The organism is Amycolatopsis sp. NPDC051071, assembly GCF_040682875.1.
In the GTDB taxonomy this organism is placed as follows: Bacteria; Actinomycetota; Actinomycetes; order Mycobacteriales; family Pseudonocardiaceae; genus Amycolatopsis.
This window is the reverse complement of the sequence record NZ_JBFBBY010000049.1, coordinates 1-48,544: the sequence shown is the minus strand read 5'-3', so window position 1 is coordinate 48,544 and position 48,544 is coordinate 1. Positions and strand designations below refer to the sequence as shown.

Here is a 48,544-nt window from a genome sequence, read left to right as displayed (position 1 = left end):
AGGCCCCCTTCCTTGCGCCTAGGTACAGGAAGGGGGCCTTCATGTACTTGGGGAAGGTGTGAAGGTCGAGTTTCCTCGGCTGAGCCGAGGGAAGGAGTCCTTCACGCGCGACCACTGTGCCTGCTGATGCACCTGAGACCACAGCGGCGATCCTGAAGGTAACGAAGGCCCCCTTCCTTGCGCCTAAGTACAGGAAGGGGGCCTTCATGTACTTGGGTCGCGATCAGCCCCGCAACCAAATCCAGTAGGCGCCTAAGACACTCGTGGCCCTAACGACCCAAAACACTCACGAGACCCGCGCACGCCGTCCTGCCGCTGGTGGTCCGGCACGAACGGCGTCAGCTGGCCGCCCGGCCCTCCACCAGCCGCCGGACGGCGAGGTAGTCGATCCCGCGCTGGGCGAGGACGTCCGCCGCCACGCCGGGGAGCGAAGTCAGCGCGAGCAGGACGTGCTCGGCGTCGATGCGCTTGTCCCCGACCTCGACGGTTTCGCGAAGGCTCTTCTCCAGCACCTTCTTCGACTCCTGAGTGAAGGGCCGGTAGCCGCGCTTGCTCCGCACTACGCCGGACAGCGCGCCTTCCCCATGGGACTGTTCCACCCGCTCGACGATGTGTTCGACGTCGATGCCAAACCCGCTCAGTGCTTCGACGTCCGCGTCGCTCATCCCGCCACGGCGGCGGACGCGGCGGAGGTCGTCGGCGAGTTCGTCGGCCGGGCAGCCGAGTGCGGTGAGCACTCCGGTGGTCCGGGCGAGCGCGGTCAGCAGGTGCAGCGGGTCGACCGTCGCCGACGCCTCGCCTTCGGCGACGCGCTGGGCCCCGGCGAAGATCTCGCGGGCTTCGGAACTGAAGCGTTCGAACATCAATGCCTCCCGTACTTCTTGTGGGCCGCCTGCCTGCTGACCCCCAGCTCGGCGGCGATCTCCTGCCACGACCAGCCGTGCACCCGCGCGCTGCGGACCTGCACGGCCTCGAGTTGTTCCACCAGCCGTCGCAAGGCGGCGACGGCGCGCAACCCCACGCGGGGGTCCCGATCACCCGCTCGCGCGGCGAGGTCTGTCGCTTCGGTCATGACGTCAACCTACGTTGACACGGCCGCCCGTGTCAACCCTGGTTGACAGTTAGGGTCGGGGACATGGTCGAAATCGAAGTGGCCGAAAGGGACGGAGTAGGCGCGGACGGATCACCGCGCCCGACCGAAGACCACGTCGCGGTGCTCGGCAACGCGGTGGTGGTGCTCGACGGGGCGACGTCGCCGCATCCCGACCTCCCACCCGGCGGCTGGTACGCGAGTCTGCTCGTGGACAGCCTCTCCCAGGCGCTGAGCGCCGAACCGCGGGCTGATCTCGCGGAACTGCTGGCCGGGTCGATTGCCGACGTCGCGCGACAGGAGGGCCTCGAACCGGGGCATTCGCCGTCGAGCACGGTCGCGATCGCGCGCTGGACGGACGAAACCGTCGACGGGCTGGTGCTCGCCGACAGTCCCATCATCGCCTTCGGGCCGTCGGGGGCGGACCCGCTCACCGACGACAGGCTGGTTTCCCTTCGCGACAGCGGGCAGCTCCGCACCGGCGCCGACGTCCGCGTGAAACGCAACGCGCCAGGCGGGTTCTGGGTCGCCGAAGCGGAACCGAAGGCGGCCGCGGAAGCCGTCCGCCGTAGCTGGCCTCGTCCGGAGGTCGACGCACTGCTGCTGGCCACGGACGGCGTCGCGATCGGTGTCGACGAATACGACCTGTTCGACTGGCCCGAGGTGCTCGCCATCAGCCGGAAGCGTGGTCCGGACGCGGTACTCGACGCGGTACGCACGGCGGAGAAACAGGACCCCGACGGCGAACGCTGGCCCCGCGCGAAAAGGCACGATGACCAGCTACTGGTACTGGTCGAGTTAGGGTTAGCCCCAGGGTAAAACCGGGGGCTTCCCGGATCGGAAACCCGCGGCCGCCGGCGCACTCTTGTCCCATGACGTTCACGGGGGAGAGATCGCGGGCCAAGCCTTGGCTGATCGCGTCGGCGGCGGCCATCGGCTGGGCCCTGCTCACCATGGTCGTGCTGCATCTGATCAGCTCGCGGAATCCGGTGTTCGACACGCTGTCCAGCTATGCCTACGTCGACCGCGGCACGGGCATGCTCGGGGCCAGCGTGCTCTCGCTGTCCATCGGCTCGCTCACCGCGCTCGGCGCGCTCGCGGCGGCCGGGATCCCGCTCAGCCGCACCACGAAACTGCTCTTCGTGCTGTGGTCGCTGGGATTGGCGGCCGCCGCGATCTTTCCGGCCAGCTACCCCGAATACCCGGACCCGGTCAGCGGCGAAATCCACCTGTACGCGTGCCTCATCGCGTTCCTGAGCCTGCCCGCCGCCGGATTCACCCTGCGCGACAGCCTTCGCGGCACCCCCGCGGCCAAGCCGGTCGGACGGCTGGCCTGGGGCAGCGCGGTCGGGCTGGTCGTCTTCGGCCTCAGCTTCATCTTCGTGCGGCTGAGTGACATCCCGTTCTTCATGACGCTGACCGACGTCATGCCGGTCGGTGTCGCGCAACGGCTTTCGCTGGTGGCGCACGTGGTCCTGATCGGCGGGTTGCTCAGGGTCGCGTCACAGGTGCACCGCGTCGGCGAATTCCGGGGCGTAACCGTAGAGGCCGGGCAGCCCACCCGTATGCAGGAAAACGACCTGCTCGCCGGCCGAGAACTGGCCTTCAGCAGCCCAGCGGAGCAACGCGGCACCCACTTTGCCGGTGTACACGGGATCGAGCGCGATCCCTTCCGTACGACCGAAAAGCCGAATCGCCTCCCAGGTTTCGGCGGTCGGGATGCCGTAGCCGGGGCCGATCGTGCCGTCCGAGATGTGCAGACCTTCGAGTGACGGCGGCTCACTCCCCAGCAGTACGGAGGCCGCGATCGTGAGGTCGGCCAGGTTGTCCAGGGCATCGTCCACCGGATGGCTGACGCAGGCGATGTCCAGGGTCAGCCAGTCGAGGGCCGCCGTCCCGACGACGAGCCCGGCCGCCGTCCCGCCGCTGGCGTGCGGGGCCACCAGCCGGGCCTGGGTGATGCCGAGTTCGGTGAGTTGTGTGGCGATTTCCTGTGCGGCGGCGACGTATCCGAGCGCCCCGACGCCATCCGAGCCGCCGACGGGGAAGGTGGCCACCTTCCGGCCTTCGGCGGCGGCCTCGGTGATCAGCCGGTCGTAGGTCCGGCCGGTCTCCTCGCCGTCCCGGCAGATATGCACATTGGCGCCGAAGAGGTGATCGAGCGAGATGTTGCCGGACCGTTCGTACGCGTCGCCGTCGCGAGGGACCTTCGCGGTGAGCACGAGTTCGCAGCGCAGCCCGAGCTTCGCGCAGGCCGCGGCGGTCTGGCGGCCGTGGTTCGTCTGCAGGGCGCCAAAGGTGATCACCGTGTCGGCGCCGTTCTCGATCGCCGCGCCGAGCAGGAACTCGAGTTTGCGCAGTTTGTTGCCGCCGACGCCGAGCGGATGCACGTCGTCCCGTTTGAGCAGCAGTTTCGGGATGCCGATGGCCTCACCGAGACGGGGTGCCGGATGCAGCGGCGTCGGGTAGCCGCCGAGGTCGACGCGAGGGAAGCGATCGAGGTTCATGAAGGTCACGTAACCACACGCGGGAAGCACGATCGAGACACGCGGAAACCTACTCGGTGGTATCGTTCGTTTGAACGAACGAGACACGCAGGGGGAACGATGACCACCTCGAAGCCCAGCCTCGCGTTCAAGGGACTGGCCGAACAGGCCTCGATGCTCGCCAGCGGAGCCACGACGTCCGTCGAGCTCACACGCCTGGCGCTTGAGCGTGCCGAAGCCAGCCAGCCGAGTCTCAACGCCTTCAAGTGCCTTCGCCCGGAGGAAGCCCTTCGCGAGGCCGAGGCGGCCGACCGGCGGCTCGCCGACGGCGAGACCGCTCCCCTGCTCGGCGTCCCCACCGCGATCAAGGACGACCTCGACATCACCGGACTGCCGACGGCGTTCGGCTGCGAAGGCGACTTCTCCCCCGCGACGGCGGACTCCCCGCCCGTGGCCGCGCTTCGCAAGGCGGGTGCGGTGCTCATCGGCAAGACCAACACTCCCGAACTCGGTCAGTGGCCCTTCACCGAAGGCCCGGCATTCGGCGCGACCCGCAACCCGTGGGACACCGAGCGCACCCCGGGTGGTTCCTCGGGCGGCGCGGCGGCGGCCATCGCGTCGGGGGTGATCGCCGCCGCGCTGGGTTCCGACGGGGCGGGGTCGATCCGGATCCCGGCCGCGTGGACCGACCTGGTCGGGATCAAACCACAGCGTGGCCGCGTCCCGACCGGACGCGAACTGTTCCACGGCCTGACCGTGGTCGGCCCGCTCGCGCGCACCGTCGCCGACGCGGCCCTGCTGCTCGACGTCGCCGCCGGGACCGGCACCGCGTTCCAAGCCGCCGCCCGCCGCGAGCCGGGCCGCATGCGGATCGGGCTGTCCACGCGGATCCCTTTCACCGCCACGAAAACCCGGCTCGACCCGGACGCGCACGCGGCGGTGATCCGGCTCGCGGAACGGTTCGCCGAACTCGGCCACGAGATCGTCGAGGTCGAACCGGACTACCGGCTGATCGGCCTCACCTTCCTGCCGCGTTCGCTGGCCGGCGTGCGTGACTGGTCCCGTCGCGTCCCGGATCAGGCCCGGCTGGACCCGCGCACCCGGGCCAACGCACGGCAGGGCTCGGCACTGTCCGGCCCGGCGCTGCGGCTGGCCCGCGCGGCGGAACCGTTGCTGCAGCGGCAGGTCGGCTCGGTGTTCGGCCGCGTCGATGTTCTGCTCACGCCGACGACCGCGACGCCGCCACCGCGGATCGGCACCTTCGACAAGCTCACCGGCTGGCAGACCGACCAGGCCATGATCGCCGCCTGCCCCTACGCTTGGCCATGGAACGTGCTGGGCTGGCCGGGGGTCAACGTGCCCGCGGGGCTGAGCCCGGCCGGGCTGCCGCTCGGCGGACAACTGCTCGGCCCCTCGCACGCCGAGGAGCGGCTGATCTCGTTGGCCGCGCAACTGGAAGAGGTCGAACGGTGGCAGGACCGCGTACCCGAGACCGTTTGGTGAACACTCGCGAGAGCATCCTCCACGCCGCGCTCAAGGTGGTCGGGGAACAGGGTGTCGGCGGGCTGACCAACCGCCGGATCGCGACCGCCGCCGACGTCTCCCTCGGCACGCTGACCTACCACTTCCCCAGCCAGACGGCGTTGCTGCGTGAGGCGATGTTGCTGTTCGCCGAGGAGGAGACCTCGAAGCTGACCGGGTTCGTCGACGCCTACCGGGAGAAGGGCCTGAGCGTCGAGGAAGCGGCGTCCGTGGTCGAGCAGGTCATCGCCCAGCTGCCCTTCGGCACCGACGAACTCGGCGCGCATGAACTGTACCTGCAGGCCGCGCGCGACACCGGACTGCAGGACGCGGCGGCACGCTGTTTCGCCGCCTACGACGAACTCGCGCTGGTCATCCTGCGGACGCTCGGGGTGCCGTCGCCGGAGCGGCTTACCGGTCCGGTCGTGGCACTGATCGCCGGGCTGCAGCTGCGCAGGCTCGCCACCGGCGACGACGGGGTCCCGGTCGCGTTGCCGTTGATGATGCTCATCCGCGGCGCGTCATGACCGGCCCGCCGATCGTCAAAGGAACGGCGGCGTGGCGGTACTTCGGGGACTTCCGTGCCGGGCTGCTGGCCGGTCAGGTGCTGGTGCTGCAGGTCGCGCATCCGGTCGTCGCGGCCGGGGTGCGGGATCATTCCGACTACATCGAAGATCCGTGGACACGGCTGTTGCGCACGGCCGCGTCGCTGTCCATCTACATCTATGGCGGCAAGGACGGCGCCCGGTACGAGGCCGACCGGCTGCGTGCGCTGCACCGTGAGTTCACCGGTGTCGACGACGGTGGCCACCGGTACAGCGCGCTGAACCCGCACGCGTACGCCTGGGTGCACGCCACCCTCGTCATGGTTCCCGTTGACACGCAACGGTTTTACGGTACGCCGCTGACTCCGTCCGAATTGGACGAATACTACGCGCAAATGTACGACGTCGGACGGCTTCTCGGCCTGCGCGAGCGGGATCTGCCGCCGACATGGCCGGATTTCGAGCGGTATTACGCGGAAATGCTCGACGGCTTCGGCCCGAACGAGACGATCTCGACGTTGTTCGAGACGATCCGGACGGTGAAGAAGCCGTGGCGGTGGCTGCCCGAGAAACGCTGGGTGCAACCACAGCGGTGGCAATACCGGCTCCAGATGTTCGTCATCCGGGGCACGCTGCCACCCGCCCTGCGCGATCGCCTCGGTCTACAGTGGACGGAGCGGGACCGGCGCCGGTTCGATCGCTTCCGTGCCGCGGTGCGGTTCTTCGGCGGCCTGGTGCCCACGACACTGCGTTCCTCGCTCGTGCGGCGAATCGGCAAGCTCAACGTCTGGTTCCGCGCCCACCCCCGCGCGTATCGCTTCCTCGGGGGCTGAGCGCCCCGAAACTTAGTGGTTGGTTTCGTTGCCCCGCGGGTGATCGGTCCAGGGGGTCGTGAGTGGCGATTTGGGTTCTGGCCAACAGGGCGTTAGGTGTCTACGGCCTCAGCGGCATCGCCAGCCACCGCGACGGCGCGTGAAGGCCCCCTTCCCTCGGCTGAGCCGAGGAAGGGGGCCTTCACGCGCGGACTGCTTGCGACTTCGTGCGGGCGTAGTGGGCACGGGCTTTGGCGCGGTTGCCGCAGCGCGCCATCGAGCACCACTGGCGTGAGCGGCGTGGTGAGGCGTCGCAGAACCGCAGGCCACAGTCGTCGGCGGCGCAGATCCGGACGGCGATGTCCTCGGTCGCGAGGTCGATCGCGTCGGCCGCGAGGTCGCCGAGGGCGGCGATCACCGACACCGGACGCAGCTCCTTGACCGGCTTGCCGTCCTTGTCGATCCGCAGCCACGGCGACGGCGCGTCGGCGGCCATTTCGTTGAGCAGCAGGACATCGGTCGGCCGCGGCGCGCCCAAAAGCACCTTGTCGACGGCTTCCCGGAGCGCCCGTGCGGCCGAGAGTTCACCGACGGTCGCCTCGGTGACGGCGAAGCCCATGAGCGGCAGCCACTCCGCGAGCGCGGCGGCGTCGGTCAGCAGTTCACGACCGTCCTCGTGCCGCTCGCGGACGGTGTTCACCAGGTCGAGGCACGGCCGCCCGCCGTCGAAGACCCACTCCATCCCCGGATTCTAACCCTTGCCACCGGTGAGATCCGGAAGCTACCGTCTAACCCCATGAACCGGTTAGAAAGTGGAACCGCCGCCGTCGACGACCTCCGGATGCACTACCTGCGTGCCGGCGAGGGTCCAGCGCTTTTCCTCCTGCACGGCTGGCCGCAGACGTCGTACTGCTGGCACCAGGTCATCGACGAGCTCGCCGAGACCTATACCGTGATCGCCCCCGACCTGCGCGGCTACGGCAAAACGGACAAACCCCGGGACGGCTACGACAAACGCACGATGGCGGCCGACGTTTCCGCGCTCGCCACGAGTCTGGGCTTCGAGCGGGTGTCGGTCGTCGGGCACGACCGCGGCGGCCGGGTGGCCCACCGATGGGCGCTGGACCGGGCCGATCAGGTCGAACGCCTCGCCGTTCTCGACATCATCCCGACCAGGGAACTCTGGAAGCGGCTCGACACCGAAATCGGCCGCGCCTACTGGCATTGGCTGTTCCATCTGCAGCCGGATCTGCCGGAACTCCTGGCGGGGCGGGATATCGGCGCCTACCTTGGCTATTTCTACGAACGCTGGACGCACCAAAGGCAGGGCCTGAGTTCCGAAGCGGTCGAGGAATACGTCCGCGCGTTCTCCGCGCCGGGCGCCCTGCGCGCCGGATTCGACGACTACCGCGCCTCCTTCCCTCACGACGCGGAGGCGGACGACGCCGATTTCGACGCCGGTCGCCGCCTCGAACTCCCCGTCCTCGCGCTCTGGGGAGCGAGTGGCCTGCTGGGAAAGCTGCCGACACTGGAGATCTGGAAGGATTACGCCAACGACGTCTCCGGTACGGCGATCGCGGAATGCGGCCATTTTCTCGCCGAAGAACGTCCTCGGGTCCTGCTCGATCACCTGAAACCGTTCCTGGCCGGATGAACCCTGAGGCGGCCCCCCAGCCGGGGTAAGGGCCATGGTCCCCTTTACGGGGGACCTCGGTTCACCCCGCGCCGTGACGCTTTCTTTCGACGCCGTCGTTACCTTCAGGCGGGATGGGGAATTCACCGAGGGGGCGGCGCGCGGCGCCGTTGGTCATCGCCCGCGTGCTGATGTTGTGCGCGCTGGCGACCTTGCTGTTGGGTGGCACGGCGCGAGCCGACGGAGTGTCGAGCGGAGCGGACGTCCAGGTCGCGCAGACGCTCGGCACCCGCGATCTCACGGTCGTGCTGCGGCGGATGGACATCGCACCCGGTCCACTGCACGTCGACGTCGTCACGCATGCGGGAAGCGCGCCCGGAACGCTGAAACTACGCGCGTCCACCGCGGGGACGACGTTTTCCGAGACCACGATCCAGCTGGGCGGGAAACCCGGCTCGTGCTCCGGCCTGCTGCGGGTGGATCAGCCGGGGCCGTGGGAACTCGGTCTCGACGACGGGACGGACACCGCGTCGATCCCGTTCCTCGTCCCGGCGAGAGTCATTCCTCCCTGGGAGAGGGCTACTTTCGGTGGTTTCGTCGCCGCGGGCGTGTTCCTGGTGATCGGCCTGGTCGTCGCGATGCGTGTCCGGCGGCCGCAACTGGCGCTGATCCCGGCGGGTGGCATGGTCGCCTCGCTCGCGGTCGCGATCACCGGCGCGATGCTTTCGGCGTCGACACCGGCGCCACCCGCACCGGGTGCCGCGCTGGATCCCACGATCAACAACATCCAGGACCCGTACGCGAACGCGCAGATGTCCACAATGGACTTCTCCCGGCCGCCGGTGAATCTGGCCGTACACTCGCCGAACGCCCGCGCCGGCGGCCTCACCGAGGTCCGGCTCGCACTGGCCGACGGCGCGACAGGGCGCCCTGTCGACGATCTTTTGGTGCACGACAACGCTTTGATCCACCTCGTCGTCATCTCGCCGACCGGCAGGCTCTGGCATCTCCATCCGGTGCGTGTCGGCCCCGGCGACTACCGGGTGAAGCTCACACCGCCCGAGGCCGGGACCTACGCCGTCGCCGCCGAACTGGCGCGGCGAGGCGGTGGCGTGCAACTGGCACGCACCACGATGCCGGTCGCCGACGGCACGAACTCCCCCGCCGAACCCGTACCTGCCGGAGCCGGTGCACGCGTGGTCAACGGGAATCCGGTCGACGTCGCCATCAAACCGGGCACCCCGACCACGATCACCGCGCGGTTCGGCAAGGCGGACCTCCAACCGTGGCTTGGCATGCTCGGCCACCTGATCGTCGTCGGCCCGATAACCGACGACAGCCGGGTCGGCGCGGTCGCCGCTACCGCGCCGACCTGGGCACACGTACACTCGATGATCCCGCAATCGCCTGGTATGCCGGGGAAACCGGACGAAACCGTCGCCGCGTACGGCCCGGACGTCCCGTTCACCTACACCTTCGCCGCACCCGGCAGATACCGGATCTGGTTGCAGGCCGAACGCGGCTACACCGTGCTGACCGTGCCCCTGCAGATAGAGGTCCGACCGGAAGGGGTGCCGCAGTGAGATCCACAGTGGACACTCAAAGACGTAAGCCTGTCCTGCTGATCTCGGTGGTCGCCGTGCTCGTGGCGGCGATCGTGGCCTGGCTCGTCTGGCCGAGTGGTGGCGGGGAACAGGTGCAACGCTCGACACAGGGCGCGTACACGGTGCAGTTGTCGGTCGACGATCCGCATCAGGGCGGCAACGTCTTCGCCTTGACGGTCACCGGTGCCGCGCCGGACGTCGTCACGATCGAACCCGTGATGCCGCAAATGGGGCACGCGCTCGCCCCGTCACCCGCGATCGCCGAGGGACCTGGCCGCTATCGCACCGGCGACGTCCTGCTGCCGATGGCGGGTCAATGGGAGATCACCGTTTCACTGCGTGGGCCGTCCGGCGCCACGCAGCACGTTTTTCCTTTGCTGGTCAAGTAAAGAGAGGTAGGTCGGGGGTATGGATCTCACCGCGGGAGGGGCGAGGGTCGCCTCGGTGGCGCGAAGTGAACGCGCCGGTCTCGTGCCGGCGGGCACGGTGCTGGCCGGATCGGTGATCTCGCTGATCGGGCTGACCTGGGACATCCAGTGGCACGGCGACGTCGGCCCGGACACGTTCTTCACGATGCCGCACCTGTTCCTGTATTCAGGCAGCGCGATCTCCGGGCTGGCGAGCCTCGTGGTCGTACTGATGACGACGGCCGCGCGCCGGGCGGGCCGGGCGGTCGACGCCCGCGTCGGCGGCCGCGCGATCAACGTGTTCGGCAAGGTCTTCGCCGCACCGGCCGGCTACCTGGTCGCCGGGGCGGGCGCGGCGATGTTCCTGCTGTACGGCCTGTGGGACCAGTGGTGGCACGGCCTGTACGGCTTCGACGCGGTGATCGACTCGCCACCGCATATCGGGCTGCTGCTGTCGATCACGCTGAGCATCATCGGCACGGTCATGGTGTTCGCGGCCGCGCGGGAACACCGTTGGGGCACGGTCGGTGTCGTCGGCAGCCTCGGCGTGCTGATCGCGTTCAGCACGGTCACCGTGCTGGGGCTGAAGCAGATCGACGTCGACCTGGTCGACGTCATCGCCGTGGGTATCGCGCTGCTTTCGATACTGCTGGTCTCGGCGGGTGCCGGCTTCTGGCGCAAGCCGGGCGGAGCACTCTGGGTCGCCGGCTCGCTGGCCGTCATCCAGGCGATCACCTGGTGGTTCTCGCCGTGGGCCGCGGAGGCGTACGCGAGCGCCGTCGGCCTGCCGATGCGCGACTACATCGACGGCGTGCCCGCGATGCCCGCGCTGATGCCGATGGCGTTGCTGCCCATCGCCGCCGTCCTCGAAGCGATCTACCTGCTTTCGCGGCGTGGCTGGTCCACCGGCCGGGTTTCGGTGCCGGCGGGCGTGATCGGCGGATTCCTGGTCGGCGCGAGCATGCCGATCCAGAACGTCATCGTCTACGGGGGCCACTCGGTGGACTGGGCAGGCGTATTCGCGACGGGTGCGGCCGGCGCGGTGTTCGGGCTGCTCGGCGGGTTCGCCGGGTGGCGTTTCGGTGGGATGCTGCGGCTGTTGGCCCCGGCGAAGGAGGACAACGCGCATGCGTAAGACAGTGCTGGCGCTCGCGGCGGCGATCGGCTTGCTGTTCGCGACCACTCCGGCCGCGAACGCCTACGAACCGGTGAACATCGTCCATACCGAACGGGTGCAGGCCGGTCCCTACGGGATGACGGTCGGATTCAGCACATGGCCGTTGCGTGCCATGCAATCGCTGGACTTCACGTTCATCCCGGACGACGGGATCGCGGGGAAAACGGGGACGCTCGCGTTCGTCAACCCGGAGACCGGGCGGCTCGGCCGGGCCCAGCCGCTGGCGAAACACCCGCGGAAACTGGAGGTCTGGGGACTGGACATCCGCGCACTGCAGACGCAGGGCTCGTGGACGTTCCGGTTCGAGCTCGACGGACCGGCAGGCAAGGGTGCCGGGGAACTCCGCGATCTGGCGGTACTCGAACAGCCGGGGCCGCCGATGGGGGTGAGCTGGTCGATCAGCCTGATTCCGCTGATCGTCCTCGGCGTCCTGATCACCGTCGCCTGGCGGCGCACCAAATCGAGGCTGCGAGGGGACGGGATCCCGGCCGCGGTGTAACTCGAAGTGACAGAAGGTCGGATGGCTGCATGGGCTCGCGTGTCCCTCGAAGGGCACGCGAGCCCTCGTCATGGGCTCAGATCGAACTGCCCTGCCTTGACCGCCTTCAGGAAGGCGTTCCACTCACCGGAATCGAAGACAAAGACGGGACTCCCCGCCAGCTTGGTGTCACGGACCCCGACCAGGCCTTCCCTGCCCAGGTTGACCTCGACACAGTTCCCTCCGTTGGGCTCGCTCGCGAAGGATTTCTCCCAAGCGGCGTCGTCGAACAGCGACACGGCCGTGGTCGGATCGTAATCCGCCGCCGATGGATAATCGGCCATTGGTCGTACCTCCGAACGTCGGTCGGGGATGCGGGTCGCGACCTGCGCGAACCGTCACGGCCCCAGCTTCTCCCTGCCTCAACGGGACTATCCCGCACGGCCAAGTGGGTGATCAACTCCGCCCACCCTCGACATGAAGATTATTCCAGGAGTAGGATTAATCGCAGCGGCCGGGGCTCGGTTGTTGGTGAATCGCCCGCAGCATGCGCAAACCTTGACGATAAGTTTCGCCGGGTGGCGTTCAACCGGGAGTTTCGCCGTTCCAGCAGGGCGCCGACGGCAGGTGCCCGGCCGGAGCACCGCCCCGTGGCGCATGCCCAGCCATCGCCGACCTCGTGGGGGAGGATCAGCGTGATCATTCAGGACACCATGCCTGCGACGGTACTCGCCGTCGGGAGGCTCATGGCCGGAACAGCAGGCGAAAGCCGCCGCTCCGCGCACTTGTTCGACCTGCACTCCAGGGGCTCGCACCCCGAATTCCTGCATGCCCGCTGCGGCGCGGCGATGCCGTACGACCATCTGGAATGGATCGCCGTCGGTTCGGGAATGCCGTGTGAACGTTGTCTCGGCCTGGCCGGTTCGGCCGACCAGACGCGGTTGCCGCGTCCGAGCCGGGGGGTGTGATCGGTATGGCCGTCCGCCTCACCACGCTGTTGTTCCGCCGTGAGGACGAACGACCGACGTCGGCGAAACACCGCACCATCGGGCTCGAACTACGTCAGCGCTTCGGGTTCAGCCTCATCCAGGCCCCGCTGCGCAAACAGCCGCCGTGGAACTCCGAAATCGATTTCCCCGGGCGACGCGGCGGGCACCGGGACCTGATCAGGACCGGACGGCCACTCGAAGGTCAGTTCGACCTGACACCCCTGACCGGCCGGGCCTGATTCCGCAAGGTCTCAGGGCTTGCGGCCGAGGCCGCCGAGCCCACCGGTGAAGGTCGGGTCGTCGGCGAACTTGTTGCTCGCCCGCGAAGCCGCTTCGTCCAGATGCCAGGCGGCCATCCAGTCGATCCCCGGCTCCACCATTTCCAGTCCGTCGAAGAACGCGGCGAACTCCGCGCGGCTGCGCAGGTGGAACGGCGCACTCGTCTTCTTGTACAGCTCCTGGACGTTCTCCCGGTTGTCGCCCTCCTTGCGGGTGACGCCGTCCTCCGTCAGATGCGAGGACAGGAAGTACGAACCCGACGGGAGCAGGTCGAGATAGCGCTGGACCATTTCGTGCACCGGTTCGTCCGGGCCGAGGAAGTACAGCAGGCCGACCAGTACCAGTCCGATCGGCTGACGCGGGTCGAGCACCCCGGTTTCGAGGGCGCGATTCCAGATGTCGGCCGGGTCCCGTACGTCGCCCTGCAGGACCGCGTGCCGCCCGAGCAGGCCTTCGCGTTCCAGCAGCAGCTGGGAATGCGCGACGGCGACCGGTTCGATGTCGATGTAGACGACCCGCGTATCCGGGTTGACCGCACTCGCGATCTGGTGGACGTTGCCGACGGTCGGCACCCCGGAACCGATGTCCAGGAACTGGGTGATTCCCTGGCGAGCCAGGTAGCCGACGCCGCGGCCGAGGAAGTCGCGTCCGACCCTGGCGAACGTCTTGACCTCCGGGAACTGCTTGAGCACCTGCGTGCCGAACTCCCGGTCGATGGCCCAGTTGGCCGTGCCACCGAGGAACCAGTCGTACACCCTCGCCACGTTGGGTCGTTCGAGATCGACGCCTTCGGGGGCCGGTGGGTCGCTGGGGTCGTACTGCGTCGTCATGCCGTCACACCTCGTCACAAAGCGGGTTTGCGGGCGACCCCGCCAATGGCGCAGTTAAGCGCAGGAGAGCGGGGGTCGTCCAGCCGCCACGTCCCGACCGGGACCAGACCCGGTTCCACGAGGCCGAAGTCGCCGAAGAAGCCGCGGATCTCTTTCTCGGCGCGGAAGGACGCCGGTGTGCTCGACTGCCCGTACTGCTTCACGACGCGCTGGACGTGCTCCAGCTCGTCACCTTCCACACCGGACATCGTGACGTGGGAAAGGACGTAGAACGAACCGGCGGGAAGCAGTTCGCGGTAGCGCGCGATGACGGTGGCGATTTCGGGTTCCGGCACGAAATGCAGGACCGCGACGGTGAGCAGGGCCACCGGTTTCGCCGGGTCGAGCACGCCGGTTTCGAAAGCACGTTCCCAGACGTCGTCGGCGTGGCGCAGGTCGCCGCCGATCACCGCGTGCCGGGCGGAGTCGCCGCTTTTCTCCAGCAGGATCCTGGAATGCGCGACGGCGACCGGTTCGTTGTCGACGTACACGCACCGGCTGTCGTCGTCGACCTCGCCGGCGATTTCGTGGACGTTGCCGACGGTGGGCACACCGGAACCGAGGTCGAGGAATTGGTTCACGCCGTTCTCGGCGCAGTAGCGCACCGCGCGGCCGAGGAAGGCCCGGTTCGCCCTGGCCAGTGAGCGGATGAGCGGGAAGGCCTTGACCAGCTGCTCGCCGAATTCCCTGTCCACCGCCCAGTTCGCGGTTCCCCCGAGTGCCCAGTCGTAGATCCGGGCGGCGTTGGGCCGCTCGAGATCGACGCCCTCGGGTAGGAACTCCGGATCCACGTCCAGCCCCTGTCCTTCTCGAACGGCGGTGATGTGCGTAACCCTACCCAAGGGCCGCACTCGCTTCTCAGGACTGCATCTGATTGCGGTACAGCTCGGCGAGTTCTTTCAGGAACTGCCTGGTCTCGTGGCGTTCCAATGCCGCGCCACGCAAGCGGTCCCAGGAATCGACGAAAATGTTGAAGTCCTTGACGTCGTCGAGGTACAACCCGCCCGCGGAATGTTCGATGTAGACGAAATCCCTGGTGCGATCAGGAAAACGCATGATGGTGAAGTCGTTGGGCACCGCGGCGAGGCGGGCGGCGAAGGGCAGCACGTGCACGTAGACCCGCGGATGTTTGTCCAAGGCCAGCAGATGTTCGACCTGGTCCAGCATCACCGCGGGGGCGGATCCGCCGGGGGCGCGGCGCAGGGCGCCTTCGCTGATGATGAACCGGTAGTACGGCGGCTGCTGCTGTTCGAAAACGGCCTTGCGGTCCAGCCGGTTGCGGACCAGCGAAGTGACGTCGGTGGCGCCCGCCTCGGTGAACTGCTTGAGCATGTAGTGCTCGGACTGCAGTGGGCCGGGGATGCGCTCACCGTGCCAGGTGAGGATCTCCGCGGCCGCGGGTTCGAGGTCGGTGAAGGTGCGGAACCAGTGCGGCACCACGGATCGGTAACCGGACCAGTGGCCGCGCTGCCCGGCCGCGGCGCGGGCAAGGTTCATCAACGTGTCGGCCTCGTCGCCGTTGATCCCGAACGCGTTCAGCATGGAGCGCACATCCCCGAGTTTGACCCCGACGGCACCGGACTCGATCTTGTTGACCTTGCCCTGGGTGCAGCCGAGAACCTCGGCGACCTGCTGCTGTGTCATCCGCGCGGCGTTGCGGGCATGCCGGAGCTCGTTTCCGAGCTGCTTCCGGCGCGAGGTGACGGTGCTGGCCATCAGCCTTGCTCTCCCGGACCACATAGCCAGGACCGCGGTTCCCCGCCGTCCTGCGCGCGAACAATCGAACCCACCCAGAGTACTTCACCTTGCGGGGATCGATGATGACATTGCGCAGCGTTCCAGGAAACGGCCGAAAACACCAGTCACCTGGTGCGTCACCCTGGTGGCGGAGCGATCTCGTCACATTTCGGGCACCTTCGTGCGGGATAGTGACCGAGTGGACCAATCCCCCTTCGCCCAGCAGGTCACGGAAGGCGTCTTCGGGTATGTGCAACCCGACGGCTCGTGGTGGATCAACAACTGCGGTTTCGTCGCCGCGGGCGAGCACACCGTGGTCATCGACACCTGCTCCACCGAACGGCGTACGCGGGCACTGCTGGAGACGGCGACGTCGACCGGCGGGGCACCGGTGACGACCGTCATCAACACGCACCACCACGGCGACCACACCAACGGCAACTACCTCGCGACCGGCGCGACGATCGTCGGGCACCGGAAGACCCGCGAGGCGATGGTCGCGACCGGGATCAACACCTACGACAACTCCTTCACCGGGAGCGACTGGGGCAAGCTCGAGCTGCGGCCGCCCGAAGTGCTGTTCGACGACCGGCTGACCGTCCACGCCGGCGACGTCCGGCTGGAGCTGATCCACCCAGGACATGCCGCGCACACCACCAACGACGTGCTGGTGTGGCTGCCGGAGCGGCGGGTGCTTTTCGTCGGCGACCTGATCTTCAACGGGGGCAGCCCGTTCGCACTGATGGGCTCACCGACCGGCTGGCGGAAGGCCCTGGACGTGGTCCGCGAGCTGGAACCGGAGACGATCGTGCCGGGCCACGGTCCGATATGCGGTCCCGAGGCGATCGACGTCGTCGACGGATACCTGGAGTTCCTGCAGAAGCTCGCTTCGCACGGAAAGGCCGCCGGGCTGACGCCACTTCAGGCCGCTCGCGAGGCCGATCTCGGCCCCTACGACACGCTGTCCGAACAGGAGCGTCTGCCCGCGAACCTGCACCGCGCCTACGCCGAACTCGACGGCCTCGACTGGGGCGCGCCGATCGACCTACGGGCCGCCATGGCGGACATGGTCGCCTACAACGGTGCCCGGATCCGCTGCTTCTCCTGACGGGATGGGTCGATGGTCGATTCGGGTTCTGTTGAGGGGTGCGCTTGGGTGGCGTGACCGAGTCTCTGCCTTGAGGTCGGCTTCGCGAGCTTCAAAGCCGAGGCTTCGCGGCGCGGGTCCGGGTCGGCCGACGGAGCCAGGCCGAGCCTTGACTATCCATAATGGACACCTTTTGACTGGAAAATGCCCGGTTTATGCCCCATGAGCGGTTCTTCATGGGGGTCGTGAGTGATTAAGAGCGTTAGAACCCTCTTAATCACTCACGACCCTCTCCCAAACTGCGCAAATCGCTCAAAACGGACACTCTAATCCCGAAAAGCGTCCTTTGTGGATAGCCCAGAAGCGCCGCCGGGACCCTGGCGAGTCCGCTGCGGCCGCCAGATCCGCCACGCCACCTTTGACTTACCCCTCAATAGAACCCGAATCGCCACTCACGACCACCCAGCTCCCCGCCTTGGCGCCGGTACGGAAGCCCGCCTGCAGATCCCCAAGGACAAGCATGTCGCGAAGGGCACTTTCGCAACCTTCAATAAGTGCACTTCGCAACACCCGCGCGCCCCTCAAAATCCGCGCGCACGCCCCAACCCCAGCCCCCACCCGTCCCGGGGGGCGACCCCAAGCCCAGCGTACCGGTGCTCTCTGTCGGTTCGGGGCGGTCGAGGGTAGTTGTCCACAGGTCGGCCCGGTTGTGGACAACTCGCGGTTGATCCCTTCTCGCCCCGGCGCCATATCCCTCAACGGGGATAGGCTCGGCACGGGAATCGAAGCGGAAGGGTGCGGATGAGCAAGAAGGCGAGCATCGGGGTCACCGGTCTGGCGGTCATGGGCCGCAACCTGGCCAGGAACCTGGCGAGGCACGGGCATACGGTGGCCCTGCACAACCGCTCCGAGCAGCGGACGAAGGAACTGGTCGAGCAGTTCGGTGACGAAGGCGACTTCATCCCGGCGTATTCGGCGCAGGACTTCGTCAACGCGCTGGAGCGGCCGCGCCAGGTCGTGATCATGGTCAAGGCCGGGGGGCCGACGGACGCCGTCATCGACGAGTTCGTCCCGCTCCTCGAAAAAGGCGATGTGATCGTCGACGCGGGTAACGCGCACTTCGCGGACACCCGGCGTCGCGAGGCCGCGCTGCGTGAGAAGGGCATCCACTTCGTCGGCACCGGCGTGTCCGGCGGTGAAGAGGGCGCACTGCACGGGCCGAGCATCATGCCCGGCGGGTCCAAGGAGTCGTACGAGTCGCTCGGGCCGCTGTTCGAGGACATCTCGGCGAAGGTCGACGGCGAACCGTGCTGCACGCATGTGGGCGCCGACGGCGCCGGGCATTTCGTGAAAATGGTGCACAACGGCATCGAGTACGCCGACATGCAGCTGATCGCCGAATCGTTCGACCTGCTGCGCGGCGCGGGTGGTTACTCCCCCGGCGAGATCGCCGACGTCTTCCGGACCTGGAACTCCGGCAGGCTCGACTCGTATCTGATCGAGATCACCTCGCAGGTGCTGGCGCATACCGACGCCGCCTCCGGCAAGCCGTTCGTCGACATCGTGGCGGATCAGGCGGAGCAGAAGGGCACCGGCCGCTGGACCGTCCAAATCGGACTGGACCTGGGCGTGCCGATCAGCGGGATCGCCGAAGCGGTCTTCGCGCGGTCGCTGTCCGGTTCGTCGAACCTGCGTGAGGCCTCCCGCGGCCTGGGCGGTCCTTCACGGGCCCCGCTCACCGGTTCCGCGTTGGAGACCTTCGCGGACGACGTCGAGCAGGCGCTGTACGCGTCGAAGGTGGTGGCGTACGCCCAGGGCTTCAACCAGATCCAGGCGGGCGGCGCCGAGTACGGCTGGGACATCGACCTCGGCAAGGTCGCGTCCATCTGGCGCGGCGGCTGCATCATCCGCGCGAAGTTCCTGAACGACATCACCGGCGCGTACGCCGAAGAGCCCGGCCTGCCGACGCTCCTGACGTCCGGCGGCTTCCGCAAGGCCGTCGAGGACGCCCAGGACTCCTGGCGTTCGGTGATCTCCACGGCGGTCCGGCTCGGCATCCCGACCCCGGGCTTCTCGACCGCGCTGGCCTACTACGACGGCCTGCGCGCCGATCGGCTCCCCGCCGCGCTGGTGCAGGGGCAGCGGGACTACTTCGGTGCCCACACGTACCGCCGCGTCGACCGCGAGGGGTCGTTCCACACCGCTTGGGCGGCCGACGGCCGTCCCGAAGCCTCCGCCTGACGAGGAACAAGTACATGAAGGCCCCCTTCCTTGCGATAGGCGCAAGAAGGAGGCCTTCATGTACTAACAACCAGCAACACCAGCATGGTGAGCGCGAGTCGCGTCATGGCTGTCGCGCGGCGACGATCTCCGCCAGTGCCTGCAGAATTGTCGCTTCGGCCTTCTCCTTCGAGAGGCCGAGCCCGGTGAGCAGATCGTCGCCGAGTTCGAACAGGGCCAGCAGGATGTGCTCGGTCCCGATGTAGTTGTGCCCGAGCCGCAACGACTCCCGCATGGTCAGCTCCAGCGCCTTCTTGGCCTGCGCGCCGAACACCATCTTCGCCGCCTCCGCCGGTTCCTCGGCGGGTTCCGGCAGCCGCGCCACCGCGGCCTCGCGGACGGCTTCGAGGGTGACGTTCTGCGCCACGATCGCCCCGGCTGCCAGTGCGGCGGGTTCGACCAGCAGGCCCAGCACCAGGTGCACGGGCTCGATCTGCGGGCTCTTCGCCGTGACGGCCTCGTCCCGTGAGGCGATGACGACGTGGCGCGCGCGGTCGGTGTAGCGGCTGAACACCTTCACCAGGTCTTCGAGTGAGGCGCCTTCGCCGGATTCCTTGGGGACGAAGCGTTTCTGGGCGGCCTGTTTGGACACACCCATGTTCTTGCCGATTTCGGTCCAGGACGCACCGGAGCGGCGCGCCTGGTCGACGAAGTGGCCGATCAGATGGTCGGCCACTTCGCCGAGGTGCTCGCCGAGGAAGACCGCGTCGGACAGCTGGCCGAGCACGTCTCCTTCCGGATGCTGCTGCTTGATGTGGGAGATGAGGTCGTCGAGCCGGACTGGATTCGTCATACCGTCAACTTTAGGTTGACGATCTCAAATCGTCAACCGCGAGTTGACGCAAAGGTCGCCTTCAGATCGAAGCCGTGTGCCTCCAGCGCCTCGAACCGCGGTGCCGGATCCGCCGCGAACAGGCGGCGCGCGGCGATGTGGTCCGGCGGCCGGTTCACCGACTCGACCCCGGCGAGCACCCCGTCCCGGAACGACAGCACCGAGAACTTCCCGGCTTCGCGATCGCCGGTCACCACGGTGTCCTCCGCCCCGGTCAGGATCCCGGCGATCTGCAGTTTCGCGCCGAGCTGATCGGTCCAGAACCACGGGAGGCTGTCATACGGCACCGGCTCGCCGACGATCGCCGCGGCCGCCGCCCGCGCCTGGTCGACGGCGTTCTGCACCGACTCCAGCCGCGTCGCGGTACCCGCCTGGACGCACGGGAAGTTCGCGCAATCCCCGACCGCCGAGATCTTCGGGTCACCGGTCAGCAGGTGCTCGTCGACGACGACGCCGTTGGCCACGGCCAGCCCGGCGTCGGAAGCGAGGCCGGTTCGCGGCTCCACCCCGACCCCGACCAGTACGAGGTCCGCGGGCAGCCGCCTGCCGTCGCTCAGTTCCACCTCGGAAACCCGGCCGTCGCCATGCAGTGCGGCGACACCTTGGCCGAGCAGGACCGTATGCCCGGATCCTTCGTGCAACGCGGCGAAATACGCCGAGACCTCCGGGGTCGCGACGCGCGCCATCAGCCTGTCCTGCGCCTCCACGATCGTCACCGGACGTCCGGCGTGCGCGGCGAATTCGAGCCCGATGAACCCGCCCCCGACCACGACGACGTGCTCCGCGTTTTCCAAGGCCGAACGCAGCACATCGGCGTCGTCCTTGGTGCGCAAGGTGAACACACCATCCAAAGTGGACCCCGGCACCGGCAGCGTCCGGTTGCTCGATCCCGTCGCCAGTACGAGATGGTCGTACTCGTGGACGCTCCCGTCTTCGAGCACCACCTTCGCACCTTCGCGATCCACTGACGCGACGCGGCCCGCGATCAGCTCGATCCCCTTTTCCGCGAAGAAGTCTTCGGCCCGCAGGCGCAGCTGGGCGTCGCCCGCCGTCCCGGCCAAGTAGCCCTTCGACAGCGGAGGCCGCTGGTACGGCAGGCCGGGTTCATCGCCGATCAGCACCACCCGCCCGCCGAACCCCTTGTCCCGCAGCGAGGTCGCCACTCCGAACCCGCTCTGCCCGGCCCCTACGACGAGGACGGTCTCCATCGGCACTCCTTCCGTTGTGCTCCCCACCATTCAACACAGACTCGGCCCCTTCGACCGCCCTTTCGAAACGTGATCCTCAGGCGGCCGACGCGCTACGGTCATGCCTGGCGACTTGGCTTGATCGCATGTCACAGGGGGTTGTATGAGCACGAGCCCACCCGAGGTCCATCCGGTCGACGCCCGCCCGCCGTTCCCGAAGCTGACGCTTCTCGGCCTGCAGCACATGTCGATCATGTATGCGGGCTCGGTGGCCGTCCCGCTCGTCGTCGGCAGCGCGCTGAAACTGGACACGGCGACAATCGCGCTGCTGGTCAACGCGGATCTGCTGGTGGCGGGCATCGCGACGCTGATACAGGCGATCGGGATCGGACGGCTTTTCGGCATCCGGCTGCCGGTGGTGGCGGGCGCGACGTTCACCGTGGTGAACCCGATGATCATGATCGCGGCCCAGTACGGCATGCAGGCCGTCTACGGCGCCATGCTCGCTTCGGGCGTGTTCGGCCTGCTCATCGCGAAACCCTTCGCGCGGATGATCCGGTTCTTCCCGCCACTGGTCTCGGGCACGCTGCTCGTCGTCATCGGCGTCTCGCTCATCGCCCCCGGCGTCGGCCTGATCGCCGGCCACGACACCACCGCGCCGGATTACGCGGAGCCCGTAAACATCGCACTCGCGTTCGGCGTTATCACGGTGCTCATCCTGTTCACCAGGGTCCTGCGTGGGTTCGCCAACCAAATCGGCCCGCTGCTGGCGTTGCTGATCGGGCTGGTCGTGGCGATCCCGATGGGCTTGGTGAGCTTCAAGGGCATCGCCGACGCCGACTGGTTCGGCCTCGCCTCGCCGTTTCACTTCGGCCCGCCGACCTTCCCGATCGCGGCGGTGCTCTCGATGTGCGTCGTGATGCTGGTGACCTACACCGAATCCACCGCGGATCTGGTCGCCGTCGGCGAGATCACCGGCAGGCCCCCGACCGGCTCGGACCTCGCCCGCGGCCTCGCCACCGACGGTCTCTCGGCCATCCTCGGCGGGGCGATGAACTCGTTCCCGGACACCGCTTTCGCGCAGAACGTCGGCCTCGTGCAGCTGACCGGCGTCCGCAGCCGCTGGGTGGTCGCGATGACGGGCGGCCTGCTCGTGCTGATGGGCCTGGTGCCGAAGTTCGGCGCGTTCATCGCGGCCGTGCCGGAACCGGTGATCGGCGCGGTCGCGGTGGTCATGTTCGCGATGGTCGCCGTGGTCGGCGTGCAGAACCTGAAGAAGGTCGAGTTCTCCGGGAACCACAACACCTTCATCATCGCGGTGTCACTCGGCGTCGGCCTGCTGCCCGCGTTCTCCACGAACCAGTTCGGGAACTCGATCTTCTTCCAGCACTTCCCGGTGTGGTCGCAGACCATCTGCGGCAGCCCGATCACGGTTGCGGCGATCCTGGCGTTCACCCTCAACCTGCTGTTCAACCATCTCGGCAAGCACCGGGAACCGGACCTGCTGAAAGCGCCTTGAAACCGGAGAACTAACACCACAGCCACTTCGGCCACAGGTTGCACTCTTCGGTCGGCGTCGTGGTGGACGGCGGCGCCGGGGTCGGGTGGTGGGGCGGCTGCGGCGCACCCGTGGAACCCGTCGGCTTCGGCGGATCGGCCGGCTCGCTCGCCGAGGTCGGCGTCGTGGGGTCCGGGGTGTCGGACTTCGAGGAGGCCGCACTCGAGGTGCGCCTGCTGGAAGTCGGCTTGCTGGGCTGTGACGAGGTTTCGTCGGTGCCCTCACCGGTCCCGCCCGGCACCGTGGACGGTTGCGCCGACGTGGCGCCGGCTCCCCCGTTGTCCGAAGGCCGTTTCGGCATCTCGATGACGCTGATCTGGTTGGGCTGCGCGTTCTGCTCGGGATCGGAATCGAAACCGACGAGGACACCGGCCGCGCCACACGCGACGACCACGGCGATCACTACTGCGATAACTCTCCAGCGTGACTTTGACCGTGACTCCTCGTGGTCGTCCCAGCCCTCGCGAATGAGCAGGTCGGCGACCGAAACGTCGTCGTCATCCACCAGTCGGAACCTTTCGCACCGGGAGCGAGCGATCAGTTTTACCGCAACTCGCCGCCGAATGGGTGAAGTTAACCAAAAATTATTCACCCGATGGAAGACGATAGCGGATGCCAGTCACACAGCGTGTATCCATGTGCTTTCACGCATATCAGCGGTGGTCACCCTCCGGTTCGCGTATACAGCGCCCCTCGCGGGTGGTGTAATCGACGGTGCCAGCACCGGAAGAGGGGGTTCGGACGGATCATGGAGGCTGATGCCCTCGCCGTGCCCGGAGCCGGAAATTCCGGCACACCGGCAAGCGCACCGCTCGGGAACGAGCCGGTCGGCGATCTCGGCCTCGCGGGCGACCATGCCGCCATCTGGTCGTACGACTTCGGGACCGAGACGTTGTCCTGGCTGCCGGGACTGGAGAACTTGCTGGGTGGAGCCGGCGCCACCGAGTCGGAGCTGGAAGCGAAGCTCGCCGATCTGGTCGCCCCGCTGACCTCCGGCACCCGCACTTCCCCGCCATGGCGCGAGTTCGAACTCGAGCAGTCGTTCCGGAACCCGGCAGGCGAGATCCGCTGGATCCGGTTGCGCGCCCGCACCATCGGTGACGAGAACGGTTCGTCGGGGCTGCTCGGGATGGCGACGGACGTGACCGACGTCCGCGAGAATCGGCAAGCCCTCGAAGACCTCACCGACCGTTACCGGCTTTTGGTGGAACTCAGCCCCGACGCGGTCTGTGTGCACGAAGCCGGCGTCGTCACGTACGTGAACCGGGCCGCACTGACGGCTCTCGGCGCGTCCTCGACCGCCGAGCTGATCGGGCGCCCGATCATGGACTTCGTGGCCGCCGAATCGCTCCCGGCGCTGCTGGACAGGATCGCGTCACTGCACCGGCAAGGCGCGTCGACCGAACCCGCCGACACCGTCATGCGCCGCCTCGACGGCGCGAGATACCTGGTCCAGAGCATCTCGGTGCGGACGACCTGGGAAGGCAGGCCCGCGTTCCAGGTCATCATGCGTGACATCAGCGCGCAGAAGGCCGCGGAAGCGACGTTGCGTTACCAGGCCGCGCTGATCAGCCATGTCAGTGACGCGATCATCGCGACCAGCGGCACCGGCATGGTGACCAGCTGGAACCCGGCCGCGGAGAACGTCTACGGCTGGACGGCCGCCGAGGCGATCGGCGGCACGGTGAGTGAGCTTGTCGGTGCCGCGCTCGACCCGGAAACGGTGCTGCGCAAGGGCGGAGTCCTGCGGACGACCCATCGCCACCGCAACGGCTCGACCTTGGCCATCCGCATCTCGGCCGCCGAGATGAACGACGGTTTCGTCCTGGTCTGCGCCGACGAAACAGCCCGGCGGCGCGCCGAGCAGCACTACAGCACGGTGGTGGCGTCACTCGACGAAGGCGTGGTCGTGATCGGCCCCGGCGGGCTCATCGAATCGGCCAACCCGGCCGCGTGCCGGATCATCGGCGTCGAGCACGACGACCTCATCGGCGTCCCGTGTGTGACGCTGGAGCTGTACGACGACCAGGGCCGTCTCCCGCCGGGACGCATGCCGTCGGTGGTGACCAGGCGCACCCGGATCACGCAGAACGGCGTCGTGCTGCGGTTGCGGCGAGGCGATGGCGACGACGTCTGGATCTCGCTGACGTCGCGGCTGCTGACGCCGGAAGATCCGTCGGCGCTGTCGGTGGTCGCCTCGTTCACCGACATCACCGAACGCCTCGCGATCGGCAGGCGCCTCGCCCACGAGGCGACACACGACCCGCTCACCGAACTCGCGAACCGGACACTGGTGCTGGACAGGCTCGCCGAGGCGTTGTCCGGCACGGGCCGCGCCGAGCTGACCACGGTGCTGTTCATCGACCTCGACAAGTTCAAGGTGATCAACGATTCCCTCGGGCATTCCGTCGGGGACAAGGTGCTCCGCATCGCCGGCGACCGGCTGCGCCGGGGAATCGGCGAGAACGACCTCGTCGGCAGGCTCGGCGGCGACGAATTCGTCGTCGTCACCGCGGAGATCACCGAACCGGCCGAGATCAAGGCGCTGGCCGAGCATCTGCGCGAGTCACTGACCGAGCCGATCACGGTCAACGGCAGGCAGCTGCACATCGACGCCAGCATCGGCATCGTCACCGCGGCCAACGACGACACCCGCACCGCCGAAGACCTGCTGCGGGACGCGGATGTCGCGATGTACCAAGCGAAAACGCTCGGCCGCGCACGCTACGAGTTCTTCGACGTCGAGCTGCGTGAGCGGATGCAGCGGCGGCTGCGCATGGAGCAGGACCTGCGCGACGCACTGCAGAACGGCGAACTCTGGGCGGCGTACCAGCCTGTCGTGGACATCGAGTCCGGTGAGATGGTCGCGGTGGAAGCCTTGCTGCGCTGGAAACATCCGGCGCACGGCACGATCTCGCCCGCCGAGTTCATCCCGCTCGCCGAGGAAAGCGACCTGATCAACCTGATCGGCAAGTACGTCCTGTGCACGACCACTCGCGAGATCGCCAAACGGCGCGAGCAACTCGGCATCGATCTGAACCTCAAGGTCAACCTTTCGGCGAGGCAGCTGGACGACCCGCATCTGGTGCCCATGGTGCAGGACGCGATGAAGACCACCGGGCTGCCACCGCACGCGCTGACCCTGGAGGTCACCGAGAGCGCGCTGATGCGGGACCAGGCCGCGGCCGCCGAAGTGCTGACTTCGTTGCGTGATCTCGGTGTCTCGCTGGCGATCGACGATTTCGGCACCGGCTATTCGTCGCTCGCGCAGTTGCAGCGGCTCCCGCTGGACACGCTCAAGATCGACCGTACGTTCGTCACCGGGATCGCGGAATCGCGTGACGCCGCCGCGATCGTCAAGAGCATCATCGCGATGGCGCACGCCGTCGATCTGGTCGTCGTCGCCGAGGGTGTCGAAGACGAAGAGCAACTTCGTGTATTGCGAGAGTTGCACTGTGACCAGGCGCAAGGCTTCCACCTTGGCCGCCCCGCGCCCCCGGACCAACTTTTCGGAGCCGCTGAATGAGTGTCGAGATCAAATCCGGCGAAGACCGCTACGACATCGTCGTGGACGGGAAACCCGCCGGATTCCTGGAAACCCGGACACGGCCGGACGCGATCCTGTTCCAGCACACCGAGATCTCGGACGACTTCTCCGGGCAGGGCTTGGCGGGCAAGCTGGTGACCGCCGCGCTCGACGACGTCCGGGCGCAAGGCAAGTCCGTCCTGCCTTACTGCCCGTACGTGCGCTCGTACATCGCGAAGCACCGCGAGTACGAAGACCTCGTCCCCGAGGACAAGCGCGCCGAGTTCGAACTCTGAGTCCTCAGCCGGGGTAGATCGTCAGCAGCTTCGCGAGCTCCTCCTCGGTCAGCACGACGTCCAGCTCACGCAGCGTCGCGTCCAGCCGCTCGGGCGCGATCGTGGTGGTCTCCTTGGTCCCGTCCGGGCGTTCGACGATGAACTCGTCGCCGATCAGCTTGCGGCTGAGCCCTTCCTCCAGTCGCATGATCACCAGCCGTCCGGTGAACGGCGAACGCGGATGCGTCGACGTGTAGTGGTGGTAGACCTCGTAATCGATCCGGTGCATCGGCGTGAGCGTGAAGGCGTGCAGGTCGGTCCAGCCGGCACCCTCCAGCTTCTGCAGACGCCACCAGCCGCCGTCGGCGACCAGCCGGTGCGGCCAGCCCGCCTGGTCGACCACGGCGCCGTCGACCAACGGCATCGGCACCAGCATCCCGGCGCCGAAACCGATGTCGACCAGGTGCTGGACGCCGTCGGCTTCCACCACGAGCGTCATATGCGTGTACGGCCCGTTCCTCTGCGGCTGCACACGCGCGACGAGCCTGCGCACGGGGTAGCCGAGCCGCTCGGCGGCCGCGGAGAACAGGCTGCCGTGCTCGTAGCAGTAGCCGCCGCGGTGCCGCCGGACGAGCTTGCCGATCACGTCGTCGAGCGCGATTCCCTTGTGCTGCTCCAAAACGACGTCAACGTTCTCGAACGGGATGGCCAGGATGTGCGCCTTCGCCAGCTCACGCAGCGCGGCGGCGGACGGCTTCGCACGCTCCTGGCTGATCCGGCCGATCCGGCCGAGGTAGGCATCGAGATCGAGGGTGTCGACGGTCCATTCGTCGACCTGCTCAGGTGCGAGTGTCATGAGCCGAGCCTGACACCTCCACCTGACTCGAGGTCAAGATTAGCCCGCCGCCTGAGTGATCGACTGCGCGGTCACCGTCCCGTCGCCTTCTATTGAGAGGTAAGGCGAATGTGGCGTGTCCTGAAGGCCCCCGTTGAGACGTTGAAGGTCTCAACGGGGGCCTTCAGGACAGCACGCTTCGACGCCGGGGAGCGGTGTTCCCGCCTGTCGCGAAAGCCCCTTTTGGTCACGACACTTTTGCCTTACGGATCGATAACCCGCCTTGACCTTGCCGACGTCGATCTCGGCGACCGAGGTGTCGACGACGAGTCGGTCATGTTCGTGATGGTGATGAACCCGCTGCTGCCGGCCGAGGGCGGCCGAAGACGTGGACTGCTGCGTGCTCCCGGAAGAGCCGCTGGACGACCGCTGCCCGACGGTGCCGCTGATCGCGGTGACCGTCCCGCGCCGGGGGCGACGAGGGTGGTGCCGTCGAGCGCCGTCTGCGCGTCCTGCACGTCGAGCTCGGCCTGGTCCAGTTTGGCCTGCCCCGAGGCGACACTGTTCCGCGTGCCCTGGGTGTTCTGCGTACTGCTCTGGCCGCTCTGGGCGGTGCTGGGGGCGGATTCCGCGGTGTCCAGGCTGTCCTGCGCGACCGAGAGGTTCGCCTTCGCGACCCGAAGCTGCTTCGCGGCCTATGCGCTCACGACGTCGCCGACCCCGCGCCGGCCGGCAGAACGATCAGCGCACCGTTGATCACCCAGGCTTTGAAGGGGCGAAATCGCTTCATGCGGCGGTAGTGCTGCCGCTGCTTAGCAATGGACTGTTGGTTTGCTGTGTACCGGCTGCGTATCGGCGCGGGCCTCGGCGCACAAAAAAGCCCCACCGGATTCGGTGGGGCTGTTTCGCGAAAGAGCGGTGGCCAGGGCCGGGGTCGAACCGGCGACCTTCCGCTTTTCAGGCGGACGCTCGTACCAACTGAGCTACCTGGCCGGGAACGCCGGCCTGGAGCCGAACGATCTTGCGACCCTGACGGGACTCGAACCCGCGACCTTCGCCGTGACAGGGCGACGCGCTAACCAACTGCGCCACAGGGCCTTGCATACTGCGTTTACTACTGTACTGCGTACTCCCAACGGGATTCGAACCCGCGTTGCCGCCTTGAAAGGGCGGAGTCCTAGGCCGCTGAACGATGGGAGCCCGTTCGGTTTCGGCGAACCGACCGACCGCGCTCTCAGGTTCCCCTGGGAGCGAAGATAACTATAGGACACGCCTGTTTTGGCGCCCGCACGGGGGCTCCTCTAGCCGATCACAGGGCTGGGACCTGCGAGAACGCGACCAAGTCAGGATACCAGGGCCGAAGCGGCATCGAGGGCGCCGAGACGCCGCCGAAGCTCGTCCCGCTCGTCCTCCGTCAGGCTGACGGCGAGCAGCTCGGCCACCCGTCGATCGGTGAGGTCTTCCGCCTGCCGCCACCGCTGCCGCAGCTCGCCCTTGGCCTCCGCCCTGGCGACCAGTTCGGCCGCGGCCTCCTCGGACCACGCGGTCCGCAGCAGCCGCCCACGCCCGCCCTCCGGATCCGCCACGACGGCCTCGGGCACCGTCAGTCCCACCGCGCGCAGGGCCGCGAAGTGGACGCCGCCGCGGAACTCGCGGAAGACCATGAGCGCGAACGCCAGTCGCTCGACATCGTTTTCCGGGCGTGCGGCGCGTTGCCATCCGGCGAACAACGCGAGACCACTCGCGTCCGCGGCGTCCACCAGACGGAAGAGCAGTTCCGCCAAGCGGCCGGGCTCTTCGGCGTCCGAAAGGTTGACGCGGGCCCACTTCGCCGATGACCGCGAGTAGGCACGGACCGCGGAGGCCGCGTCGAGGGCCGCCGTCGCGGGCGGGAGGACGAACTCGAAGAGCCAGTGCGGGAAGATCCCGAACAGCTCCGCGACGACCTTCGGCGGCGGGTCGCCCAGCACCGCCGAACGCCCTCGCAGGTACAGCGTCTTCGGCGCGAGTCCCACCTCCGCCTCGACCTCGGCGAGCTCCGGCGAGGTCATGAACCGCCCGCCCAGCACCTGCACCGTGCCCCGGATCTCCCGCGCCGGCCCGATCGTCGACTCGTCGGTCATCTCGTTCGCCACCTTCTCGCCAGTTGAATAATAACAGTGTTACACAACTGGTGGCCCCCACGTCAAGCGCAAAGAAAAGCCCGGTCGCGCGGTCAACACACCGCACAACCGGACTTCGCGAACAATGATCAGCGCTGAACGGGCGCCTGCCCGTCTTCATCCAGCGCCAGCCCCAGCATGTCGAGCAACTGGACACAGTCATCGACACCCAGCGCCCCATTGGCCACCGCGAGCCGGGCACGCCGCACTTGATCATCGGACACCCGCTGGCTGTCCCCTTGACCCGTGCGCTGTGCCGGCAGACCACCGGCCAACGTCGAACTTCCCCCATCGGCACCTTCGTACCGAAGGAGGAACTGTCGCACTTCCACAGACCCACCCATGGTTCCTCCAAACGGCCAACGAACAGCTTGGCCGCGAGGCTAACCAGAGCCGGCCGCGACACACAGCCCCCCGGAGAGTGAACCTGCCACCACGCTCCGCACAACGCAGAGCGATCACGCGAGCCTGGCACCACATGAACCACAGGCGAACCACGGCTGACCGGGCGACCGGAATTCTGCCCGCGCCCACTCGCCCTTCTCGCCGAACCGTGCAACAATCGATTTGCTGACACACCCCCGGTCAGCGCCTGTGGAGATCCCCTCCGACCCCCGCGTTCCTCCCCCTGGCGCGGGGGTCGCTCCGTGATTTGGGGGGCCACCCCCCAAACCCCCGGGATGCGGTCGGTGGCGGTTGGCGGCCTTGTAGCGGTCCATCAAGTGGCCATGGCTGTGGATAGTTCTCCATTACTCGCGTGGTTGCGTTTTGTGATCACGGAAGTGGGCGTTCTTCAGTGGATTGGGCCGTTCGGGGAAAAAGAATGGTGTGTCGTGGCTCACGGTGGTTGGTTTGCCGAGACCGAACCGTTACCGTGGTCCGGTGCCCCTTCCTTCCCTGAGTCGCCGCAACTCCACCCGCACGAACCTCAAGCCGGTCAACCCGGGTCGTCACCGCAACTCCTCCGCCAAGGAGGCCGAAGCGGTGGTCGAAGACACGGAGCTCACCAGCTACCTTCGTGCCCTCGCCCCGGACAACGACCCGGAAAGCACCGGCACCGGTAAGCGATTCGGTGAGGCGCAGGTGTTCCAGCTGCGCATGAACCTCATCGCGTGCGAACAACTCAAAGACGCCGCCCAGGAACGCAACCTGTCGCCGCAAGCCCTGGCGCAGGAATGGATCCTCGAGCGCCTCTCGTGGGAATCACAGGCCAACTCGGCCCAGCAGCGCCGCCACGAGGAAGCCCACACCGACGAGTTCCACTTCGACGCCGACGCGTTCGAACAGCCCGTCCCCCGCTGACCCCGTCACATCGGGAACGGAACAGCACAACCGAAGAAGTTTTCAGCACCATAGAAAAGCCCCCGGCGGGATTCGCCGGGGGCTTTTCTGATCAGTCTGAGCAACGCCGAAAGGGCGGACTCAGATCGCGCGGACCTTTTGGGCCTGCGGGCCCTTCTGGCCCTGACCGACCTCGAACTCCACTCGCTGATTCTCTTCAAGGGTGCGGAAACCGCGGCCCTCGATCTCCGAGTAGTGAACGAAGACGTCGCCCTCGCCGCCATCCTGCGCGATGAAGCCGAAGCCCTTCTCCGCGTTGAACCACTTCACAGTGCCTTGCGCCACCGCTGTACTCCTCGTTGCACATCCGCTTCGAGTGCCTCCGAAGCGACACCCAGACCGTCCCGGGCGGTTCCAACGAGTCGAGCGAAGAGCGCGTCACCGGCCCATGGCTCGCGTCAGAAGTTCCGCGAGTGTGAAGCCACGAACACGCAAAACGACGGCCTGTTGGCAGAGTACCGGGATCTGGCCATATTTGAAGCCCGTGATCGGACTCTGGGCATTCCCAAGTCCCAAGGTCACCGGAACGTCGTAGACCCGTCCGCTTTCTGTCGGACCCTCTCGCTAGCCTGTCGCCGCGCGCCGACCTCAGGTCAACGCCGGACACGGACCGAAGTCGGTCATGCCCCGATCGTGAACTATGATCCACCCGATTGTGACTCGCATCACTCTCTGTGGGGTCAACTTCAAGGGTGGTCCGGACGTCATGGTCGGTGTACACGGGGAGCAAAGGGGAAGCTTTGAGGTTCACTGAAACCGCCCGCCGCCGCGCGGCGATCGCGGCACTGGGGCTGGTGGCCGTTCTGACGCTGGGGGCGTGCAGCAGCGAGCCGACGGTGTCGGCGAGCGGCCCGGATGGCGGCGGCCCGATCAGCAGCGAGACCGGCGGACAGGCGGCCGCGCCCGCCAAACTGACCTACGAACCGGCGGCGGGCGCGCAGGACGTCGCGCCCGGGCAGCCGATCAAGGTCACCGTCGCCGACGGCACACTCGATCAGGTCGTGCTGACCAACCCGGACGGCAAGCAGGTCGCCGGGCAGCCGTCCGAGGACAAGAAGAGCTGGACGACCACCGAACAGCTCGGCTACGGCAAGAGCTACACGTGGTCCGGCAAGGCCACCGGCACCGACGGCAAACCCGCCGAGATCGGCGGCGCCTTCACCACGGTCAAGCCGCGCAAGCAGGTGGGCGCGAACATCAACGTGTTCGACGGGCAGACCTACGGCGTCGCGATGCCGATCACCTTGACGTTCCAGAACCCGGTCACCGACAAGGCCTCGGTCGAGAAGGCGCTCTCGGTCGAGACCACGCCGAAGACCGAGGGCTCCTGGGCCTGGGTCCACGACGACACTTCGGTGCACTGGCGGCCGAAGGCGTACTGGAAGCCCGGCACGACCGTGAAGTTCAACGCCAAGATCTACGGCGTCAAGATCGGCGAAGGCGTGTACGGCAAGGAAGACCGCTCCGCGAGCTTCACCATCGGCCGCGAGCAGATCGTCAAGGGCAACACCCAGACCCACCGTCTCCTGGTCATGCGTGACGGCCAGCAGATCGCGGACTACCCGGCCAGCTACGGCCTCGACGCCGACCCTGGCCGCGTCACCCCGAGCGGCACGCATGTGGTGATGTCCAAGCACGACACGTACTCGATGACCAACGAGCGCTACAACTACGAGAACATCGTCGTGCCGTCCGCGGTGCGGTTTTCCACGAACGGCGAGTTCATCCACGGGTACGGGCCGTCGATCTGGGCGCAGGGCAAGAAGAACATCTCGCACGGCTGCGTGAACCTGGCACCGGCGAACGCCAAGGCGTACATGGACGGCGCGCTCGTCGGGGACCCCGTCGAGATCGAGGGCAGCACCCAGAAGATCAACCGGGCGCGCGACTACAGCGACTGGACCTACGCCTGGGACGAGTGGATGAGGCTGTCCGCTATCGCGAGCTGAACGACTTCCGTGAATCCGGGCGGCCGGGAGACCTGCGGGTCTCCCGGCCGTTCGTGTCCGGAGGAGGACATGTCTTCCGGGAGCGCGTCAGCGCGCGGAAAAGTCGATGCAACCCCACGGCCGGCCGGGCGCATGTCTAACGGCAGAAGGCGCCGCGGCCCATGAGCGGCGCCCGGATCGAGGAGACTCTCTTGCGTACTCGTATCGTTCTTTCCCTTGGCGCGCTGCTGCTGGCGGGTGGCGCCGCCTTCGCGACCACGTCACTGGCGTCGGCCGACCAGAGCGCCCCCTCGCCGAGCGCGACGCAGGCGCCCGCTCCGGCGCCCACCACCACGAAGCCGGCGCCGGGTCAGCCCGGCAACGCCCCTGCCCCGCGCCCGACGGCCACGCCTGCCCAGAAGACCCCCTCCGCCCAGAAGCCGGGCGAGCACCGCGTGCCCAAGGCCGTCCCGGCCGGGCCGACCGGGGACCTGAACCTCCCGGCCATCGTCGAAGGAGCCGGAAGCTAGGTGTCGCTGAGCCGCTCGTCGAAGACCGGGACGGGCTCGCCGTGGGACGGCGAGTTCGCCCGGTACTTCGGCGAGCGCGCGCACGGCCTGCGGGCCACCGCGTACCTCCTGTGCGGCGACTGGCATCAGGCCGAGGACATCACCCAGGCCGCGCTCCTGAAGCTGTACCTGGTTTGGCCGAGGCTCTCCCGGCATGACGCGCTCGACGGCTACGTGCGCAAGATCGTGCTGCGGACGTTCCTCTCCGAGCACCGGCGTGTCTGGCGGAAACGGGAGAAGCTCACCGACGAGCCACCCGAACTTCCCGCCGAGACCGGCGGGACGGAACAGGAGATGCTGGTCAGGCACGCCCTGTCCGGTATCGCCCCGAGGCAGCGGGCCGTACTGGTCTTACGCTACTTCGAAGATCTCAGCGTCGAGGAGACGGCCTCGGCGCTGGGCTGCAGCACCGGGAACGTGAAGAGTCAGGGTGCGCGAGGTCTGGCGACCCTGCGTAAGCGGCTCGGACCCCATTTCAGTGAATTGGCCTTGAGCGGAGCGCACGGCGATGGGAGGTGAGGAGATGGACGAGGACATCAAGGGCGTGCTTTCGCACGGCGTGAACGGTCCCCCGCTGGGTATCCGGGCGGCGGACATCATCGAGCGTGGTGGCCGGATCCGGCGACGACGCAAGCGGCTCGCGGTGGCGGGTAGTTCGCTGGCGACGGTCGCGGTGATCGTGCTCGGCGCGGTCGCCGTCGGCGGTCGCGGCGGCGAGGGATCCGCGCCGGTGCGACCGGCGGAGCCGGGGCTGTCGACCGTCTCCCCCGCCCCTGTTCCCGGCCCGCCCGCCCCCTCCGAGGTGACTCCACGGCCTGAGGCCACCACCCGGAAGGCAGCACCGCCCGGCCCCGTGTCGACCCCGGAGCCGAGCCAGTCACGTCCGGGAACCAAGGGCAGGGAGCCGGGCCGCACGACCCCGCCGCGCGCACCCACGGCGACCAGCGCGCCGAGCACGCCGCCGGTCGAGGCCACGACCAGCTGAGCTGTCCGGATCATCCGGATTCCGAGGACTCACCCAAAGTAATCGGAAATTTCCCGACTCCGGGTTCACCTGGTGGTCCGTCACCGTTTCGGGGGAACGCCGCTCGCGCGATCGATTCAAAGCGCTGAACTCGGACGTTTGAACCCCTACGGTCGAGGGAACAAACCCTCGACGATGGGTAAGTAAACGGGTGGGTCGGGAGGTCAAACCCATGGCCGAAGAGGCGCTGAGTGCGGCGCGTCAGGAAAAAGGGGAACCAGCGGAAGCCCCGCCTGAGCAGATCAGAAAGGCCGTCGCCGGAGCGGCGATGGGTAACTGCATCGAGTGGTACGACTTCGGCGTTTTCGGCTTCATGCCGGCGATCCTGGGGCAAGTCTTCTTCAACGCTTCAAGCACGTCAGAAGGTGCTCTGGCCACCTTCGCGGTCCTCGCGATCACGTTCATCGTGCGGCCGTTCGGCAGCTTCGTGTTCGGTCCCCTCGGTGACAAGATCGGGCGCCAGAAGGTGCTCGCGCTGACGATCATCCTGATGTCCGGGTCGACGTTCGTGATCGGGCTGCTGCCCTCCTACGCGACGATCGGACCGGCCGCGGCCGTCCTCCTGATCCTGTTGCGGACCATCCAAGGCTTCTCGGCGGGTGGTGAGTACGGCGGCGCGGCGACGTTCATCGCCGAGTACGCGCCTGCCCGGCGCCGGGGTTTCTGGGGCAGCTGGCTGGAGTTCGGCACGCTCGTCGGGTTCGCGATGGGCGCCGGCTTCGTCACGATCTTCACCGTGGTCCTCGGCGACGACGCCATGCGTGACTGGGGCTGGCGGCTGCCGTTCCTGATCGCCGGTCCGCTCGGCATCGTCGGTCTCTACCTGCGGAACAAGCTGGAGGACACCCCGCTGTTCCAGGAGATCGAGAAGAAGAACCAGGTCGAGAAGTCGCCGCTGCGCGCGCTGCTCAAGAAGCACTGGACGTCGATCCTGCACCTGATCGGCATCGTGGTGATGCTGAACGTCGCCGACTACATCGTGATCACGTATCTCGAGACCTATCTCAAGGACGTGGTCGGCTTCAGCGGGCACACACCGTTGCTGATCATCCTGGCGACCATCGGGTTGATGCTGATCTTGATCGTGCCGGTCGGCATGCTGTCCGACCGCATCGGGCGAAAACCCATCCTGATCACTTGTTGTGCGAGCTTCCTGGTGTTGCCGATCCCGGCGTTCTCCTTGATGGGCGCGGCCGCGGACGACCAGAACGCCTGGCAGCTCATGCTCGGCCTGGTGATGATCGCGGTGCCGCTGGTGCTGATCCTCGCCGTGCTCGCGGCCACGCTGCCGGCGATGTTCCCGACGCAGGAGCGCTACAGCGGTTTCTCCATCGGCTACAGCGTTTCCACCGCGGCGTTCGGTGGCACGGCGTCGTACGTCATCGGCAGCCTGGTGACCTCGACCGGCGACAACCTGTGGCCCGCGTACTACCTGATGGGCGCGGCGGCGATCGCGGCCATCCCGATCCTGCTGCTGCCGGAGACGGCCGGGGTGTCGCTGCGCGGCATCGTGAACTCGCGGATCGCGCGGCGTCGCAAGGCGGAACCGATCACTCCCGGCGACGCCTCGGAGCTACCGGCGAGTTAACGTCTGTCCATGAGCCGTATCTCGCAGCCGTGGCCGCCGGTCGAAGTCGAACCGGCGACCGTCCACCCGAAAGCCCCGCAGCCGGGCAGCAATCTCGGCATCCACTTCGGTGAGTGTTTCGGATGCGGCGACGAGATCGAGGCCGGGCTCCACCTGCACTCCACGGTGGGCGAAGGGACGACGGTGTACTCGAAGTTCACCGTCACCTCCGCCCACCAGGGTGCGCCCGGCCTCGCCCACGGCGGCCTGCTGGCCTGCGCGTTCGACGAGGCGCTCGGCGCGACCGTCGGCAACCTGCTGCGGCGGCCCGCCGTCACCGGGAAGCTGGAGACGGACTTCCTGCGGCCGGTCCCTGTCGGCTCGACGCTCTACATCGCGACGAAACTGGACGGTGTCGCCGGCCGGAAGATCTACGTGAGCGCCGACGGGCGCCTCGACGCCGAAGACGGCCCTGTCGCGGTGCGTGCGCGGGCGTTGTTCGTGCGGGTCGAGTTCGAGCACTTCAGCACCCACGGGGATCCCGAGGCACTGCAGAAGCTCGCCGCCGCGCACGAAAAGGCCAAGCGCGAACGCGAATGGGACATCAACCCCTGAGCAATTCGTCCTCTGGTTGCGGTAGTTCGTAGGCCGAACTACCGCAACCAGAGGACGAAACGCGGGGTCAGGTGAGGGTGCGGGGTCGGATCGCATTCGCTTTGTCGACGAGTTCGACGCGCTGGTCGACTGTCCCGGCCAAGCGGGCAAGGGTCCGGTAGCAGCGCTCCAGGCCGAACCGCAGGTCCCGCTCCTCCAGTGCACAGCCCAGCACCTTCACGCCCGGCGTCGCCCGGTTTTGCGAGTTGAGCCAGCCGTGCGCCGCTTCGAGGACCTCCGCCGACAGACGCGTCCGGCGTTCGGCGTCGAGCTGCAGGCGCTCGAGCCGCGCCGACGCGTCGACGAGGTCGCGCTCGGAAACCGGAACCGGATCCTTGCCGCCGCCGTTGATCCTGGTCTTGATCTTGATCGCGGCCACCTGCGCGGCGACGTAGTGCGTGGACGACGCCGGGACGGCCTCCAGCACCTCGATCGCGCTGGCGCGGGCGCCTTGGGCGAGGTAGACGCGAGCGAGCCCGAAGGCGGCGCTGACGTAGGACCGGTCCGTTCGCCACACCAGCTCGTAGTAACGCGCGGCCCCGAAGTAGTCCCCGACGCCCTCCGCGCTGACAGCGAGGGCCAGCTTCGGCGCGATCTCGCCGGGAAGGTCGTCGTACACCGCTTCGAACGCGACGTGCGCGACGCGGGACCGGCCACCGGCGAGCTCGATCAGGCCGCGGTACCAGTCGATCCGCCAGTCGTGCGGGAAACCGGCCTTGATGGCGAGGTACTGCGCGGCCTGCAGTTGCCGCTGCGCCTCGACCAGCTCACCGAGTTCGATCCTGGCGCGGACGATGCGCAGCCGGACCTCGATCGACTCGCGGGGTGCGCCCGCCAGCGCCTCGATCGCGCCACCGGGGTCGAGTGCGACGGTCGACGCCAGCATGCCCGCCGCCGGGTCGTCCGTGTCGACCTGCGGGATCGGCAGGCCCGAGACCACCTCGCCCGGATCCGGCAGCGGCACACTCCCGCCGTGCTCCGGGACGACCAGGTCGACGCCGAAGGTGCGGGTCTCCGGGCCGAACACGGTCGAGGCGCCCGGCCGCGGTTTTCCGGTACCCAGCGCCATGATCTCGCGCAGCACGCCGGTCAGCTGGTCGCCCATCTCCTCGGCGGCGATGAACCGGCGGTCCGGGTCGGTATGCGTCGCGCGCCTCAGGAACCGGTAGTACGAACCGAAGAGCGCGAACAGCGGGACGACGTCCGGGCCGGGCAAGGTCGCCTTGTACTTGCTGGTGTAGCCCGAGAACTCGAAGCTGAGGACGGCGAGCGTGCGGCCGACGGTGTACAGGTCGGACGCCACCGAGGCGCCGTGGGTCGCCAGTTCCGGCGCGCTGTACCCGGTGGTGAAGAACAGCGGGCTCTCGTAGTCGTCGATGCGGCGGACCGCGCCGAGATCGATCAGCTTGAGCTGTTCATGCGTCTGGATGACGTTGTCGGGTTTGAGGTCGCAGTAGAGCAGGTTCTGGCTGTGCAGGTAGCCCATGGCGGGCAGGATTTCGAGCCCGTAGGCGATCACCTGGCCGATCGGCAGCGGCTCCGGGCGCTTCGTCTCGCGGTGGTGCGCGAGCGCGAGCTGTCGCAGAGATTGGCCGCCGACGTACTCCATGACGATGTAGCCGACGGAGGTGCCGGACTCGCCGTCCGGATGCTGGACGAAGTTGTGGATCTTGACGATGTTCGGATGCTCGACCTCGGCGAGGAACCGCTGCTCGTTGGCGGCGGCCGCCATCGCGGTGGCGTCACCGGTGTCGATCAAGCCCTTGAGGACGACCCAGCGGTCGCTGACGTTGTGGTCCTGCGCCAGGTAGATCCAGCCGAGCCCGCCGTACGCGAGCGCGCCGAGCACCTCGTACTGGCCGCCGACGATCTCGTTCGGCCGCAGCTTCGGGACGAAGGAGAACGGATTCCCGCACTTCTCGCATTTGCCTTCCGGCGAGCCGGGTTCGCCGTCCTTGCCACGGCCGACCTTGGCACCGCAGTTGCCGCAGAAACGCTTGTCCTCCGACACCATCGGGTTGTCGAGGACCGCGGACGCCGGGTCGCGGTACGGCACCTGGGGGACGTCGACGAGTCCGGCGCCGAGGCGGCCGCGGCGCGAGGTGCGCGACGACGTCCGGCGCGCGGTGCCGGGGAACGATCCCGTTCCGGTGCCGGTACCCCGGCTGCCCGATCCGGTGCCGGTGCCCGTGCCGCTGCCGGTTCCCCGGCTTTCGCCGGCACGCTCGGGGAGGACGCTTTCGGTGCCCGGGTCCGGCAGCGGCCCGTGACCGTGGTCGACGCGGGGCGCGGGCGGCATGATGCTCTGCGTCTCGGGGGTGGGCGAGGAAAGCACGCTGGTCGGCTGCGGCGCGTCGGCCGGGGCCTGCCACTCGGGGCGGACGACCTGGGTCCGCGGGCTCACCGGGGCCATGTCTCCCGGCGGGCGCGTCGGGTCCTCAGCGCCGGGGATCGGCCGCTGCTGACCGCGCGGCGGCGTCGGGGGACGCTGCACGGGCGCGTGATAAACGGTGCGCTCGGCGTTGTCCTCCGGCTTCGCCCGTGGTGGTTCGCCGAGGTCGAGCCTGCCGGAAATGGACGGTTCCGGCGTTTCCCAGCGAACCGGCGCCGGTGGCGTCCACGAGGCGGACTCCGCCTCGTGGTCCGGCGTGGTGTCATCCGGTGCTGCGTGCCGAGGACGGCGCGGCTCCTCCGACACTGGTACCTCCCGAAATCCCCGCGACGACGTCCCCTCCGAGTCTAGGCCTGGGAGTGCGGCTCTTCCGTTGAGGGCGGCGCAGGACACTAGTGATGAGCAGGCACGTCGTGCCCGCGCCGGGCCGGACCCGCTACGGTGCGGAAGAGAACCGATTCAGCAGGTGATGAGGGGGAGGTCTTCGGTGCCTGCGTCATTTTCGATGTCGATGGCCCAGCTCGACGTCGTACTCGAGGAACTCGGGCTCGGCAGATTCGTGCTGCCCTTCGAAATCCCGACCGCCGGAACCACGATCACCGAACGCGAGCGGCACCGCGAGGAGATCTGGACCGGACTCGCCGACCACGGCTTCGCACGCGGACGTGAACTCCTGCGGGACTACGAGGAGACACTCCGGCTCTGGGCCACCGCGGATTTCGTCGTCACCTTGGAAGCACACGAAGTCGAACAGAACGCCGAATACCTGTATCGAGGCGTCTGGGACCGCCGTTCGGGTGTCGTGAGCCAGCAGCGCGGCTTCGACATCCTCTTCGAGGCGGTCTACCCCGAACAGGTGGTCACCGCCCTCCTCGACAACCTTCCGTCACTGCAGCCGTTCCCCGGACGGGTGATGACGTCCAGCACCCTTCCACCCGCCAAACGGCCGGACGACCCGTTCAACGAGGACCCCGGCAACCTGCGCCTCGGCGCGGCAGGCCGGTTCTTCGAACACCCGCTGGCACGGCTCGGCACGATCGGCATCACCCTGCGCGACGACCGAGGCAAACCGCAGCAGAAGAGCATCCAGTGGTTCGACAGCGTCCAAGGCCGCTTCATGCTGGCCACCGACCACTTCCCCGACGGCGAAATCCGCCGCACCTTCACCCCCACGAACGGCTCCCACCTGGCACGATGGATCCACGACCTGGTCGAAGCCGCCCGCGTCGGCAGTGCGTGATCCTCACCGGAACCGGGCCGCCGACGCCCTTTCCGCTGATATCGTGACCTGACGAACGCGACGAGTAACCGGCACTTTGGCACAGGGGTGAGACCATGGGAGACGGCACCGGCGGGCCGCCGGGAAACTTCTCGGAGATCTTGGGCGCTTTCTCTTCGCAAGCCGACGCGATGGTGAAGGCCGCGAAGAATGGCGAATTCAAGGTCAGCGAAGAGGCCGGAGAGGCCCTGAAGCGAGCGATCGACGACTACGTCTTCGACTGGAACAGCAACAAACGCTGGTTCCAACGCCTCGCGGAAAAGCCGAAGCTGGGCACCGGTCCGTACGCCCAGCAGATCGGGGACCACGCGGTCCTTGTCGCGGACGGTGACGACCTGTCCGCGAAGAAACAACTGGACATGTTGAGAGATGTCGTCCTACGAGCCAAAGAAGCCATCGACCTCGCGAAGACCAAGTACATCCAGCAGGACACGGATGGCGCGGACAACTTCAAGAACTTGAAACAGGGCTGACCAACTCCAATGAAATTCAACCTCCGTCACCTGGCCATGCCGGTAGTGGCCGCCACGCTGATCGCCGCAACCGCTTGTTCGTCCGAAAAACCGGGAATAGCCACTCCCGCACCAAAATCGCCCGGCCCATCGACGACGGCTTCGGCCGGTTCTGACCCCGCGAACGTCTTCGGCGATCTGAAAGCCTGCGACTTGCTTGAACCGACGACATCCGCCAAGGGGTTCGACCCTCCCAAGGTGGAGACGTACGAAAGCGACAACGGATGCGGGACGGCGAAACGTGGTTACGCCTCAACGAGCATCTACCTCGTTTCCGGAGCGGGCATCGACAAGCTGTCCGCCGGTCAGGGCACCAAGGTTCCAGCCAAGGTGAACGGGCGGGAAGCGGTCGAAATACCGGGTGACGCGGGAACAGCTGCCTGCACGGTCGCTGTGGCCGTCGGCCCCGGCGCGCGAATGACAGCGTCGACGACCCTGGAACAGACAGGGAGCAACGAAGACGCGTGTGCCCTGTCCAGGGAAATCGCAACTGCCGCTGAGCCGAAACTGCCAAGAGGAAACTGACCTCGGAACGGGGAGGGACCATGGTCAACGTCGGACAAGACGACTTCAACAGCACTTTCTCGGCTTCGGGTAAAGCGAACCGCGACTACGAAGGCAAGCGCTACTCCGACACATACAACGAGACCAACGCCGGCCCCGGCGGGAACTCCCTTACCGCGAAGCTGACGGCAGAGGCGAAGGCGGGCCAGTATTCCGGCGAACAGGCCGCCGCCCTCACCCAGGGTCAGCAGTTCCGCACCGGCCTCAATCCGTCCGATCAGCGCTATGAAGCCGTCCCTCACGGCGATCTGAAGAACATGGTCACGCAGGACCTCGACGCACAGGACATCGACGCCAAGGGTGAGCTCTGGAACAACCAGGGCAACTCCCTGAACACCTTCAGCAACACCGTACGCGCCGCGATAAGCAAAGAGGGCGAGCACTGGCAGGGAGATGGCGCAGGGGCGGTCACCAGTTTCTTCTCCAACATCAGCAAATGGGCCGACACCGCGGGCGACGGCGCGTATCTGGCCTCCAATCGCTTCTCCCAGACGGCGGCCGCGGCGACGACGGCCAAGAACTCCATGCCCGAAGAGGTCCCCTTCGACCGCAACGCCGAGTACCAGAACGCCATGCGGCAGTTCGCCTCGGGGAATTTCGCGGGGGCGGTGGACACGGTCGGCAACATCTCGGCCAAGCAGGAGCAGTCGTTTCAGGCGCATCAGCAGGCCGCGCAGGTGATGCACACTTACGACCAGTCACTCTTCGACGTCAATTCCCAGCAGCCGACCTTCGCCCCGCCGCCGGAAATGGGCGATTCGACGACGGCGTCCGGGTTCACCGGCGGGGAGGTCAAGGGGTTCAGTGGCGGACCGGGGTCCGGGCCGGGTACTGGTCCCGGGTCCGGGCCGGGGATGCCTGGGCCGGGCAATCCTGGCGGGCCCGCGCCAGGGCCGGGGCCGGGGATCACCACCGGCGGCGGGCATACCGGCGCTCCGGGGCCGGGCGGCGGCCAGTTCAACGGGCCGGCGGGGTCGTTCAGGGGCGGACCGAATCCGGGGCTCGCCGCGTTGAACGGGCCTGGGCCCACCGGGCTCGGGCGGCTCGGCAGCGAGCAGTACCGCGGCAAGCCCGGCCGGACGCCGAGCGGGCCGGGTGGCAGTGCGGCGAGCAGGCTCACCGGTGGCGGTGGCGGCGGGTTCGGCCGCAACGGCGGGTCGGGCAACGTCGCCGAGCGGCTCGCGGGCGGCAAGGTTTCGGCCGGTGAGGCCGAGCGGCTCGCGGGCAAGGGTGGCGGGTCCGGATCGGGCAAGCTGCCCGAGGAGCGCATCACCCGGGGTGGCGCGGCCGCCGCGGGCAAGAGCGGCGGCTCCGGCGGGATGGGCGGCGGCGCTCCCGGCGGCAAGGGGCAGAAGGAAGAGGACAAGGAAAAGAAGGCCCCGAACTACCTGCAGGAAGAGGACGCCGACGTCTTGTTCGGCGGTTACGACGGCGACATGAAGCCCGTGCCGCCGGTGATCGGCGAGAAGGGCCCCTGACCGAGAACGGGCCGTTCAGAACTTCCTGAACGGCCCGTTCCCTATTTGTACTGGGGTGACGGCGGTGTCCCGCCGTCCAGCTTGTTCCCGATCCACTTCGCGTAGCTCTCCTGCCACGCGCCGCCGCGCACGTTCTCCAGCACGGCGTTCACGAAACGCACCATGTCGTCCTGGTCCTTCGGGACACCGATGCCGTAATTCTCCTCGGTGAACCGGTCCCCGACGATTTTCAACGTCGGGTCCTGCGCGAGCATCCCGGCGAGGATGACGTCGTCGGTCGAAACGGCCTCGACCTGTTTCTGTTGCAGCATCACCAGGCAGTCGGACCAGTTGTCCACCGAAACCGGCACCGGCTTCGAGGGATCCGACGCGATCTTCGTCAACGACGTCGACGTCTTGGTCGCGCATACGCGTTTGCCGCCGAGGTCCGAAAGCTGGGCGATCTTCGAACCCGCGTCGACCAGGATCCGTTGCCCCGCCTGATAATACGCCGTGGAGAAGGCGACCTTCTTGAGACGGCCGCAGGTGATGCTGTAGGTCCGCACCACGATGTCGACCTGCTTTTGTTCGAGCACGTCTTCCCGCAGCTTCGACGGGATCGCCCGGAACTGCACGCGGCCTTCGGCACTGCCGAACAACGCCTTCGCGATCTGGTTGACCATGTCGATGTCGAAGCCTTCGAGCTGGCCCGACGTCGGATTCCGGAAACCGAACAGGAACGTCGTCTGGTCGACGCCGGCGATCAGTTTGCCCTTTTCCTTGATCTTCGCCATCGTCGAGCCACTGGCGATCGACACGCCGTTGGTCGGCCGCAGGCTGGCCAACGGGTTGCAGCTCGTGTCGGCCGTTCCGCCGCCGGCCGCCGAGTCGGCACCGCCGACGTTCGCGGGCTGCGGTGGGGCCACCTTGCCCACCGGCGCCGGGTCGACCGGCGCCCCCGCCCCACCACAGGCCGTCGCCAGCACCAAGACGGCGCCGAGCACGGCCGCTCGCAGACCGTTCCGCATCACCGGTACTCCCTCAGCCGTTCACGGATTCCCAACGCGGCACCCGCCGCCGCGATCAGCGCCAGCACCGCGATCCCCGGCGCGAGCAGGGTCAGCGCGCGTTCGGCGCCGCGGGTGTCGTCGAGGAATTCCTGCCGTCCCACGTTGATCGCGGCCACCAGGTTCTCGTCGAGCCGCAGGAACGCCCCGGCCGCACCGTTCTTCTTGTCGTCGCGGATCGCGGTGTCGACGGCGTCCTGATAGCTGCCGTCGTCGTCCTGGCGCCGCACTTCACCGTGTGCCTTGAACCATTCCGACGCCGCCTGGATCGCCGCGTCCACCTTGCCCGCGGCCGCGCCACCCGCCGCGAGGCCGCGAGCCTCACCCAGCAGGCCGCCTTGGCCGTCGGTCCCGCCGAGTTGCGCGGCGAGGTCGCCGAAGTCCTTCTCGTAGGCCGCGCCGTCGCCGCGAGCGACGAGCGTCAGTGTTTCGTCGGCCCGTGCCTGCAGTGCCGCGATCCGGGCGCGCACGAGGACGTCCACCTGGTGCGAGCCGTCTTCCTCGCCGCTGCCGACGAGGCTGCCCTGCACGACCAGCGAGACCGCGCCCCACAGCAGGGCCACCACGACCGACACGGACGCGACGACGAGCCCGACGTTGAGCAGCCGGTTGGTCTTCTTCGTCAAATGCACTTGCGTGACGATCAGCGCTGCGAGCAGCGCGAGCAGCAAAGCCGTTGCCAGCCAAGGGAAACCGGTCGCGTCGTCCTGTTCGGCGGCGAGCCGGTCGGTGTCGATGCGGTAGAGATCCTGTGCCGCGGGAAGGATTTTCGCCCGCATCAGCTCCGACGCCTCGCGCAGATACGAGGCACCGACGGGATAACCCTGACGGTTGTAGGTCCGCGCGGTCTCGATCAGTCCCGTGTAGACAGGGATCTCCCGGCCGAGGATGTTGATCTGCTCGGCCGCCTCGTCGACGCCGGAAGAGTCCGACGCCGCCTTCGCCAGCGCCGCACCTGCTTCCGCGACGTCACGCTCGTACCGCTCGCGCATCGGGAGCGGCTCGGCGCCGATCGACAGGAACGAACTGGCCGCGGTCGCGTCGGCGTCCGAAAGCGCTCGGTAGACCTGCTGCGCGGCGGCGGCGAGGGGTTCGCGGTGATCGATCAGGCCGTTGATCGTGTCCTTCTTGTCCTGCGCGGCCAGCGTGCCGAACAGGCCGGCGACCAGCGACAGCAGGACGAGCCCGATCGCGATCACCGACAGTCTGCCCGGGGTGGTCGCCGCGGACCGGACGATCGCGCGGACCCCGTTCCCCGGCAATTCGAGCAGCCCCGCGATCCCGCCGCGGCCCTCGGGCGCGGGGGGCGGCACGGGTGCGGCGGGGCCCCCTGGCGGCCCTTGCCGGGTCACAGTGGTCGTCATCGCCGATCCTCCCCATTGGCTCTACCCGCAAGAAGGTATCCGAGTCGGGATCAGCGCAGCCAGTGACACCGGCGTGTGTCATCGGCACGTGATCTGCCGCGTGGGTCAGAGCCCCTTTTCGAGGGCGTAGCGCACAGCTTCCGCACGATTGCGCACACTGATCTTGGCGAAGGCGTGGTTGATGTGGCTTTTCACGGTGGACTCGCCGATGAACAGTTCGGCGGCGATTTCCGGATTCGACAGCCCCCGCGAAATGAGGCCGAGCACTTCGGCTTCCCGCGTGGTGAGGCCGTCCGGCAACTCCACCTTGGCCCGGCCCGTCGTTCTCGCGTCGAGCGCGGCGACCAGCCTGTCGGACACTTCGGCGGCGAAGAGCGCGTGCCCGTTGGCGGCGGAGCGGACGGCCGCGCCGATCTCCGCGCGGCCGGCGTCCTTGGTCAGGTAGCCCCGTGCCCCCGCACGCAGGGCGTCGGCGATCGAAGTGTCGTCGGCATAGGTCGTCAGGATCACGACGGCCACGTCCGGGTGATCCCGTTTCAGCAGCCTGGTGGTGACCACCCCGTCCAGCACCGGCATGCGCAGATCCATCAGCACGACGTCGGCCGCCTGACCGGCGAGGAGATCCAGCGCCTGCCGCCCGTCTCCCGCGGATCCGACGACCTCGACGCCGTCGACCAGTCCGAGCAGGGCGACCAGCCCTTCGCGCATGACCTGCTGGTCATCGACGACGACCACCCGGATCACGCCCGCACCACCGCTTCCACCGTCCACTGCCCCTCTCCCGGCCCCGCGGTCAGCGTCCCACCGGTGAGGGCGAGCCGCTCCCTCATCCCGGTGAGACCGAAACCACCGGCGTCCTCCGACCGGACGGTATCGCCGAGGTCGTTGCGCACCAGCAAGCAGACCTCCGTTCGGGTGAAGGCCAGCAGGAGCGACACCGGCAGGCCGGACGCGTGCTTGCCGGCGTTGGTCAACGCCTCCCGCGCGACGCCCACCAGCGAGACCACCGCGGCGGACGGCAGCGGCCGCTGCTCTCCCGACACCTCGAAGGCCACCCCGCAGTGATGCGATTCCGTCAGCCGCCGCAACGCTTCGGCCAGCGGTGGGACGTCACTGCGCAACGCCGCGACGGCGCCGCGGGCCTCGGAAAGCCCATCGGCCGCGAGTCTCCTGGACAGCCGGATCCTGCCGAGCGCTCCGTCCACATCGGACTTCTCGGCCAGCAGCGCCTCCGCGAGTTCCAAATGAACCCCCAAGGCTCCCAAGGAATGCGCGAGGACGTCGTGGATCTCCCTGGCGATGCGGGTGCGCTCGTCGAGCGCGGCGGCCCGCGCGTGTTCGCTCTGCGCCAGTTTGGTCTGCTCCAGCAACGCGGCCGCCTGCACCGCCTGGACTTCGTACTGCCGCCGGTTCAGCCCGAGCAGCATCAGCCCGAGCAGTACCCCGACATTGCCGAACACCAGTGGCGCGGAAGCACCCGCGACCAGGCCGGTGGCCGCCGCGAGGCTCGCATCGAGCCCCACCACCCCCAGGATGGCGGCCACCGACGGTTCGGTCAGGGTGGCGAACCGGCTGACCGTGACCACCGCCAGCACGATGGCGGAGGAATCCTCCGCCCAGCCGAGCGCGATGGACGGCGCGACGCTCCCGATCGCGAGCAACACCGTCGCCACCCGGGGAAAACGCGGGGAGGCCGCCACGAAACCAAACCAGCAGGCCCCACAGACGCCGTAGGCAGCCCAGATCCACGCACTGGACTCCCTGGCGGTGAGCAGTACCACCAGTACCACCGCCGTGCCGAGGAGCTGGACGACCAGCCAGCTCGGCGCGATCGTGTCCGGCAGCAGCGGCCGTTCCCGTTTCCCCATGTCCCCCCTCAGTGGTTGGTTCAGTGATCGCTCAGCCGCGTGATCATCTCCACCAGGATCAGCCGGTAGGCCAGGAAGCCCAGCAGCACGACGACACCTACCACGACCAGGCCCACCAGGCCTTTGACGTTCATTTTTCCCATGCGTCGAACGTTAGGCAGCCCGAGGGGTGGAGCGGGACCGTCGCCGGGTCGATCCGGGGGTGGAGGTTCAGGCACGCACGGCGGGCGCGACGGAGTGCGGGAGGACGTCGCCGCCGCCGGTCGGCCGCTCGACGACGACCTCGACGTCGTCGGCGAACCGGTACGGCCTGCCCAGCAGGATCCCGCCGAAATGCCGCCTCATCCTGGACATCTCCGCCCGCACGGTGACGGTGCGCCCGGCGTCGCCGAAGAGATCGAGCGAGAGCTCCGACGCCGACCTGCCCTCCCGGTAGAGTGCGAGCACGTACAGCATCTCCGCGTGCCGCGGGCTCAGCCGATGCGACCAGGTGCCCGCCGCGCCCGCGACCGTCAGCATGCTCTCCCGTGGCGACCGCAGGCCGAGGACGACGCGGGTGGGTGGCGCGTCGTCCGTTTCGGTGAGCCGGACGAGCCAGCCACCCGGCACGGGCTCCAGCAGACAGTTCCCGTAGGTGGGCAGCCAGGTCCGGCCGGCGGTCGCGTCGTTCGGCAGCGCGATGCGGCCGACCGGGACGAGACCTGCCGACGCCGCGATCCAGCCGTGCGGGTCGGCGATCACCGCGCGGCCCTTCACCTTGGCGAGCAGGGGCGATGCCAGCCCGCGCAGCCGGTCGAGTTCGGAGAGATGCGTGGTCCGCAGCTGCGCTTCGGCGAGTTTGGCGACCGCGTCGACCAGAGCCAGTGTCGTCGGATGGACAGTCGATGCCGGGCCGGAGAGGTCGACGACGCCGAGCAGCCTGCCGTCCCTCGGGTCGTGCAGCGGGGCGGCGGCACAGGTCCAGTCGTGCTGGTTACGGACGTAATGCTCGGCGGAGTAGACCTGGACCGGATGCCTGGTGACCAGCGCGGTCCCGATGGCGTTGGTACCGGCGGCGTTCTCGTGCCAGTCGACACCCTCGACGAACCCGAGCCCGTCGGCGCGGCGGCGGACGGCGGTGCTTCCGTCGCGCCAGAGGACGCGGCCGTCGGCGTCGACGACGGCCATGATGTGCGCGGCCTGCTCGGCGAGGGTGATCAGGCCGCCGCGCAGTGCGGGCAGGACGGCGGCAAGGCCGCTGTCCCTGCGACGGGCCTCAAGTTGTCCGGGGGCGAGCATGGGTACCGGGGCGCCGCGGTCCGGGTCGAGACCGAGGCGGCGCATCCGCTGCCACGACGCGCCGATGACCGCACGCGGGTGACTCGGGAGCGCGCGCCCGGCGAGGGCGGCTTCGTGCACCCTGGCGAGGATGCGTGCGTGCCGCCGCGGATCCGCGCCGACCGGCAACGCCGCCTCCAGCTGCACCTGGCCCACTCCTTTGGTCCGTTTCGGCCAGTGTGCCCGGCCGGAACGGCGTGCGGAAGGTCTCTGTGACCTGGGCGCTAGGGCGTGTCTGACAAATCTGGTCGATGGGGTTCGCGACCAGATTT

At 68.0% G+C, this 48,544-nt stretch carries 51 protein-coding genes, 3 tRNA genes and 1 pseudogene; 29 read left to right on the top strand and 26 right to left on the bottom strand.

From position 1 onward, the window contains the following. The 3 genes from AB0M65_RS18110 to AB0M65_RS18100 all read right to left on the bottom strand — a co-directional run. Positions 1-208, bottom strand: a 208-nt coding sequence (locus AB0M65_RS18110; RefSeq protein WP_364028569.1) for a hypothetical protein, incomplete at its 3' end; no start/stop codon positions are given. Between the two features lie 130 nt (positions 209-338). Then, positions 339-863, bottom strand: a complete 525-nt coding sequence (locus AB0M65_RS18105; protein ID WP_364028567.1) for a Clp protease N-terminal domain-containing protein — start codon at positions 861-863, stop codon at positions 339-341. Then, the gene (locus AB0M65_RS18100) at positions 863-1,072 is read right to left on the bottom strand and encodes a helix-turn-helix domain-containing protein (protein WP_364028565.1); all 210 of its coding nucleotides are present in this window, start codon (positions 1,070-1,072) and stop codon (positions 863-865) included. The genes AB0M65_RS18105 and AB0M65_RS18100 overlap by 1 nt, the downstream gene beginning before the upstream one ends. Positions 1,073-1,135: 63 nt before the next feature. Between AB0M65_RS18100 and AB0M65_RS18095 the strand changes: the two genes are divergently transcribed. Both AB0M65_RS18095 and AB0M65_RS18090 read left to right on the top strand, forming a co-directional pair. Then, positions 1,136-1,909 (top strand): hypothetical protein, encoded by a 774-nt coding sequence (locus AB0M65_RS18095; RefSeq protein ID WP_364028563.1) that lies wholly within the window; start codon positions 1,136-1,138, stop codon positions 1,907-1,909. A 53-nt stretch (positions 1,910-1,962) separates the two neighbouring features. Continuing rightward, positions 1,963-2,514: pseudogene (locus AB0M65_RS18090) on the top strand (DUF998 domain-containing protein); the annotation flags it as partial. 78 nt (positions 2,515-2,592) lie between these two features. On the opposite strand, the gene AB0M65_RS18085 reads toward AB0M65_RS18090, so the two are convergent. Next, positions 2,593-3,597, bottom strand: a complete 1,005-nt coding sequence (locus AB0M65_RS18085; RefSeq protein WP_364028561.1) for a D-cysteine desulfhydrase family protein — start codon at positions 3,595-3,597, stop codon at positions 2,593-2,595. A 99-nt stretch (positions 3,598-3,696) separates the two neighbouring features. On the opposite strand from AB0M65_RS18085, the gene AB0M65_RS18080 reads away from it, so the two are divergent. Genes AB0M65_RS18080 through AB0M65_RS18070 form a run of 3 tightly spaced genes read left to right on the top strand, consistent with a single transcriptional unit; the run spans position 3,697 to position 6,475 of the window. Then, positions 3,697-5,079 (top strand): amidase, encoded by a 1,383-nt coding sequence (locus AB0M65_RS18080; protein WP_364028559.1) that lies wholly within the window; start codon positions 3,697-3,699, stop codon positions 5,077-5,079. Beyond that, positions 5,076-5,624, top strand: a complete 549-nt coding sequence (locus AB0M65_RS18075; protein WP_364028573.1) for a TetR family transcriptional regulator — start codon at positions 5,076-5,078, stop codon at positions 5,622-5,624. Before AB0M65_RS18080 ends, AB0M65_RS18075 begins: the two co-directional genes overlap by 4 nt. Next, on the top strand, positions 5,621-6,475 hold the full coding sequence (locus tag AB0M65_RS18070; protein ID WP_364028557.1) for an oxygenase MpaB family protein: 855 nt from the start codon (positions 5,621-5,623) through the stop codon (positions 6,473-6,475). Before AB0M65_RS18075 ends, AB0M65_RS18070 begins: the two co-directional genes overlap by 4 nt. A 181-nt stretch (positions 6,476-6,656) precedes the next feature. Here AB0M65_RS18070 and AB0M65_RS18065 read toward each other — a convergent pair whose 3' ends face one another. Continuing rightward, on the bottom strand, positions 6,657-7,196 hold the full coding sequence (locus AB0M65_RS18065) for a CGNR zinc finger domain-containing protein (RefSeq protein ID WP_364028555.1): 540 nt from the start codon (positions 7,194-7,196) through the stop codon (positions 6,657-6,659). Positions 7,197-7,250: 54 nt separating this feature from the next. Here AB0M65_RS18065 and AB0M65_RS18060 point away from each other — a divergent pair, with 54 nt between their 5' ends. The 5 genes from AB0M65_RS18060 to AB0M65_RS18040 all read left to right on the top strand — a co-directional run bounded on the left by AB0M65_RS18060 (position 7,251) and on the right by AB0M65_RS18040 (position 11,774). Continuing rightward, positions 7,251-8,108 carry an alpha/beta hydrolase gene (locus AB0M65_RS18060; protein ID WP_364028553.1) on the top strand — a complete coding sequence of 286 codons (858 nt, stop codon included), beginning with the start codon at positions 7,251-7,253 and terminating at the stop codon, positions 8,106-8,108. 113 nt (positions 8,109-8,221) lie between these two features. Continuing rightward, positions 8,222-9,670, top strand: a complete 1,449-nt coding sequence (locus tag AB0M65_RS18055) for a hypothetical protein (RefSeq protein WP_364028551.1) — start codon at positions 8,222-8,224, stop codon at positions 9,668-9,670. 8 nt (positions 9,671-9,678) lie between these two features. Next, the gene (locus tag AB0M65_RS18050; RefSeq protein ID WP_364028549.1) at positions 9,679-10,080 is read left to right on the top strand and encodes a FixH family protein; all 402 of its coding nucleotides are present in this window, start codon (positions 9,679-9,681) and stop codon (positions 10,078-10,080) included. A gap of 19 nt (positions 10,081-10,099) precedes the next feature. Continuing rightward, positions 10,100-11,233: a hypothetical protein gene (locus tag AB0M65_RS18045; protein ID WP_364028547.1), complete on the top strand. Its 1,134-nt coding sequence runs from the start codon at positions 10,100-10,102 to the stop codon at positions 11,231-11,233. Continuing rightward, positions 11,226-11,774: a hypothetical protein gene (locus tag AB0M65_RS18040; RefSeq protein ID WP_364028545.1), complete on the top strand. Its 549-nt coding sequence runs from the start codon at positions 11,226-11,228 to the stop codon at positions 11,772-11,774. The genes AB0M65_RS18045 and AB0M65_RS18040 overlap by 8 nt, the downstream gene beginning before the upstream one ends. A 68-nt stretch (positions 11,775-11,842) precedes the next feature. Here the strand turns inward: AB0M65_RS18040 and AB0M65_RS18035 are convergent, their stop codons facing one another. Beyond that, positions 11,843-12,097, bottom strand: coding sequence for a DUF397 domain-containing protein (locus tag AB0M65_RS18035; RefSeq protein ID WP_364028543.1), 255 nt, complete (start codon positions 12,095-12,097; stop codon positions 11,843-11,845). 351 nt (positions 12,098-12,448) lie between these two features. Between AB0M65_RS18035 and AB0M65_RS18030 the strand changes: the two genes are divergently transcribed. Both AB0M65_RS18030 and AB0M65_RS18025 read left to right on the top strand, forming a co-directional pair. Further along, positions 12,449-12,721 (top strand): hypothetical protein, encoded by a 273-nt coding sequence (locus tag AB0M65_RS18030; RefSeq protein WP_364028541.1) that lies wholly within the window; start codon positions 12,449-12,451, stop codon positions 12,719-12,721. Positions 12,722-12,726: 5 nt separating this feature from the next. After that, positions 12,727-12,981 carry a hypothetical protein gene (locus AB0M65_RS18025; protein ID WP_364028539.1) on the top strand — a complete coding sequence of 85 codons (255 nt, stop codon included), beginning with the start codon at positions 12,727-12,729 and terminating at the stop codon, positions 12,979-12,981. Positions 12,982-12,993: 12 nt separating this feature from the next. On the opposite strand, the gene AB0M65_RS18020 is transcribed toward AB0M65_RS18025, so the two are convergent. From AB0M65_RS18020 to AB0M65_RS18010, 3 genes are all read right to left on the bottom strand, one after another. Next, positions 12,994-13,851, bottom strand: a complete 858-nt coding sequence (locus tag AB0M65_RS18020) for an SAM-dependent methyltransferase (RefSeq protein ID WP_364028537.1) — start codon at positions 13,849-13,851, stop codon at positions 12,994-12,996. 14 nt (positions 13,852-13,865) lie between these two features. After that, positions 13,866-14,681 carry an SAM-dependent methyltransferase gene (locus AB0M65_RS18015; protein WP_364028535.1) on the bottom strand — a complete coding sequence of 272 codons (816 nt, stop codon included), beginning with the start codon at positions 14,679-14,681 and terminating at the stop codon, positions 13,866-13,868. Between the two features lie 67 nt (positions 14,682-14,748). Beyond that, positions 14,749-15,606, bottom strand: a complete 858-nt coding sequence (locus tag AB0M65_RS18010) for a helix-turn-helix transcriptional regulator (protein ID WP_364028533.1) — start codon at positions 15,604-15,606, stop codon at positions 14,749-14,751. A gap of 220 nt (positions 15,607-15,826) precedes the next feature. On the opposite strand from AB0M65_RS18010, the gene AB0M65_RS18005 reads away from it, so the two are divergent. Both AB0M65_RS18005 and gndA read left to right on the top strand, forming a co-directional pair. Then, positions 15,827-16,735, top strand: coding sequence for an MBL fold metallo-hydrolase (locus AB0M65_RS18005; RefSeq protein WP_364028531.1), 909 nt, complete (start codon positions 15,827-15,829; stop codon positions 16,733-16,735). A 780-nt stretch (positions 16,736-17,515) separates the two neighbouring features. Further along, positions 17,516-18,955, top strand: a complete 1,440-nt coding sequence (gene gndA / locus AB0M65_RS18000; protein ID WP_364028529.1) for an NADP-dependent phosphogluconate dehydrogenase — start codon at positions 17,516-17,518, stop codon at positions 18,953-18,955. A 103-nt stretch (positions 18,956-19,058) separates the two neighbouring features. On the opposite strand, the gene AB0M65_RS17995 is transcribed toward gndA, so the two are convergent. Both AB0M65_RS17995 and AB0M65_RS17990 read right to left on the bottom strand, forming a co-directional pair. After that, entirely contained in the window at positions 19,059-19,787 is a 729-nt protein-coding gene (locus AB0M65_RS17995) for a Clp protease N-terminal domain-containing protein (protein ID WP_364028527.1), read from the bottom strand. Between the two features lie 32 nt (positions 19,788-19,819). Beyond that, a complete protein-coding gene (locus AB0M65_RS17990) occupies positions 19,820-21,034 on the bottom strand; it encodes an FAD-dependent oxidoreductase (protein WP_364028525.1) in 1,215 nt (404 codons plus the stop codon). 142 nt (positions 21,035-21,176) lie between these two features. On the opposite strand from AB0M65_RS17990, the gene AB0M65_RS17985 reads away from it, so the two are divergent. Further along, positions 21,177-22,532, top strand: a complete 1,356-nt coding sequence (locus AB0M65_RS17985; protein ID WP_364028523.1) for a nucleobase:cation symporter-2 family protein — start codon at positions 21,177-21,179, stop codon at positions 22,530-22,532. 10 nt (positions 22,533-22,542) lie between these two features. On the opposite strand, the gene AB0M65_RS17980 is transcribed toward AB0M65_RS17985, so the two are convergent. Next, the gene (locus AB0M65_RS17980) at positions 22,543-23,076 is read right to left on the bottom strand and encodes a serine/threonine protein kinase (RefSeq protein WP_364028521.1); all 534 of its coding nucleotides are present in this window, start codon (positions 23,074-23,076) and stop codon (positions 22,543-22,545) included. A gap of 243 nt (positions 23,077-23,319) precedes the next feature. Here AB0M65_RS17980 and AB0M65_RS17975 point away from each other — a divergent pair, with 243 nt between their 5' ends. Beyond that, positions 23,320-26,097: an EAL domain-containing protein gene (locus tag AB0M65_RS17975; protein ID WP_364028519.1), complete on the top strand. Its 2,778-nt coding sequence runs from the start codon at positions 23,320-23,322 to the stop codon at positions 26,095-26,097. After that, on the top strand, positions 26,094-26,393 hold the full coding sequence (locus AB0M65_RS17970; RefSeq protein ID WP_364028517.1) for a GNAT family N-acetyltransferase: 300 nt from the start codon (positions 26,094-26,096) through the stop codon (positions 26,391-26,393). The genes AB0M65_RS17975 and AB0M65_RS17970 overlap by 4 nt, the downstream gene beginning before the upstream one ends. A 4-nt stretch (positions 26,394-26,397) precedes the next feature. Here the strand turns inward: AB0M65_RS17970 and AB0M65_RS17965 are convergent, their stop codons facing one another. Then, positions 26,398-27,228: an arylamine N-acetyltransferase gene (locus AB0M65_RS17965; protein WP_364028515.1), complete on the bottom strand. Its 831-nt coding sequence runs from the start codon at positions 27,226-27,228 to the stop codon at positions 26,398-26,400. 315 nt (positions 27,229-27,543) lie between these two features. Here AB0M65_RS17965 and AB0M65_RS17960 point away from each other — a divergent pair, with 315 nt between their 5' ends. Then, complete coding sequence (locus tag AB0M65_RS17960) at positions 27,544-27,963, top strand: hypothetical protein (protein ID WP_364028513.1); 420 nt, start codon at positions 27,544-27,546, stop codon at positions 27,961-27,963. A gap of 163 nt (positions 27,964-28,126) precedes the next feature. On the opposite strand, the gene AB0M65_RS17955 is transcribed toward AB0M65_RS17960, so the two are convergent. The 5 genes from AB0M65_RS17955 to AB0M65_RS17935 all read right to left on the bottom strand — a co-directional run bounded on the left by AB0M65_RS17955 (position 28,127) and on the right by AB0M65_RS17935 (position 29,713). Beyond that, positions 28,127-28,200: transfer RNA gene (locus AB0M65_RS17955), tRNA-Phe, on the bottom strand. Between the two features lie 31 nt (positions 28,201-28,231). Then, a tRNA-Asp gene (locus AB0M65_RS17950) sits at positions 28,232-28,305 on the bottom strand. 29 nt (positions 28,306-28,334) lie between these two features. Then, positions 28,335-28,407: transfer RNA gene (locus tag AB0M65_RS17945), tRNA-Glu, on the bottom strand. Between the two features lie 143 nt (positions 28,408-28,550). Beyond that, positions 28,551-29,330, bottom strand: coding sequence for a hypothetical protein (locus tag AB0M65_RS17940; protein ID WP_364028511.1), 780 nt, complete (start codon positions 29,328-29,330; stop codon positions 28,551-28,553). A gap of 128 nt (positions 29,331-29,458) precedes the next feature. Further along, positions 29,459-29,713, bottom strand: coding sequence for a hypothetical protein (locus AB0M65_RS17935; protein WP_364028509.1), 255 nt, complete (start codon positions 29,711-29,713; stop codon positions 29,459-29,461). Between the two features lie 538 nt (positions 29,714-30,251). On the opposite strand from AB0M65_RS17935, the gene AB0M65_RS17930 reads away from it, so the two are divergent. After that, on the top strand, positions 30,252-30,671 hold the full coding sequence (locus AB0M65_RS17930) for a hypothetical protein (protein ID WP_364028507.1): 420 nt from the start codon (positions 30,252-30,254) through the stop codon (positions 30,669-30,671). A gap of 120 nt (positions 30,672-30,791) precedes the next feature. Here the strand turns inward: AB0M65_RS17930 and AB0M65_RS17925 are convergent, their stop codons facing one another. Then, on the bottom strand, positions 30,792-30,995 hold the full coding sequence (locus AB0M65_RS17925; RefSeq protein WP_003097368.1) for a cold-shock protein: 204 nt from the start codon (positions 30,993-30,995) through the stop codon (positions 30,792-30,794). 455 nt (positions 30,996-31,450) lie between these two features. Between AB0M65_RS17925 and AB0M65_RS17920 the strand changes: the two genes are divergently transcribed. From AB0M65_RS17920 to AB0M65_RS17895, 6 genes are all read left to right on the top strand, one after another. Continuing rightward, positions 31,451-32,659 (top strand): Ig-like domain-containing protein, encoded by a 1,209-nt coding sequence (locus AB0M65_RS17920; protein ID WP_364028505.1) that lies wholly within the window; start codon positions 31,451-31,453, stop codon positions 32,657-32,659. A 161-nt stretch (positions 32,660-32,820) separates the two neighbouring features. Further along, positions 32,821-33,168 carry a hypothetical protein gene (locus AB0M65_RS17915; RefSeq protein ID WP_364028503.1) on the top strand — a complete coding sequence of 116 codons (348 nt, stop codon included), beginning with the start codon at positions 32,821-32,823 and terminating at the stop codon, positions 33,166-33,168. After that, positions 33,169-33,726 (top strand): SigE family RNA polymerase sigma factor, encoded by a 558-nt coding sequence (locus AB0M65_RS17910; RefSeq protein ID WP_364028501.1) that lies wholly within the window; start codon positions 33,169-33,171, stop codon positions 33,724-33,726. It begins immediately after the preceding gene. A gap of 4 nt (positions 33,727-33,730) precedes the next feature. Beyond that, complete coding sequence (locus AB0M65_RS17905; protein WP_364028499.1) at positions 33,731-34,192, top strand: hypothetical protein; 462 nt, start codon at positions 33,731-33,733, stop codon at positions 34,190-34,192. A 211-nt stretch (positions 34,193-34,403) separates the two neighbouring features. After that, positions 34,404-35,819: an MFS transporter gene (locus AB0M65_RS17900; RefSeq protein WP_364028497.1), complete on the top strand. Its 1,416-nt coding sequence runs from the start codon at positions 34,404-34,406 to the stop codon at positions 35,817-35,819. A 9-nt stretch (positions 35,820-35,828) separates the two neighbouring features. Then, a complete protein-coding gene (locus AB0M65_RS17895) occupies positions 35,829-36,413 on the top strand; it encodes a PaaI family thioesterase (protein WP_364028495.1) in 585 nt (194 codons plus the stop codon). A 67-nt stretch (positions 36,414-36,480) separates the two neighbouring features. Here AB0M65_RS17895 and AB0M65_RS17890 read toward each other — a convergent pair whose 3' ends face one another. Next, positions 36,481-39,150: a tetratricopeptide repeat protein gene (locus AB0M65_RS17890; protein WP_364028493.1), complete on the bottom strand. Its 2,670-nt coding sequence runs from the start codon at positions 39,148-39,150 to the stop codon at positions 36,481-36,483. A gap of 181 nt (positions 39,151-39,331) precedes the next feature. Between AB0M65_RS17890 and AB0M65_RS17885 the strand changes: the two genes are divergently transcribed. From AB0M65_RS17885 to AB0M65_RS17870, 4 genes are all read left to right on the top strand, one after another. Next, entirely contained in the window at positions 39,332-40,084 is a 753-nt protein-coding gene (locus AB0M65_RS17885; protein ID WP_364028491.1) for an ESX secretion-associated protein EspG, read from the top strand. 95 nt (positions 40,085-40,179) lie between these two features. Continuing rightward, the gene (locus AB0M65_RS17880) at positions 40,180-40,596 is read left to right on the top strand and encodes a hypothetical protein (protein WP_364028489.1); all 417 of its coding nucleotides are present in this window, start codon (positions 40,180-40,182) and stop codon (positions 40,594-40,596) included. A gap of 9 nt (positions 40,597-40,605) precedes the next feature. After that, positions 40,606-41,160 carry a DUF3558 family protein gene (locus AB0M65_RS17875; protein ID WP_364028487.1) on the top strand — a complete coding sequence of 185 codons (555 nt, stop codon included), beginning with the start codon at positions 40,606-40,608 and terminating at the stop codon, positions 41,158-41,160. Positions 41,161-41,180: 20 nt separating this feature from the next. Then, complete coding sequence (locus AB0M65_RS17870) at positions 41,181-42,677, top strand: hypothetical protein (protein WP_364028485.1); 1,497 nt, start codon at positions 41,181-41,183, stop codon at positions 42,675-42,677. A gap of 41 nt (positions 42,678-42,718) precedes the next feature. Here AB0M65_RS17870 and AB0M65_RS17865 read toward each other — a convergent pair whose 3' ends face one another. The 6 genes from AB0M65_RS17865 to AB0M65_RS17840 form a co-directional block, all read right to left on the bottom strand. Beyond that, complete coding sequence (locus tag AB0M65_RS17865) at positions 42,719-43,684, bottom strand: glutamate ABC transporter substrate-binding protein (RefSeq protein WP_364028483.1); 966 nt, start codon at positions 43,682-43,684, stop codon at positions 42,719-42,721. Beyond that, positions 43,684-45,087 (bottom strand): hypothetical protein, encoded by a 1,404-nt coding sequence (locus AB0M65_RS17860; RefSeq protein WP_364028481.1) that lies wholly within the window; start codon positions 45,085-45,087, stop codon positions 43,684-43,686. The genes AB0M65_RS17865 and AB0M65_RS17860 overlap by 1 nt, the downstream gene beginning before the upstream one ends. A gap of 105 nt (positions 45,088-45,192) precedes the next feature. Then, the gene (locus AB0M65_RS17855; protein WP_364028571.1) at positions 45,193-45,831 is read right to left on the bottom strand and encodes a response regulator transcription factor; all 639 of its coding nucleotides are present in this window, start codon (positions 45,829-45,831) and stop codon (positions 45,193-45,195) included. Then, complete coding sequence (locus AB0M65_RS17850; RefSeq protein WP_364028479.1) at positions 45,828-46,955, bottom strand: histidine kinase; 1,128 nt, start codon at positions 46,953-46,955, stop codon at positions 45,828-45,830. The genes AB0M65_RS17855 and AB0M65_RS17850 overlap by 4 nt, the downstream gene beginning before the upstream one ends. Positions 46,956-46,975: 20 nt before the next feature. Then, positions 46,976-47,098, bottom strand: coding sequence for a hypothetical protein (locus tag AB0M65_RS17845; RefSeq protein WP_364028477.1), 123 nt, complete (start codon positions 47,096-47,098; stop codon positions 46,976-46,978). A 67-nt stretch (positions 47,099-47,165) separates the two neighbouring features. Further along, complete coding sequence (locus tag AB0M65_RS17840; protein WP_364028475.1) at positions 47,166-48,428, bottom strand: GAF domain-containing protein; 1,263 nt, start codon at positions 48,426-48,428, stop codon at positions 47,166-47,168. Positions 48,429-48,544 lie beyond the last annotated feature (116 nt).

What these genes read in the sequence shown, in the direction of transcription:
- AB0M65_RS17845 (WP_364028477.1), bottom strand. Translation starts at nt 47,098, where the DNA reads ATGGGAAAAATGAACGTCAAAGGCCTGGTGGGCCTGGTCGTGGTAGGT.
- AB0M65_RS17965 (WP_364028515.1), bottom strand. Translation starts at nt 27,228, where the DNA reads ATGACACTCGCACCTGAGCAGGTCGACGAATGGACCGTCGACACCCTC.
- AB0M65_RS18085 (WP_364028561.1), bottom strand. Translation starts at nt 3,597, where the DNA reads ATGAACCTCGATCGCTTCCCTCGCGTCGACCTCGGCGGCTACCCGACG.
- AB0M65_RS18025 (WP_364028539.1), top strand. Translation starts at nt 12,727, where the DNA reads ATGGCCGTCCGCCTCACCACGCTGTTGTTCCGCCGTGAGGACGAACGA.
- AB0M65_RS18080 (WP_364028559.1), top strand. Translation starts at nt 3,697, where the DNA reads ATGACCACCTCGAAGCCCAGCCTCGCGTTCAAGGGACTGGCCGAACAG.
- AB0M65_RS17985 (WP_364028523.1), top strand. Translation starts at nt 21,177, where the DNA reads ATGAGCACGAGCCCACCCGAGGTCCATCCGGTCGACGCCCGCCCGCCG.
- AB0M65_RS18035 (WP_364028543.1), bottom strand. Translation starts at nt 12,097, where the DNA reads ATGGCCGATTATCCATCGGCGGCGGATTACGATCCGACCACGGCCGTG.
- AB0M65_RS17895 (WP_364028495.1), top strand. Translation starts at nt 35,829, where the DNA reads ATGAGCCGTATCTCGCAGCCGTGGCCGCCGGTCGAAGTCGAACCGGCG.
- AB0M65_RS18040 (WP_364028545.1), top strand. Translation starts at nt 11,226, where the DNA reads ATGCGTAAGACAGTGCTGGCGCTCGCGGCGGCGATCGGCTTGCTGTTC.
- AB0M65_RS18095 (WP_364028563.1), top strand. Translation starts at nt 1,136, where the DNA reads ATGGTCGAAATCGAAGTGGCCGAAAGGGACGGAGTAGGCGCGGACGGA.
- AB0M65_RS18105 (WP_364028567.1), bottom strand. Translation starts at nt 863, where the DNA reads ATGTTCGAACGCTTCAGTTCCGAAGCCCGCGAGATCTTCGCCGGGGCC.
- AB0M65_RS17875 (WP_364028487.1), top strand. Translation starts at nt 40,606, where the DNA reads ATGAAATTCAACCTCCGTCACCTGGCCATGCCGGTAGTGGCCGCCACG.
- AB0M65_RS17915 (WP_364028503.1), top strand. Translation starts at nt 32,821, where the DNA reads ATGAGCGGCGCCCGGATCGAGGAGACTCTCTTGCGTACTCGTATCGTT.
- AB0M65_RS17900 (WP_364028497.1), top strand. Translation starts at nt 34,404, where the DNA reads ATGGCCGAAGAGGCGCTGAGTGCGGCGCGTCAGGAAAAAGGGGAACCA.
- AB0M65_RS18010 (WP_364028533.1), bottom strand. Translation starts at nt 15,606, where the DNA reads ATGGCCAGCACCGTCACCTCGCGCCGGAAGCAGCTCGGAAACGAGCTC.
- AB0M65_RS18060 (WP_364028553.1), top strand. Translation starts at nt 7,251, where the DNA reads ATGAACCGGTTAGAAAGTGGAACCGCCGCCGTCGACGACCTCCGGATG.
- AB0M65_RS18065 (WP_364028555.1), bottom strand. Translation starts at nt 7,196, where the DNA reads ATGGAGTGGGTCTTCGACGGCGGGCGGCCGTGCCTCGACCTGGTGAAC.
- AB0M65_RS17870 (WP_364028485.1), top strand. Translation starts at nt 41,181, where the DNA reads ATGGTCAACGTCGGACAAGACGACTTCAACAGCACTTTCTCGGCTTCG.
- AB0M65_RS17960 (WP_364028513.1), top strand. Translation starts at nt 27,544, where the DNA reads ATGTTCGTGATGGTGATGAACCCGCTGCTGCCGGCCGAGGGCGGCCGA.
- AB0M65_RS17905 (WP_364028499.1), top strand. Translation starts at nt 33,731, where the DNA reads ATGGACGAGGACATCAAGGGCGTGCTTTCGCACGGCGTGAACGGTCCC.
- AB0M65_RS17995 (WP_364028527.1), bottom strand. Translation starts at nt 19,787, where the DNA reads ATGACGAATCCAGTCCGGCTCGACGACCTCATCTCCCACATCAAGCAG.
- AB0M65_RS17975 (WP_364028519.1), top strand. Translation starts at nt 23,320, where the DNA reads ATGGAGGCTGATGCCCTCGCCGTGCCCGGAGCCGGAAATTCCGGCACA.
- AB0M65_RS18020 (WP_364028537.1), bottom strand. Translation starts at nt 13,851, where the DNA reads ATGACGACGCAGTACGACCCCAGCGACCCACCGGCCCCCGAAGGCGTC.
- AB0M65_RS18070 (WP_364028557.1), top strand. Translation starts at nt 5,621, where the DNA reads ATGACCGGCCCGCCGATCGTCAAAGGAACGGCGGCGTGGCGGTACTTC.
- gndA (WP_364028529.1), top strand. Translation starts at nt 17,516, where the DNA reads ATGAGCAAGAAGGCGAGCATCGGGGTCACCGGTCTGGCGGTCATGGGC.
- AB0M65_RS17990 (WP_364028525.1), bottom strand. Translation starts at nt 21,034, where the DNA reads ATGGAGACCGTCCTCGTCGTAGGGGCCGGGCAGAGCGGGTTCGGAGTG.
- AB0M65_RS17860 (WP_364028481.1), bottom strand. Translation starts at nt 45,087, where the DNA reads ATGACGACCACTGTGACCCGGCAAGGGCCGCCAGGGGGCCCCGCCGCA.
- AB0M65_RS17940 (WP_364028511.1), bottom strand. Translation starts at nt 29,330, where the DNA reads ATGACCGACGAGTCGACGATCGGGCCGGCGCGGGAGATCCGGGGCACG.
- AB0M65_RS18045 (WP_364028547.1), top strand. Translation starts at nt 10,100, where the DNA reads ATGGATCTCACCGCGGGAGGGGCGAGGGTCGCCTCGGTGGCGCGAAGT.
- AB0M65_RS17865 (WP_364028483.1), bottom strand. Translation starts at nt 43,684, where the DNA reads ATGCGGAACGGTCTGCGAGCGGCCGTGCTCGGCGCCGTCTTGGTGCTG.
- AB0M65_RS17935 (WP_364028509.1), bottom strand. Translation starts at nt 29,713, where the DNA reads ATGGGTGGGTCTGTGGAAGTGCGACAGTTCCTCCTTCGGTACGAAGGT.
- AB0M65_RS18055 (WP_364028551.1), top strand. Translation starts at nt 8,222, where the DNA reads ATGGGGAATTCACCGAGGGGGCGGCGCGCGGCGCCGTTGGTCATCGCC.
- AB0M65_RS17850 (WP_364028479.1), bottom strand. Translation starts at nt 46,955, where the DNA reads ATGGGGAAACGGGAACGGCCGCTGCTGCCGGACACGATCGCGCCGAGC.
- AB0M65_RS18100 (WP_364028565.1), bottom strand. Translation starts at nt 1,072, where the DNA reads ATGACCGAAGCGACAGACCTCGCCGCGCGAGCGGGTGATCGGGACCCC.
- AB0M65_RS17880 (WP_364028489.1), top strand. Translation starts at nt 40,180, where the DNA reads ATGGGAGACGGCACCGGCGGGCCGCCGGGAAACTTCTCGGAGATCTTG.
- AB0M65_RS17970 (WP_364028517.1), top strand. Translation starts at nt 26,094, where the DNA reads ATGAGTGTCGAGATCAAATCCGGCGAAGACCGCTACGACATCGTCGTG.